This window comes from Tepidisphaeraceae bacterium, from assembly GCA_035998445.1.
In the GTDB taxonomy this organism is placed as follows: Bacteria; Planctomycetota; Phycisphaerae; order Tepidisphaerales; family Tepidisphaeraceae; genus DASYHQ01.
In genome coordinates, this window is record DASYHQ010000017.1 from 1 (window position 1) to 57,149 (window position 57,149).

53 protein-coding genes (1 of these 53 running past the window's edge) are annotated in these 57,149 nt (G+C 64.3%); 25 read left to right on the plus strand and 28 right to left on the minus strand.

The annotated features are described in order from the left end of the window. Positions 1–674: 674 nt before the first annotated feature. A complete protein-coding gene (locus VGN72_05455; GenBank protein HEV7298792.1) occupies positions 675–1,085 on the minus strand; it encodes a hypothetical protein in 411 nt (136 codons plus the stop codon). Between the two features lie 76 nt (positions 1,086–1,161). On the opposite strand from VGN72_05455, the gene VGN72_05460 reads away from it, so the two are divergent. Further along, positions 1,162–1,782 (plus strand): hypothetical protein, encoded by a 621-nt coding sequence (locus tag VGN72_05460; GenBank protein HEV7298793.1) that lies wholly within the window; start codon positions 1,162–1,164, stop codon positions 1,780–1,782. A 258-nt stretch (positions 1,783–2,040) separates the two neighbouring features. On the opposite strand, the gene VGN72_05465 is transcribed toward VGN72_05460, so the two are convergent. Together VGN72_05465 and VGN72_05470 are read right to left on the minus strand one after the other, a co-directional pair. Then, a complete protein-coding gene (locus VGN72_05465) occupies positions 2,041–2,961 on the minus strand; it encodes a metallophosphoesterase (protein ID HEV7298794.1) in 921 nt (306 codons plus the stop codon). Between the two features lie 211 nt (positions 2,962–3,172). Continuing rightward, positions 3,173–4,120 carry a diacylglycerol kinase family protein gene (locus VGN72_05470; GenBank protein HEV7298795.1) on the minus strand — a complete coding sequence of 316 codons (948 nt, stop codon included), beginning with the start codon at positions 4,118–4,120 and terminating at the stop codon, positions 3,173–3,175. A 224-nt stretch (positions 4,121–4,344) separates the two neighbouring features. Between VGN72_05470 and VGN72_05475 the strand changes: the two genes are divergently transcribed. The 3 genes from VGN72_05475 (at position 4,345) to VGN72_05485 (ending at position 6,707) form a co-directional block, all read left to right on the plus strand. Further along, positions 4,345–4,887: a fasciclin domain-containing protein gene (locus tag VGN72_05475; protein HEV7298796.1), complete on the plus strand. Its 543-nt coding sequence runs from the start codon at positions 4,345–4,347 to the stop codon at positions 4,885–4,887. A gap of 334 nt (positions 4,888–5,221) precedes the next feature. After that, positions 5,222–5,791 (plus strand): sigma-70 family RNA polymerase sigma factor, encoded by a 570-nt coding sequence (locus VGN72_05480; GenBank protein ID HEV7298797.1) that lies wholly within the window; start codon positions 5,222–5,224, stop codon positions 5,789–5,791. A gap of 25 nt (positions 5,792–5,816) precedes the next feature. After that, on the plus strand, positions 5,817–6,707 hold the full coding sequence (locus VGN72_05485; GenBank protein ID HEV7298798.1) for an anti-sigma factor: 891 nt from the start codon (positions 5,817–5,819) through the stop codon (positions 6,705–6,707). Positions 6,708–6,854: 147 nt separating this feature from the next. Here the strand turns inward: VGN72_05485 and VGN72_05490 are convergent, their stop codons facing one another. The 6 genes from VGN72_05490 to VGN72_05515 form a co-directional block, all read right to left on the minus strand. After that, on the minus strand, positions 6,855–7,118 hold the full coding sequence (locus VGN72_05490) for a heavy metal-associated domain-containing protein (GenBank protein HEV7298799.1): 264 nt from the start codon (positions 7,116–7,118) through the stop codon (positions 6,855–6,857). Positions 7,119–7,349: 231 nt separating this feature from the next. Beyond that, a complete protein-coding gene (locus tag VGN72_05495) occupies positions 7,350–8,081 on the minus strand; it encodes a hypothetical protein (GenBank protein HEV7298800.1) in 732 nt (243 codons plus the stop codon). Continuing rightward, positions 8,078–8,566: a 6,7-dimethyl-8-ribityllumazine synthase gene (gene ribH, locus VGN72_05500; GenBank protein ID HEV7298801.1), complete on the minus strand. Its 489-nt coding sequence runs from the start codon at positions 8,564–8,566 to the stop codon at positions 8,078–8,080. The genes VGN72_05495 and ribH overlap by 4 nt, the downstream gene beginning before the upstream one ends. Before the next feature lie 183 nt (positions 8,567–8,749). Continuing rightward, positions 8,750–9,808, minus strand: coding sequence for an acyl-CoA desaturase (locus VGN72_05505; GenBank protein HEV7298802.1), 1,059 nt, complete (start codon positions 9,806–9,808; stop codon positions 8,750–8,752). Positions 9,809–10,057: 249 nt separating this feature from the next. Then, positions 10,058–10,636: a hypothetical protein gene (locus VGN72_05510; protein ID HEV7298803.1), complete on the minus strand. Its 579-nt coding sequence runs from the start codon at positions 10,634–10,636 to the stop codon at positions 10,058–10,060. Between the two features lie 142 nt (positions 10,637–10,778). Beyond that, positions 10,779–11,183, minus strand: coding sequence for an RNA-binding protein (locus VGN72_05515; protein ID HEV7298804.1), 405 nt, complete (start codon positions 11,181–11,183; stop codon positions 10,779–10,781). Between the two features lie 734 nt (positions 11,184–11,917). Here VGN72_05515 and dnaX point away from each other — a divergent pair. From dnaX to ruvA, 3 genes are all read left to right on the plus strand, one after another. Continuing rightward, the gene (dnaX, locus tag VGN72_05520; protein ID HEV7298805.1) at positions 11,918–14,008 is read left to right on the plus strand and encodes a DNA polymerase III subunit gamma/tau; all 2,091 of its coding nucleotides are present in this window, start codon (positions 11,918–11,920) and stop codon (positions 14,006–14,008) included. Positions 14,009–14,108: 100 nt separating this feature from the next. After that, positions 14,109–14,426 carry a YbaB/EbfC family nucleoid-associated protein gene (locus VGN72_05525; GenBank protein ID HEV7298806.1) on the plus strand — a complete coding sequence of 106 codons (318 nt, stop codon included), beginning with the start codon at positions 14,109–14,111 and terminating at the stop codon, positions 14,424–14,426. 175 nt (positions 14,427–14,601) lie between these two features. Further along, the gene (gene ruvA / locus VGN72_05530; protein HEV7298807.1) at positions 14,602–15,246 is read left to right on the plus strand and encodes a Holliday junction branch migration protein RuvA; all 645 of its coding nucleotides are present in this window, start codon (positions 14,602–14,604) and stop codon (positions 15,244–15,246) included. Between the two features lie 350 nt (positions 15,247–15,596). On the opposite strand, the gene VGN72_05535 is transcribed toward ruvA, so the two are convergent. Beyond that, positions 15,597–17,882 (minus strand): hypothetical protein, encoded by a 2,286-nt coding sequence (locus VGN72_05535; GenBank protein HEV7298808.1) that lies wholly within the window; start codon positions 17,880–17,882, stop codon positions 15,597–15,599. Between the two features lie 193 nt (positions 17,883–18,075). Between VGN72_05535 and VGN72_05540 the strand changes: the two genes are divergently transcribed. Beyond that, the gene (locus tag VGN72_05540; protein ID HEV7298809.1) at positions 18,076–18,405 is read left to right on the plus strand and encodes a CrcB family protein; all 330 of its coding nucleotides are present in this window, start codon (positions 18,076–18,078) and stop codon (positions 18,403–18,405) included. Between the two features lie 172 nt (positions 18,406–18,577). On the opposite strand, the gene VGN72_05545 is transcribed toward VGN72_05540, so the two are convergent. The 9 genes from VGN72_05545 to VGN72_05585 all read right to left on the minus strand — a co-directional run bounded on the left by VGN72_05545 (position 18,578) and on the right by VGN72_05585 (position 27,013). Further along, positions 18,578–18,955 carry an FmdB family zinc ribbon protein gene (locus tag VGN72_05545; GenBank protein HEV7298810.1) on the minus strand — a complete coding sequence of 126 codons (378 nt, stop codon included), beginning with the start codon at positions 18,953–18,955 and terminating at the stop codon, positions 18,578–18,580. Between the two features lie 93 nt (positions 18,956–19,048). Then, on the minus strand, positions 19,049–19,576 hold the full coding sequence (grpE, locus tag VGN72_05550) for a nucleotide exchange factor GrpE (GenBank protein HEV7298811.1): 528 nt from the start codon (positions 19,574–19,576) through the stop codon (positions 19,049–19,051). A 220-nt stretch (positions 19,577–19,796) separates the two neighbouring features. Next, a complete protein-coding gene (gene dnaJ, locus VGN72_05555) occupies positions 19,797–20,939 on the minus strand; it encodes a molecular chaperone DnaJ (GenBank protein ID HEV7298812.1) in 1,143 nt (380 codons plus the stop codon). 265 nt (positions 20,940–21,204) lie between these two features. Then, positions 21,205–22,836 (minus strand): chaperonin GroEL, encoded by a 1,632-nt coding sequence (gene groL, locus VGN72_05560; protein HEV7298813.1) that lies wholly within the window; start codon positions 22,834–22,836, stop codon positions 21,205–21,207. Positions 22,837–23,006: 170 nt separating this feature from the next. Beyond that, positions 23,007–23,300: a co-chaperone GroES gene (gene groES / locus VGN72_05565; protein HEV7298814.1), complete on the minus strand. Its 294-nt coding sequence runs from the start codon at positions 23,298–23,300 to the stop codon at positions 23,007–23,009. A gap of 73 nt (positions 23,301–23,373) precedes the next feature. Next, entirely contained in the window at positions 23,374–23,703 is a 330-nt protein-coding gene (locus VGN72_05570; GenBank protein ID HEV7298815.1) for a type II toxin-antitoxin system PemK/MazF family toxin, read from the minus strand. Next, a complete protein-coding gene (locus VGN72_05575) occupies positions 23,676–23,888 on the minus strand; it encodes a hypothetical protein (protein HEV7298816.1) in 213 nt (70 codons plus the stop codon). Before VGN72_05575 ends, VGN72_05570 begins: the two co-directional genes overlap by 28 nt. 26 nt (positions 23,889–23,914) lie before the next feature. Next, positions 23,915–25,579, minus strand: coding sequence for a chaperonin GroEL (gene groL / locus VGN72_05580; GenBank protein ID HEV7298817.1), 1,665 nt, complete (start codon positions 25,577–25,579; stop codon positions 23,915–23,917). 147 nt (positions 25,580–25,726) lie between these two features. Continuing rightward, positions 25,727–27,013, minus strand: a complete 1,287-nt coding sequence (locus VGN72_05585) for a DUF4105 domain-containing protein (protein HEV7298818.1) — start codon at positions 27,011–27,013, stop codon at positions 25,727–25,729. A 232-nt stretch (positions 27,014–27,245) separates the two neighbouring features. On the opposite strand from VGN72_05585, the gene VGN72_05590 reads away from it, so the two are divergent. The 4 genes from VGN72_05590 (at position 27,246) to VGN72_05605 (ending at position 31,463) form a co-directional block, all read left to right on the plus strand. Next, complete coding sequence (locus tag VGN72_05590; GenBank protein HEV7298819.1) at positions 27,246–28,625, plus strand: glycosyltransferase family 87 protein; 1,380 nt, start codon at positions 27,246–27,248, stop codon at positions 28,623–28,625. A 270-nt stretch (positions 28,626–28,895) separates the two neighbouring features. Beyond that, positions 28,896–29,024: a hypothetical protein gene (locus VGN72_05595; protein HEV7298820.1), complete on the plus strand. Its 129-nt coding sequence runs from the start codon at positions 28,896–28,898 to the stop codon at positions 29,022–29,024. A 42-nt stretch (positions 29,025–29,066) separates the two neighbouring features. Next, positions 29,067–30,596, plus strand: coding sequence for an MATE family efflux transporter (locus tag VGN72_05600; protein ID HEV7298821.1), 1,530 nt, complete (start codon positions 29,067–29,069; stop codon positions 30,594–30,596). Positions 30,597–30,608: 12 nt separating this feature from the next. Continuing rightward, on the plus strand, positions 30,609–31,463 hold the full coding sequence (locus VGN72_05605) for a hypothetical protein (protein HEV7298822.1): 855 nt from the start codon (positions 30,609–30,611) through the stop codon (positions 31,461–31,463). 187 nt (positions 31,464–31,650) lie between these two features. Here the strand turns inward: VGN72_05605 and VGN72_05610 are convergent, their stop codons facing one another. Next, the gene (locus VGN72_05610; protein ID HEV7298823.1) at positions 31,651–33,249 is read right to left on the minus strand and encodes a hypothetical protein; all 1,599 of its coding nucleotides are present in this window, start codon (positions 33,247–33,249) and stop codon (positions 31,651–31,653) included. Positions 33,250–33,304: 55 nt separating this feature from the next. Here VGN72_05610 and VGN72_05615 point away from each other — a divergent pair, with 55 nt between their 5' ends. Then, positions 33,305–33,682, plus strand: a complete 378-nt coding sequence (locus VGN72_05615; protein HEV7298824.1) for a hypothetical protein — start codon at positions 33,305–33,307, stop codon at positions 33,680–33,682. A 69-nt stretch (positions 33,683–33,751) separates the two neighbouring features. Continuing rightward, positions 33,752–34,186, plus strand: coding sequence for an SRPBCC domain-containing protein (locus VGN72_05620; protein HEV7298825.1), 435 nt, complete (start codon positions 33,752–33,754; stop codon positions 34,184–34,186). Between the two features lie 311 nt (positions 34,187–34,497). Here the strand turns inward: VGN72_05620 and VGN72_05625 are convergent, their stop codons facing one another. After that, positions 34,498–35,202, minus strand: coding sequence for a hypothetical protein (locus VGN72_05625; protein HEV7298826.1), 705 nt, complete (start codon positions 35,200–35,202; stop codon positions 34,498–34,500). 1,514 nt (positions 35,203–36,716) lie between these two features. On the opposite strand from VGN72_05625, the gene VGN72_05630 reads away from it, so the two are divergent. The 5 genes from VGN72_05630 to VGN72_05650 all read left to right on the plus strand — a co-directional run bounded on the left by VGN72_05630 (position 36,717) and on the right by VGN72_05650 (position 42,096). After that, complete coding sequence (locus VGN72_05630) at positions 36,717–36,983, plus strand: hypothetical protein (GenBank protein HEV7298827.1); 267 nt, start codon at positions 36,717–36,719, stop codon at positions 36,981–36,983. 379 nt (positions 36,984–37,362) lie between these two features. Further along, positions 37,363–37,962, plus strand: coding sequence for a hypothetical protein (locus tag VGN72_05635; protein ID HEV7298828.1), 600 nt, complete (start codon positions 37,363–37,365; stop codon positions 37,960–37,962). A gap of 127 nt (positions 37,963–38,089) precedes the next feature. Beyond that, complete coding sequence (locus VGN72_05640) at positions 38,090–38,323, plus strand: hypothetical protein (GenBank protein ID HEV7298829.1); 234 nt, start codon at positions 38,090–38,092, stop codon at positions 38,321–38,323. A 353-nt stretch (positions 38,324–38,676) separates the two neighbouring features. Further along, positions 38,677–41,403: a pyruvate, phosphate dikinase gene (gene ppdK, locus VGN72_05645; GenBank protein ID HEV7298830.1), complete on the plus strand. Its 2,727-nt coding sequence runs from the start codon at positions 38,677–38,679 to the stop codon at positions 41,401–41,403. Between the two features lie 339 nt (positions 41,404–41,742). Next, on the plus strand, positions 41,743–42,096 hold the full coding sequence (locus tag VGN72_05650) for a hypothetical protein (protein ID HEV7298831.1): 354 nt from the start codon (positions 41,743–41,745) through the stop codon (positions 42,094–42,096). Positions 42,097–42,321: 225 nt separating this feature from the next. On the opposite strand, the gene VGN72_05655 is transcribed toward VGN72_05650, so the two are convergent. The 4 genes from VGN72_05655 to VGN72_05670 form a co-directional block, all read right to left on the minus strand. Next, on the minus strand, positions 42,322–43,590 hold the full coding sequence (locus VGN72_05655; GenBank protein ID HEV7298832.1) for an RNA polymerase sigma factor: 1,269 nt from the start codon (positions 43,588–43,590) through the stop codon (positions 42,322–42,324). A gap of 67 nt (positions 43,591–43,657) precedes the next feature. Beyond that, positions 43,658–44,017: a YciI family protein gene (locus tag VGN72_05660; GenBank protein HEV7298833.1), complete on the minus strand. Its 360-nt coding sequence runs from the start codon at positions 44,015–44,017 to the stop codon at positions 43,658–43,660. A gap of 16 nt (positions 44,018–44,033) precedes the next feature. After that, positions 44,034–44,600 (minus strand): SRPBCC family protein, encoded by a 567-nt coding sequence (locus VGN72_05665; protein ID HEV7298834.1) that lies wholly within the window; start codon positions 44,598–44,600, stop codon positions 44,034–44,036. Between the two features lie 54 nt (positions 44,601–44,654). Beyond that, entirely contained in the window at positions 44,655–45,077 is a 423-nt protein-coding gene (locus tag VGN72_05670; protein HEV7298835.1) for a YciI family protein, read from the minus strand. A gap of 244 nt (positions 45,078–45,321) precedes the next feature. Here VGN72_05670 and VGN72_05675 point away from each other — a divergent pair, with 244 nt between their 5' ends. Continuing rightward, positions 45,322–46,302, plus strand: coding sequence for a mechanosensitive ion channel domain-containing protein (locus tag VGN72_05675; protein ID HEV7298836.1), 981 nt, complete (start codon positions 45,322–45,324; stop codon positions 46,300–46,302). A gap of 36 nt (positions 46,303–46,338) precedes the next feature. Here the strand turns inward: VGN72_05675 and VGN72_05680 are convergent, their stop codons facing one another. Together VGN72_05680 and VGN72_05685 are read right to left on the minus strand one after the other, a co-directional pair. Further along, positions 46,339–47,685, minus strand: a complete 1,347-nt coding sequence (locus VGN72_05680; protein HEV7298837.1) for a DUF2254 domain-containing protein — start codon at positions 47,683–47,685, stop codon at positions 46,339–46,341. A gap of 223 nt (positions 47,686–47,908) precedes the next feature. Beyond that, positions 47,909–48,460: a YetF domain-containing protein gene (locus VGN72_05685; protein ID HEV7298838.1), complete on the minus strand. Its 552-nt coding sequence runs from the start codon at positions 48,458–48,460 to the stop codon at positions 47,909–47,911. Positions 48,461–48,584: 124 nt separating this feature from the next. Between VGN72_05685 and VGN72_05690 the strand changes: the two genes are divergently transcribed. The 4 genes from VGN72_05690 to VGN72_05705 all read left to right on the plus strand — a co-directional run bounded on the left by VGN72_05690 (position 48,585) and on the right by VGN72_05705 (position 54,581). Further along, positions 48,585–49,553 carry an ABC transporter ATP-binding protein gene (locus VGN72_05690; protein HEV7298839.1) on the plus strand — a complete coding sequence of 323 codons (969 nt, stop codon included), beginning with the start codon at positions 48,585–48,587 and terminating at the stop codon, positions 49,551–49,553. A 151-nt stretch (positions 49,554–49,704) separates the two neighbouring features. After that, on the plus strand, positions 49,705–51,210 hold the full coding sequence (locus VGN72_05695; GenBank protein HEV7298840.1) for a hypothetical protein: 1,506 nt from the start codon (positions 49,705–49,707) through the stop codon (positions 51,208–51,210). Between the two features lie 184 nt (positions 51,211–51,394). Continuing rightward, a complete protein-coding gene (locus tag VGN72_05700; GenBank protein ID HEV7298841.1) occupies positions 51,395–52,882 on the plus strand; it encodes a hypothetical protein in 1,488 nt (495 codons plus the stop codon). A gap of 322 nt (positions 52,883–53,204) precedes the next feature. Then, the gene (locus tag VGN72_05705) at positions 53,205–54,581 is read left to right on the plus strand and encodes a sulfatase-like hydrolase/transferase (GenBank protein HEV7298842.1); all 1,377 of its coding nucleotides are present in this window, start codon (positions 53,205–53,207) and stop codon (positions 54,579–54,581) included. Positions 54,582–54,734: 153 nt separating this feature from the next. Here the strand turns inward: VGN72_05705 and VGN72_05710 are convergent, their stop codons facing one another. Next, on the minus strand, positions 54,735–56,354 hold the full coding sequence (locus VGN72_05710) for a hypothetical protein (GenBank protein HEV7298843.1): 1,620 nt from the start codon (positions 56,352–56,354) through the stop codon (positions 54,735–54,737). A gap of 328 nt (positions 56,355–56,682) precedes the next feature. Here VGN72_05710 and VGN72_05715 point away from each other — a divergent pair, with 328 nt between their 5' ends. Then, positions 56,683–57,149, plus strand: partial view of a PEP-CTERM sorting domain-containing protein gene (locus VGN72_05715; protein ID HEV7298844.1) — the 5' portion only. It continues 154 nt past the right edge of the window; the window shows 467 of its 621 coding nt (coding positions 1–467); its start codon is at positions 56,683–56,685; its stop codon lies beyond the right edge, outside the window.

Below are 57,149 nucleotides of genomic sequence, written 5' to 3' on the forward strand. Positions count from 1 at the left end.
CTCCCGCGTACTCGCCCCTGAGGGCTAGGGAGGGGGCCTTCTTGGCGACTCCGAACGGGTAGACCCCCACCCTAGCCCTCCCCCGGCGCAGGCGGGAGAGGGGACCAGACCGCAGGCGTGCGTCAAGTATGTGAATGCCCATTCCTGCCTGTCTCTCCCCCCGTATTTCGTCCTGCTGATCAGAAAGACGTTGACGCGAAGGTCGCGAAGGTGAGGACGCGAAGAATCGCGAAGGGCGTTGCGCCATATCCACATCAAACGCGCAGCGCGAGCGTAGAAATGGATAGCGTGCTCTTTGACAATTGAATGATCACATGCGGGACCGGGCCAAGCGCTTCCCCATTCACCCGATGGTGCAAAATGGTGCACAATGGTGCATGTTTTCGGATCTTGACTTGCCCAGACCGCCGCGGTCGACCAGTTTGCCCTTCGCGTCCGCCTTCACGACCTTCGCGCCTTCGCGTCTCTGCTCCGCTCCGTTGCGCAAGGCAGACGGGATGCAGTTCGAAGGTAGGGGCAGGCCTCCGTGCCTGCCCGCTTTAGCCACATGACGAAGAGGGCAGGCACGGAGGCCTGCCCCTACGAAGCAATGGCAAACTACACCAGTTCCCAGGAGACGGGGGGAGAGACAGGCAGGAAAGCCCGTACTACACAAGAGGATCACGACTGACGGTTTACGCCGCCTTTGGAACGAACTCGCGCAGCGGTGTCGGCACCCGGCGTAACCCGCGCCGCACGGCCTTGTCGACGGCGTACTGCATGCTGGCGTTGAAGCGCTTCATCACCTTTTCGTCCGGCTCGACGCCCAGCTTGCGCATCGTGTGGATCGCCCACAGCCAGACGTGGTACTCCTCTTCGCACTGCTGCTTGTACTTGTCGAAGCCGATCGCGTGATGGCCGACCTCGTGCAGGAAGATGCTCAGGCTGATCGGGGTCTTGGGCACCGGCGACTCGATCCAGTTGATCACCCGACCGTCGTGGTAGTACACCCGCCAGGCGCAGCCGCTCATGCTGCTGCGCCAGCGGCGGACGCGCAGGTCGTACCTGGTCTTCATCTGCTCCACGATCAAGTCGAACTTCGCCATGGGTTTACCTTCTATCGGCCAACCTGCATGCAAATTTGTAGCCAACGATAAACCACCCGTACAATCGGCCCTGCCAATGCTGCCAGAAGGGTCTCAGTTCTCGATTGTAGTCCTGCTCACGCTCGTCGTGATCGCGCTGACGTCGCTGGGCGTGTTCTTCGTGCTCGTTCACCGGTGGACGCACGGCAAGCGCCGCTACGCGTTGCGTGAGTGGGCCAGGCGGCACGATTTCCACGCCGTCGAAGGCACGTTTCCCGCCATTGTGAACCCGGTGATCGCGACGGCGCCGCAGGGCAGCGAGCAGTTCTCCAATGGCCGGTCGACCGTTCTGCGCCTCTACACCGACAACGCCGCGTGGCACGTGCTGGTGCGACGGATGGAAACCCCTTGGCCCACCACCGGTGTGCGGCCGGTCGCCAATACGACCAGCGTGCTCGACCTGTACTCGCTCGCCAGTTTCCCCTCGCTGACGACCGGCGAGCGTTTCATCGTCTACGGCACCGACTCCGCCGCGGCGCGATCGCTGGCATCGTCGTCGCTGCGTGCCCTGTTGCCCCCCGACATCGGCGTGCTGCTGGCCGGCCAGGACATGATGGTCGACTTCACCGCCCGCCCGTTCGACGAGATCGAGTTCGACCGCATGATCGCGCTCGCCGACCAACTGGTCGCCCACCTGCCGGCGGTGGTGAAGAAATAGAGTCGGACCGGAAGAAGAGGTTGAACCACAGAGGACACCAGAGAGCACAGAGGCAGGCACGGAGTGGAAACGGCCAAGCGCTTTTGAATCGCCTTGATCGTCATCCTGGGGTACTCCGAAGGATCTCTCAGCACCCGCGGAATCGAAGAGATCCTTCGGGGTACCTCAGGATGACGAGCCAGGTAGACTTAGAATCTCCGATTGGGATTTTGGGGTTTGGTCATTTGTTTGGCATTGGGGCTTGGGATTTTGCTTTCCCTACTGCGCCTCGGTCACCACCGCGTCTTTCGGTTGGCTGCCCGTATCGCCGTCCTTGTTCGCGGGCACGGGGGGCACGGCGACCTCGGCGGCGTCCTGCAGGGTCCAGGCGCCGGCGAGCTTGCGAAACTCGCGGACGGCGCTGGTGATGAACGCGCTGCCGTTCCAGGCGCGAACGTCGATCGACAGGTAATCCTTGTCGACCTTAATACGGTTGTACGCGTTGGGCTCGTCGCGGCGGCGCGTGCTGGTGGCGGTGCCGGCTTGTACCGAGATGATCGCGCGCTTCACCGCCTCGTGATGGCCGCGCACGTCGGCGCTGTAGCCGCGATGCAGGTGCCCGGCCAGCAGCAAATCGACGCCGGCCCGCTCCATCGTCGCCAGCGCTTGCCGCGAGCGATGGACGATGCCCTTGCGCTCGTCGCCCGGCGGTGGGATGAACGGGTGGTGCGTGACCACGATCTTGAACTGATCGTCCGGCGCATCCTTGGCGGCCACGCGTACGTCGACCAGCTGTTCCTCGGAAATGCCGCCGTCCTTCCAGAAGCCCTTCCACGACCACGTGAACTGCCGCGCGGTGTTGATGCCGATGACGAGCAGTTCGTCGTCGCGATAGACGGGCCGCACGTCCTTGGCGATGTATCGCCGATACCGGCCCAGCGGTGAGACTATACGCCGCAGGAACAGCAGGTCCCACAGTGGGATATCGTGGTTCCCCGGCACCACCAGCTGCGGACGCGGCAGCCGTTTCATGTACTCCGCGGCCGCTTCAAATTGGCCGACCCGGGCGCGCTGCGTGAAGTCGCCGGAGCAGATCACCAGCGACGGGTTGGCCGCGTGCAGTTCATCGACGAGCGCCTCGGCGACCGGTTCATCCAGCCGGCCGAAGTGGAGATCGGAAATGTGGGCTATCGTTCGCATGGAATTCGTCGTCGGGTCGCCCTCTCCAGTGGGAAAGGATCCAACCGCTCAACATGTCATCCCGAGGGGAGCGGTAGCGACCCGAGGGATCCCGGCATTCGGGCGGTTCTCGTTACTTCGAGATCCCTCAGGTCGCTACCGCTCCCATTCGGGATGACAATCCGGCTTTTCCCATCCCTATACGTACGGGAGAGACACAACTGCCGCCACCTCACGTCGTCGTCGTCGTCGCGACCACGTTCATCTCAAACCGAGCCGCCTGCTCGCGCGGTACGAGGACCTTCAATGCCCCCTGCCGTACTCTGTACATCAACGGCGACGTGCAGTCGATGACCTCGCCGTCGATCGACACGCGCACGGTCCGGCCGCGCGTGGCGACCTGCAACTCGGGCGAGACGATCACCTCGAAGTTGGCGGTCGGTTCGAGTTTGCCGACGCTGGCCTTGGCCATCAGCCAGAGCATGCCCGTCCGCCCGCGCGGTTTGGCGACGTACGTGTTCAGCACCCGACGGTCGGGGTACGACGCGGCCTGCACGCCGAAGACTTCCATCTGATGCGCGTTATTGCAGACGATCACGCTCGGCGTTGCCCGCCGCAGGCGAACGCCTTTGACGGTCAGCGTGACGCGGATGATCGGGAACCGCATCATCGCGCGCGTGAACGCCACGCCCATGGCCGTCCACTTGCCGCGGTCGAGCGCGCTGCGTTGGGCGTCGCGATGGCGGACGACGCGCGGGTGCAGACCGACGCCCGAGAAATTCAGGAACAGGTTGTCGTTCACCAGCCCGATCGGCAGGTCGATCGTGACACCGTCGGCCAGCAGCGCGATTGCCTCGGCCAGATCGAGCGGGATGCCCATGTCCTTGGCGAAGTGATTGTGCGTGCCCAGCGGCAGCGGCGCGAACGTAGCACCGGTGTCCAGCAATCCACTGGCGACGGCGTTCAGCGTGCCATCACCGCCCGCGGCGGCGATGACGTCGTACCGCTTCCGCCGGGCGGCGTCGCGCGCGGTGGCGGCCAGTTGGTCGCCCTCGACGCTCTTCAGTTCCGCATCGATGCCGTGCTGCGACAGCGCGGCCTGCAGCTGGTCGTTCACGGTCGTACCACCCGATCGCAGGATCGTGCCGGCGGCGCCGTTTAACAGGATCATCCATTTCATCGCGAACATCCCGTCGTTACGCGGCGCGTCGGCATCAGGGGCGGCGTCGCTGCGACCGAGAACATACCCGCCCCGCACAGAATCGCCTGCGCCCCGAATGTTTCGCTCATCCGCCCGGCGAGTTCGTCCGTATCCCACCGCACTCTTGGGCCAGCAGGATCGGCCTGCCGGCCACCCCGGATAAACCCTCGCCAGCTCTACTGGCGAACAGTGAAGGAGCCCCCATGAAGATCACCCGTTTTGCCATTGTGTCGGCCTGTGCCCTGAGCCTCGGCGCCGCTGCGCTCACCGTGTCGCTGGCCCCGTCGAACGTGTTCGCGCAGGACATGATGCAGCCGACCGAGACGAAGAAGGACATCATCGAGACCGCGACCGGTCCCGGCATGCAGGAGGTGACGACGGTCGTCGCCGCCATCAAGGCCGCCGACCTCGTCGAGACGCTAAAGGGCAAGGGCCCGTTCACCGTCTTCGCCCCCACGAACGCCGCCTTCGAGAAGCTGCCTGCGGGCACGGTCGAGAGCCTGCTGAAGCCCGAGAACAAGGAAAAGCTCAAGAGCATCCTGCTGTACCACGTGCATGCCGGCGCGGGCGTTATGGCCAAGGACGTGAAGACCATGAGCCTCTCCACCGCCCAGGGCGGCACGCTGGACGTGAAGGCCGAGGACGGCAACGTCATGATCAACGACGCGAAGGTCATCAAGACCGACGTGGTCGCCAGCAACGGCGTCATCCACTGGATCGACACCGTGCTGATGCCGAAGGAATAGCGGTTTCGGACGCCTCTCCCGCAGCTGCGGGAGAGGCTGGGCGAGGGTGAGTAGCAACTACCCGCGCGCGGCGGCAGAAAATCTGCCCACGAATTGGCACGAAGATACACGAATAAAACGAGCGTTCGCATTCGTGTTTCTTCGGGCCAATTCGTGGGCGATCCGCCGGTTCGAAATCACCTTCAAGAAGGCCTCTCCCGGAGGACCGGTAGAGGGACCGGAACTCATCCCGCCTTTGCTCCTTCAAATTCCCGGTCGCCCCGCCTATGATGCCAAGCCCGACCGTTCGGCCGGGACGGTGTGAACACGTGACCTCGCGGCGGAGAGCGGCGCATTGGCCGAGACCTTAGGCAATCAAGACGACCTCGCCTTGATGAACGGCATCGCCAACGGTGACCGTGAAGCCCTGTCGCGCCTGTACGATCGGTACAACCGGCTGGTCTTCACGCTCTGCCTGCGCGTCGTAAAGGATCGAGGCGAGGCCGAGGATCTGCTGATCGAGGTGTTTCAGGAAGTCTGGGAGCGGTCGGGCCGCTACGACGCGTCGCGCGGGAGCCCGCTGACCTACCTGTCGACCTTGACGCGCAGCCGGGCGATCGACCGGTTGCGCTCGCGTGGCCGGGCCGTCCGGCAGACGTCGACGCTGGCCAACGTCAGCGACCCACCGGCCAACAGCAATGACGCCAACCCGGGCAACGTCGCCGTGCTGACCGAACAGCGGTCGCGGGTAAGCGCTGCGCTGGCCAAGCTGGAACCGCCGTACCGCGAGATGGTCGAGCTTTCGTTTTACGATGGGCTGTCGCACAGTGAAATAGCGTCGAAGATGAACCGACCATTGGGGACGGTGAAGACGTACATCCGGCAGGGCCTCATCCGTTTGCGTGACGCGTTACGTACTGAATAAATAGTGAACCGACGATAGTGATCCAGTGACGACCGAAGACCGTGACAACCTCCTGCTGTACGCCGCCGGTGCCTTAGAGGCCGACGAGGCAGAGCAGCTGCGCCAGCGCCTGGCCGCGGGATCGCCGCAGGACCTTGGCGCGCTCGCCGAGGCCGAGGCGGTGCTGGCGATGTTGCCGTTGGCGCTCGACGAGCAAACACCGTCGACCGGCGCGAAGGATCGGTTGATGAGCAACCTGCCCGCGCAGGCGATGTCGATCCGCCCGGACACGGCCAATGCAGCTACGGCGGTATCACCGATGGCGGCAGCGTCGCAACCGGCATCGTGGGAAGGGCGCCAGCGCGGTTGGATGGCGCTGGCGGCATCGCTGTTGATCTTCGCCGTCTCGCTGGCCCTCATGTTCGCCGCCCGGCGGGAGTCGGCCCAGAAGGACCAACTGGTGCAGACGTGGTCGGACGAGCTGGCCCAGGCCCGTTCGGAGCTGGCCGCCCAGACACTTCAGTCGCAGGTCGCCCAAGCCGAGCTTACCAAGGCCCGCGAGCTGCTTGCGGTCGCGCAGTCCGCCAACCTGCAGCTGGTTGGCCTGGCTGCTCCCAACGGCGGTCAGCCCGCCTCGCCCGCCCGCGGGCGCATCTGGTGGGACAAGGAACAGAACCAGTGGCTGATCACGGTGTCGAACCTGATGCCGCCCGCCGGTGGCCGCGAGTACGAGCTGTGGTTCATCACTGCGGATGAACGGAAGATCCCGTCGAAGGTGTTCAACACCGACGCGTCGGGCAACGCGGTGGTCGTGGTTGATCTGCCGGCCGATCTGAACCTGCCGGAACTGGCCTTGGCCGCCATCACCGACGAGCCCGCAGGCGGGTCGCCGGTGCCGACGGGGTCGATTCATCTGGTGGGTAAGATCGAGCAGTGAGCCTTCTTCTCCACCGTGGCATAAGCGTCTCGCGAATGCCACGGTTCAAGACCAACGCTCTACAGGAAATCAAACGGCCCGGTTGCTTGAAGCAACCGGGCCGTGTTCTGTTGTGGGATGAATCGCGGGAGCGTTCGCGGAAAGACACTACGTCTGAGCCGTATCCGCGCTACGTTGCGAGACGCCGGTGGCGCTGTAGCCGGCGTCGTCGACGCCTTGCATGAGCTGCTTCACCGACACAGAGCCGCGGTCGTAGAGCACCGAGGCTTGTCCGCTGGCGAAGTCGACTTCGACCTCGTGCACGCCGGGGTATTCGCCCAGCGCGCGGACGATGGCCTGCTCGCACTTACGGCAGTGCATGCCTTCGATCCGAATGATCGCCAATTGATCACGGCCTACATCGCTGGACATACGACCTCCACGCCAATCATAGGGTAGACGGTTGTCGGAAATCCTGCAATGCATTGATTGAAATTGACGCGAGCGGCACAGGGGGCGCCGCGGTAGATCCCCGAAACACGCCACCTAGGGTGTCGTTTACCCCCGTTTAGCCGCGAGCTTGCTCGCGAGGATTTTCACGTCGATCACGGGCAAGCCCGCGGCTAAACGGGGATTACGAAGCTGCGCGCTGTACGATTGTCGTTAGACCGCGGTGGTGTTCGTTAATAGCAGTGCCTGCAACGGGTCAGCACCGCGCAGCAGGTCGGGCAAGCCGGATCGCCAAGGCACCATCTGCCCGGTTTCCGGACAGAACAGTGCCAGCACTTTCACGTCGGTCATCAACTCGACCAGCACCGGGCCGAGGGTGGCGTAAACCTGCTCGCGCGATAGTTCGGCGGGTGATTCGACCCAGTCGACCGCCCGCCATGCCTGGTGATTCAGGATCGCGATGGCCAATTCCTTTACCGGGGCAGCGGCGGCCTCGTTCTCGCGATCCTTTACGTACGGCGTGGGCAGGTTCACGATCGCCATGCGATGGTCGCCATGCTGCAACTCGTACGTCTGGTCGGGTGCCAACACGAGGTGATTCGGATTCTTCGGAGACGAATCAAGCGTCTGGCCTAAGGCGCGCGATAGCCGTTTACGCAGGTCTTCCGCGTCCAACGGTGTCGGTCGCTCCAGCAGCGCTACGAGCGACAACAACGGCTTGGCCGCCGGCGCTGGCAATTGCGGCTTAACGGGCTCGCCGTAGATCGGCACCGCGCTGTGCCGGCCGTGCAGTTCCCAGACGAGGGCGATCGTGATGCCGATCAGGTAGACGTGAACCCAGATCACGCTGGACCACTTGAATCCGTGGACGACCAGGTCCGCGACCCGCAGCACGAGGTACATCGCCATCACGGCCATCACGACGAAGTTCAGCGTCCGCTTCACGCCTGTCCTCGCGCGATGTCCGCCGCCAGCGCCACCATCTCGGCGGCGGCCTCGGCGGCGCGTTCACCGGCGTGGCCGTGGCTGCCACCGATTCGGTCCAGCGCCTGTTGTTCCGTGTTCGTCGTCAGCACGCCGAAGATGACCGGCAGCCCCTGCTCGACCGCGACCTTTTGAATGCCGCTCGCCGCCTCACCAGCGACGTAGTCGAAGTGCGGCGTGTCGCCGCGTACCACCGCACCCAAACAGACGATGGCGGCGTAACGGTTCGTCTTCGCCAGCAGCTTCGCCGCCACGGGCAGTTCGAACGCGCCCGGCACGCGATGCAGGGATAACCGGTCCTCGTCCACCCCCATCTGCCCAAACCGCCGCACGCAACCGGCCACCAGTTCGTCGACGATGTACGCGTTGAACCGCGCCGCCACAATGGCGAACTTCGCCCCAGGGGGCAGGGCGGCGGGAGTAAACTCAGGAACGTGGGTACTCATGCGGGCCAATGGTAGTGAGGGAGCGGGAAAAAGCCCAAACACGCAAGGTCAAAATCCCCAAGTCCCAATGCCACACAAATGACCAGGCACCAATGACCAACAAAAGAAAAAGGGCTGACCATTTTGCTGGTCAGCCCTTCTGTATCACTAAGAATTCGGAAGAACGCGCGTCTCGTTACAACGTTAGTTCGTCGTCGTCGTCGCGCTCGACTGCCCGGCATTGGCGAGCTTGCTCTGCAGGCGGGCTTGCGTCGGGATCTTGATGTCCCAAGCCAGGCCGACCATCGACATCGCGCGGATGATGATGTAGCTGATGTCGAACTCCCACCAACGCAGCCCATGGCGGGCGCTGGTCGGGAAGGCGTGGTGGTTGTTGTGCCAGCCTTCGCCCATCGCCAGCAGGCCGAACAGGAAGTTGTTGCGGCTATGGTCGGCGCTGCGGAACGGGCGCGTGCCCCAGATGTGGCAAACGCTGTTCACGCTCCAGGTGACGTGGTGGACGAGGAAGATGCGGGCCAGGCCGCCCCAGATGAAGCCGAGCAACGCGCCCTTCCACGACATCGTCAACAATCCACCGATGACGGCGGGGATGATCAGGCCAAGCACGACCCAGAGAATCCACAGCTTGCTGAGCACCTGCAGCATGCGGTCGCCGGAGAGGTCAGGCACGTAGCGGTAGAGGTTCTTCGGGTCGCCGCTGAACACCCAACCGACGTGGGCATGCCAGAAGCCCTGCAGCACGCCCTTCACGCCCTCACCATGCTCGTGCGGCGAGTGCGGGTCGCCGGGCTTGTCGCTGTGCTGATGGTGACAGCGGTGCATCGCGACCCACTTGAGCACGGGGCCTTCCAGCGCCATCGCGCCGGCGATCGCGAAGAAGGCCTGTACGAAGCGGGGCGTCTGGAACGAGCGGTGCGTGAAGTAGCGGTGATAGCCGACCGTGATACCGATGGCCGTGATGATGTACATGCCCATCAGCAGCCCGCCGTGCAGCAGGTCGAACCCGCGGCCCCAGAGGAAGACGATGGCGGCGACGAACCCGGCGAACGGCACGATGACCGCCGACAGCGCCGCGATACGCGTGCCGAGCGAGACGGGCAGGTGCGCGTGTTCGTCCTCATCGTGGTGATCGTGATCGTCCACGTGATCGGGCTGGGTGCTGGCGGCAACGACGGCGGCGACCTCGGGATCGACCGGGGCGCCATTGCTCATGAAATCGGTTGGAATGGATTGACTCGACATACGTCCTTCCTATCGGAACAACACCGGTTCCATCTTCGAACCGGTCTCGTACACACGGCCCTCGCGCAGGTGCCGCCATCCTTGGCTGGTAAACGCGGCCCGATCGTTCGCGAACGTCGCACGTGGCGACACGCCGGGCGTTTCGACGTAGTACCGGCATCGATAGCCGGCGCAGACGTCAATTTATAGATCGCACGCAAGGTGCGTTCCAGTTCAATTTAATTGAACGGATAAGTTGGGTTCGGTCGCCTAGCCGGCCGCGGGCGTGGCCCATTGGCTGGCAGCGAGCGAGCAGAGTTCCTCGGCGGTATCCACCCGAGGGCCGGTGGCTTCCGATCCATCCAACGCGATGCGGATGGCCTTGCGGTTCCAACCGATCATGTGCTTGATGTACGCCGGAGGGTCGGGCGTGTTCTGCGTATCGATGGCATGCACCGGTAAATTTCCACCCGGCGACCGAACGATCGTGTACCGATCTTCATCGGGCTTCAGGATCTTGGCTTTTACCGCGTCTTGAAGCACGTCGGTCAGGTAGAGGTAGACTAAGCCGTTGCCGGCGTCTTCCAAGGCAAAGACCTGCATGCGGTACTTGCCATCGGGCCGGTAGAACAGCACCACGTTCGGACCGGCCGACTGGAACGGCAGCGGCACGAGCAGGCTGAGCTTCGTCAGCAGGCGACGCCACAGCTCGGCGCGGCCCTTGGCGGCGTCGGCGTCGCAGACGGCCAAGTGCTTTTCGATGTTATAGCGATCACGGGCTGCGGCGCGGGCCACGAACTGTTCGAGTTCGGTCGCGTCGTCGGAAAGGGGAGTCGATTTCGTTCGCATCAAGCTAATCCGCCAGTTGGCCCCATCCCACCCTCGGCGACCCGCGGTGGGTCGCTCGCATCATCCCTCGTTCACACGGTAGCGAAGCGGGAAAGACGAAGGGGCCGCTGTTCGCAGCCCCTTCGTCGGTTGCAATTCAATCTTAGTACCGGCTGCGGCCCCCACCGCCACCGCCACCACCACCCTTGCCACCACGGTCACCGAAGCTGCCACGGCGCGGCCCACCGCCACCGCCACCACCCCCGTAACCGCCACCACCACCACCGCCGTATCCACCGCCACCACCACGGGGGCGCTCTTCACGGGGCTTGGCTTCGTTGACGGTTAAGGCGCGACCGTCGACCTCCTGGCCGTTGAACGCTGCGATCGCGGCTTGCGCCTCTTCGTCGCTGCCCATCTGCACGAACCCGAATCCCTTGCTGCGGCCGGTCTCGCGGTCCGAGATGATCTCGGCCGACTGCACCGTGCCGTGCGGGCTGAACATCTGTTCGAGATCCGAACCGGTCGTCGTGTACGGCAGGTTGCCGACGTATAACTTGCTGCCCATGCTTGCTCCTGTTGGGCGTGATGCGCCCCCAATCCTCTTTCGGGACGCCGGTGAAAGGGGTCGTGACTGACCCTTGGTAGGCAAAGCGACTGAGCCGCGACGGACACCGGCAACACTGCCCGGGATCCATTGAGAAATGACTCGTTCGTTCAAACTTACCGCTTACTATCGTAGTCTCCCAGCCACCATAAAGCCATCCGGAAATGCGCCGTTCGGGGCGGTATAGGTTTTCGCATCGCAACATTACACCAGACGCGCAGCGTCAACACTGGGGCTATGGGCATGCGTGACGCGTGGCACGGCACGCATGACGGAGCGTGCGGCATGCATGACGGAAGGCTCGGCATGCATGACGGAGGCGCCGTCACGCATGACGGAAGCGCCGTCATGCATGACGGAAGCGCCGTCATGCATGACGGGAGCGCCGTCATCTCGGTTATCCGGACGCGCCGTAGTGCCCAACTGCGTTGGCGAGCGAATAACGCGGTTCGGACGTTGCGGACGACCACAGCTACCAAATTACCGTGGCATGGGCGTCTCGCCCATGCATGCCGTAGGGCCGGAAAACCGGATTCCGTTCAGCGGCTGGATCGGCGCAACAGCCAACCAACTGGATTCTCCGTTCCAATCGACACGCATGGGCGAGACGCCCATGCCACGGTCGGAAACGCGCTTCCTGACCCGCCTACTTTCCGATCGATCGCGCGGTTGCTACCATCCGGCGGGCTACCGCTATGTCGTACACCGTTCTCGCCAGACGCTATCGCTCGAGCACGTTCGATGACCTGATCGGACAGGAGCACGTCGCGCGCACGCTGAAGCGGGCCATCGAGAGCGGCCGGATCGCCCACGCGTTCCTGTTCTGCGGCACGCGCGGCACTGGCAAGACGTCCACCGCCCGCATCTTAGCCAAGTGCCTCAACTGCGAGTCGAGCGACAAGCCGACCGTCAAACCGTGCGGCCAATGCGAATCGTGCAAGGGCATCGCGCGCGGCGACGACATCGACGTGATCGAGATCGACGCCGCCAGCAACCGCGGCATCGACGAGGTGCGCAAGATCATCGAGAACGCGCGCTTTAGCCCCGCCCGGGCGCGGTTTAAGGTCTACATCATCGACGAAGTCCACGCGATGACGAAGGACGCCTTCAACGCCCTGCTGAAGGTGCTGGAGGAACCGCCCGCCCACGTGAAGTTCATCCTGGCCACCACTGAGCCCGAAAAGGTGCTGGCGACGATCCTCAGCCGCTGCCAACGGTACGATTTTCGCAACATTCCGACGCGAGAGATTGCCGGCCATCTGAAGGCCATCTGCACGACCGAAAAGGTGGAGGCCGACGACGACGCGATCCTGCTCGTCGCCAAGGCCGGCGCCGGCAGCATGCGCGATGCGCTGTCGCTCATGGACCGCCTGCTGAGCCTCGGCGAGACGCGCATCACCGTCGAGATGATCGAAAATCTCCTCGGCCTGCCCAAGACGCAGTTGCTGTTCAACCTTGCCGACGCCATCGGCCGTGGCGATACGAAAGCGACCCTGCAACAGGCCAACGCGATCATCCGGGGTGGCCTGTCGCCCGACGCGTTGATCGCGGCGCTGATCGACCACCTGCGTAACCTGCTGATCCTGAGCACGTGCGGCCCTGAATCCGACCTGGTCGACGTGCCCGGCCTGCCACTGGCGGATCTGGTGAATCAAGCCAACCAATTCGACGCCATCGCGCTGTCGCAGGACATCGCGATCCTCGAAGAACTTCGCCGAACGCTGCGTACCAGCCAGGCTGGGGCGGCGCTGTTGGATGCGACGCTCGTTCGCCTGGCGCTGGCCGAGCAGTTCGCCAGCATTGACGCCCTCATCACCGGCAACGGGGCGGCTTCACCCGGTCAAAAAAAAAAGTCTGAGCCGGTAGGGGCTGCCGCGCCACCTGCGCAAGCCCGCGCGGAGGTGGTCCGATCGTTGGGGATGCCTCCCGCGCCCGTTGCGACCATAGCGCCCGTTGCGCCACCCATCGCACGGACACCCGGGGAACCTGCCGCTAAAGCGGCAAGTCCGGTGGATCCGTCGTTGGACGCCCCCGCATCGCACTCCCAAGGGCTCGCCACTTCAGTGGCACGCTCCCCCGCCCCCAATCCAGCGCCCGTCGCACCCACACCCGCGCCGGTTGCCGACGAACCCCCCGTCGACCTGAACAATATCGACCTCGGCGACGACGACAGCCTCCCCTCCGTTGGTCGCGTGTGGGAAGGCCCCGCGCCGTCGCTGTCGACGATCATGTCACAGAACCGCTCGATGTCAGCGGTGGCATCGAAGCCCGTCAGTGACATGGCCAACGTCGAGCCCGTCGTCAACAACCTGCTGAGCGACAAGTGGAACGCCCTCCTGGCGATGCTGGACCAGCACAGTCAGGGCCTCTACGGCATCCTGTCGCAAGGCGGCCTCGACCGCATCGAGAACGGCCAGGCGGTCGTGAAGTTCCCCAGCGGCAAGGACTTCCTGCTGAAGCTGCTCGACCGCAATGGCAAGCGCGAATCGGTCGCCCAAGCCTTCACGCAACTGCTCGGCACCGAGACGGGCGTGCGGTTCATCATCGACGACACCGCTGCCGCCGCCCCACCGCCCGGTGCGGCACGCAGCGTGCCGGCACCGGTTGTCCCGGCCAACCCCCGGCACGCGGTGAAGCCCCAGCCCGCCGCCCCACCCCCGATGCCCGAGACGCCGACCATCCGCCTGACGCAGGAGATCAAGGACGCGATCTACGCGGAGGACCCGCTCGTGAAGACCATCGTCGACCAGCTGGGCGGCGAAATCGTGAAGGTAGAAGAGAATTGATCTCGTCCGTTGTCAGTCGTCCGTTGCCCGTTGTGGACGGAATGGGGACGATGGACGGCCAACCACAACGGACCCCAAACCCCTGACCACGGACACAATCATGTTCAACATTGCCGAGATGATGCAGAAGGCCCAGGAGATGAAGGTGAAGATGGAGCAGGTGCAGGCCGAGCTCGAGCGCAAGCAGATCACCGCCGACGCCGCCGGCATTGCGCGGGCGACGGTGAACGGGAAGCTGGAGTTGATCAGCATCAAGATCGACAAGACGAAGTTCGACGTGAACGACACCGATCTGCTCGAGGACGCGATCGTCGCCGCCGTCACCGCCGCCCAGAAGCGCGCCCAGCAGTTCATGAAGGACCAGATGCAAACCGTCGCCAGCGACATGGGCCTGCCACCGGGGATGTTGCCGGGGTAGTGCACGGCTGCGGCAGAAGAGAACGCGAAGACGCGACAGCGCGAAGGAAGCCGCAAAGGTTCCTATTGGGACTTGGTGATTGGAATTTTGTTTGGCATTGGGGCTTGGGATTTTCCCCTCCACCTCGTCCCGAACACAGGAAATCCACCCCCACCTCCCCTAAAATCACCCAACCATGATCTCCGCCATCACCGGCACCCTCAAACGTGTGGACGACGATCGCATTCAACTCGAATGCGGGCCAATGTTGTACGAGTTGCTCATTCCCGCGTCTGACCTCACCGAACTGCAAGCCAGCCTCGGCGAGACGCTGACGCTGCAGACCATCTTCTACCTATCCGGCGACCCCTCGCGCGGCGGGCTGGAACCGACGCTGATCGCCTTCGTTCGACCGGCTGACAAGCAGTTCTTCGAACTGTTCACAACCGTAAAAGGCATCGGTCCGCGAAAGGCGCTGAAGGCCCTGACAGCCCCCACCGGTGAGATCGCAGCTGCGATTGAATCGAAGGACACGCGCTTCCTCAGCGGCCTCGGTGGAATCGGCAAGCGCACGGCCGAGACGATCGTCGCGGAACTGTCCGGCAAGGCCGCCAAGTTCGCCTTCGCCATTCCCGCCAAGGCCGGTGGCAAGGGAGCCACCCAGTCCTTCGCCCGCCGCCCCGATGCCGAGGAAGACGCCATCAGCGCCCTGATGGCCCTCGGCGAACGCCGCGGCGACGCCGAGCATTTCCTCGAACGCGCCAAGGCCAACAACCCGGATCTCAAATCGACCGACGTGCTCCTCCGCGAGATGCTTCGCCTGCGCACCGTACGCGGTTAGCGCGAAAAACATCGCGGGTGGTGCTAACGAAAGCCTGATCGCCATAACCTCCGCGTTATGCCAAACGTGTCATCCCGATGGGAACATTGGCGACCTGAGGGATCTTCCACGGCCCGCACTGTCAGCCAGTCGAGATCCCTCAGGTCGCCTTAAGGCCAGCGGACAAATCCCCATGTCATCCCGAAGGGAGCGGTAGCGACCTGAGGGATCTCAAATGTCGAATGACGCTGGCAGTGGCAGATCCCTCGCGTCGCTCCGCTCCCATCGGGATGACACCGGCGCATGGTCGCGCAACGGGGTTTTGTCCGCGAACCTTTAGGCCCACCGGTCTGTATCGCGCGCCCGACAGTTTAATCCTCCAGCGGATTGTTCTCGTCGCGCAGCGGAATCTGCCGATACCGCCCGGGGTCCGATTCGTTCAAGCGCTCGACTGTATTGTCCACATGGCCGAGGTCGGTTTGGGCGCGGTCGCCGGTGCGGGTGTCTTCGATCGTGCGCTCACCGCGGATGGTTTCGATGACGTCGTCGTGCCGGCGGGCCTGACCGACCTGGCCGGCGCGCCAGGCGTCGTTCTGGCGGTCGAAGGTGTCCTGCATGCTCTTGTGGGCGGCTTGGCCGGCTTCGAAGCGGGCCTTCTGGTCGGCCATGCGCTGGGCGTGGGCGGCGCTGCCGTCGTTCAACCGCTGTTGGCTCTTGCGCGCCATCACCTCCTGGTTCACCTTCAGCGAGTTGGACATCGCCAGCATCATCGGCAGGTCGTGGTCGAACGTGTCGACGGGCGCGACGAGTTCGGTCAGGAAGACCGTCCACATGTCCTGCGACAGGCGCGACGTCGTCACGTGTGCCGTCCCACGGAACGGCCGCATGGGCGCGTCTGGCGACTTGGCCATCATGAAGTCGTACGTCACCACCGCCGACTTCGAATCGGGGATGGGCGAGGGCTTTTCCTCCAGCACCTTCAGCGATCGCAGTTCGCTGACCGGTCCGCCGCGCTGCGCGCTGAGGCGGGACAGTTGCGGGATGAGCATGCGGATCGCGTCGCCCGGTTCGCTGTAGCGACCGATGATGACCTGGGGTGGCGGTGGTGGCTGCACGCCCATCTGCCGCGATTGCTCGGCGATCTGGGCGTGACTGCGCATCAGCTGGCCATCGGGCTCGCTGATGCCAAACGACAGGCCGAACGAAATGCGCTGGTCGGCCGGGCCGGTGACGGAGAACGAGTCGAGGCAACCGGTGGCGTTCGTGGTCCAACCTGGCGCGATGCCGACCGTACCGGTGCCATCGGGAAACCGATACGTCTGCAACGCCACCGCGGGAGCCACGGCAGGCTTCTCTTGGGCGGTGGGCTGAGCATCGCCCGCGCCGGTGTCGCTGCGCGGTTCATCGCCACCACCCAGCGGGTTGTTGGGCTTGGGGGCCAGCGGGTTGGCGCCACCATCGCCACCCCCCAGCGGGTTCTTCGCGGGCCGTTTCAGTTTGTAGGTGGCGCCACCGGTCTGCAGCGTCATGTTGCTGCCGTCGATAATCGCATTGAAGTCGAACGTGTCGCCGTTGGCGTCAAACGAGCCGTTCAACCGCTTTCCGTCTGCGGTCGCGATCATCGGGAACTTCTGCTGGCCCATGGTGATCGTGCCCTTGTAGCCGGCATCGGCGTCGGTGAGTTCGACCGTGAGCTTCTCACCAACGTACCGCCCCGCCAGCGACGCGCCGGCGTTGCCCGGGGGCGCTGCATCGCGTTCCTTCGCAGCGGCCACCGGGGCGCCGCCATCGTTGCCCTCGGAATTGATGAATGGCGCGCTGTTGCGGATGACGAGCGTGCCGTCGCCCTGGATGTCGTACACGACCATGTTTCCGTTGGGCCCGGGGCCCTGCTGTTGGCCGCGCGTGTCGGTGCCGCCCTTCAGTTCGACGTTCATCACGTGACCGGTCGGCACGTCGACCTGCGCGATGCCCGACGACGTCAGCTTCACGTTCAGGTCCTGCTGACGCGTGGCGACGCTGATGTTCATCTGCACGTCGGCAGTCGGGCGACCGGCGACGTCCTGAACGCGCAGCAGCTTCATCCGCATGCTGGCGGTGTCGTCGGGGTTCTTCAACCGAAACATGCGCGCCAGGGCCCGCGCGTCGGCCGACCATTCCTGGCCGACGGCGACCGGCCCCTCGGGAAACATCGCGCGCGACTGCTCGATCGCGCCGGCCAACTCGTCGGTGACGGCCGGGTCGACGAACTCCTTCAAATCGTTTGTGACCGACCCGTCGGCGTTGCGCGTCACGACGACCGTCTTGCCCGCCAGCGCGAACGGCATCGACTGCGCCGGCTGCCCCGCCATGCCCTGCTGTGTGACGCAGTCGGCGCCGAACGTGATGCGCACCTTCGTCGGTTCACCTTCGGTGACGGCCAGCACCTCCAGCTTGCCGTTGAGCTTCGACGACATCGTCGTCGTGAACGGCTGGGTCATGCCCTGAAAGCTCGCCTTGACGTTCGTGTCGGCCTGCTGCGATTGGTCGAACGACCACGACATGCTTGGCTCCAGCGCCAGCCGCAACGACACCTGGTCCTGCGCCGCCAGTGGCGCTGGAAGCACCGCCAACAGCGTGGCACAAATCATCGCAGCGTAAGTTGGCACGTTTTTCATCGCCCACCTTTGGAGTGAAGTTTCTACCACTTCGCAACGTCGCGCACTCGAACAGTTCAAAGCAGCGGGCGTTAGCCGTCAAGCAAAATTACGAGATAAAGTATCGCATGCCTGAGAACGCGGAGTAGTCGCGTTGTGGAGAAGCAGATGCACGGCTCACGCGGTCGGATGCGCCGCGATAAGCTCGCGGGCCATGGCACTTTCGCAAGCAATGCTCGTCGGCGCCGCGGGCTTCGCCTTCAGCGTTGCATCGCTCGCCGCGCGGTTCGGTTGGACGTTCCCGTTGGGCACGCTGTTGGTCAACGTCGTCGGCAGCTTCGCACTGGGCGCGCTGGACGGCAAACGTCGATCTGCCGGCGAGAGGCCGGTGCTGCGGCTAAAGCAGTCGCCGTGCGAGCGCTACCGGTCGTCCTCGTCGTCTTCGGTGATCTGCACGGGAATCTGGTACTTCTCGTCCAGCCAGCGGCCGAGGTCGACCATCTTGCAGCGGTCGGAACAGAACGGGAACGGCCCCATCGGCTGATCGTCCGCCGGCACTTCGACAGGCTTTTTACAGGTGGGACACTGCATACTGAAGTTTAGGCGCCACGATTGGATTAGAGGAGCGATCGCGAGATAGCGCGTTCTGAAGAGACTACTTGGAAGTAGTCACGCATGGGCGAGACGCCCCTGCCACGGCAGAAGAATCCGCCCGGCTACTTCTTGTCTTTCTTCGCCGGCTTTGATTCGGCGGCGGGTTTGGCGACGGACTCCGTCTTGGCAGGCGCCGCGGGCTTCGACTCCGCCGCGGGCTTGGCGGCGTCACCGCCACCACCACTGCTACCGTCGCCGCTTGGCTTCGTCTCACCGCCACCGCCAGACTCGGCCTTGGCCTTGTCGGCGTAGCCCTTGTCGCGGTAGTCAGTGATGTAGAACCCGCTGCCCTTGAAGATCAGCCCCGCCCCCGTGCCGATCAGCCGGCGGACCTTCTTCTTCCCACAGCTCGGGCAAACCTTGATTGGGTCTGACGACATCGACTGAAACTTCTCGAAGTCGTGGCCGCAGGCGTCGCAATGGTATTCGTAGGTTGGCATTCCGTAGGGGCAGACCTCTGCGTCTGCCCTCCTTCGTTGGCTGTTGTCATGCTTGCAAACGGAACCAAGACGGGCGGGCACGGAGGCCCGCCCCTACGACAGCTTGCTCACCGCCACCTGCGCCGGACGCAGCGTGCGGCCGTGGAGGGCGTAGCCCTTTTGCAGCAGTTGGGTAACGGTCGGTTCGGTGTAGGTATCGCTGGGTTGTTGGATGAGGGCCTCGTGCCGGGTCGGGTCGAAGGCCTCGCCTTCCTTCGGCGCGATCTCCTCGACGTTCTGGGCCTTCAGCACGGCCAGCCATTGGTCATGCACGATCTGCATGCCCTGCAGCAGCGACGCCGAGTCGACCTTGGTGGGGTCTTGGGCGATCGCGCGCTCGAAATTATCGATGACGGGGATCAGGCTCTTGATCAGCGAGCTGTTGGCGTACTGCAGCCGTTGGTCGAACTCGCCCTGCATGCGCCGCTGGGCGTTCTTGAAGTCGGCCGTGGCCAACGCGAGGCGCTGGAACAGGTCATCGCGCTCGGCCTGCAGCTTCTGCACGTCCATCGTCCCCTCACTGCTGCCGTTGTCGTTGTCGTCCTGCATGTCGTTGTTATCGGTGGTGGTTGTCTCAGCCATGATGAAGCCTCAAAAGCAAATGCCGTTCGCGAGCCTGCAAGATGTTGTCATCCCGAGCGAGCGACAGCGAGGGAGGGATCTCAAAAATCACGAGAATCGCTTGGACGATCGAGATCCCTCAGGTCGGCAAGCCTCCCATCGGGATGACAACTTGCGCCAGACCATGCATTCTTCCGTTTCGCGTTTCAGCACGCTCAACTCCGCGGCAGTCTCGTCTGGCTCACTCACCGCTGAACACGTCCTTCAGCTTATCTAGAAATCCCTTGCGCTGCGGACCCACCTCGGCGCCGTCTTCGGTGGCGGCGAAGTCGCGGAGCAATTGCTTTTGCTTCTCGGTCAGCTTGCGCGGGATCTCGATCAGCACTTGTACCAGTTCGTCCCCGGCGCGCCCGCTGCGCAAATCGGGCAGGCCACGGCCCTTCAGCTTGTATACCTCGCCATGCTGCGCGCCGGCGGGCACGTCCAGCAGTTCGCGGCCCTTCAGCGTCGGCACCTCGATCTCGCCACCGAGCGCGGCCTGCGTGAAGCTGATGGGCACTTGGCAGACGAGGTCGTTGTTGTGCCGCGTGAACATCGGGTGCGGCTTGATCGCGATGTAGCAGTGCAGATCGCCGGCTGGGGCGCCGTTCTCACCGGCCTCACCTTCGCCGGCGATGCGGACGGCCTGCCCTTCGTGCACGCCGGCGGGAATCTTCACCGTTACGACGCGCTTCTTCTGCTGGCGCCCGGTGCCGGCGCAACCGCTGCACTTGTCTTTCACGATGCTGCCGCGTCCACGGCACGTCGGGCAGGCGGTAACCATGCGGAACATGCCGCCAAAGCCCTGTTGCGCGACGCGCCCCTGCCCGCCGCACGTGCTGCAGGCGACCGGCGACGTGCCCGGCTTGGCGCCGCTGCCCTTGCAGGTGTCGCAGGTATCCTGCTTTTCGAATTCTATCGTCTTTTCGACGCCGCTGGCGACTTCGGCCAGCGTGAGCTCGACCTGCGTTTCCAGGTCAAAGCCGCGGCCGTTGCCGGTGCGTCCGCCACCGCCACCCCGGCCACCCCCGCGCCCGCCGAACGCGCCACCAAAGATGTCGTCGAACATCGAGAAGATGTCGCCGGCGTCCATGTGCGAGAAGTCGTGCTGCCCACCGACGCCCTGGTGCCCGAACTGGTCGTACCGCTGGCGCTTGGCCGGGTCGCTCAGCACCTCGTACGCCTCGGCGCACTCCTTGAACTTCAACTCGGCCTCGGCGTCGCCCTGGTTGCGGTCGGGGTGATACTTCATCGCTAGCCGGCGATAGGCGCGCTTGATCTCCTCGCCGTCAACGGTGCGCTCGACGGAGAGGACCTCGTAGTAATCGCGTTTCGTTACAGCCATTCAGTTACTCTCAGAGAGTTCGTCCGTTTTCTCTTCCGGCTTACCGAGAAAGAGACCGAAGCACGCGCCGTTGTCCACTCATTCACCAAACACTGCGGAGACACGCGGACTATACAAATATCCTCGTGCCTCCGCAGTGGCGGTGATTGGATTTTCCGGGCCCGTTTAGCCGCGAGCTTGCTCGCGATTATTCCTCGTGCCGTGTCGAACCGCGAGCAAGCTCGCGGCTAAACAAGTTACACCGAGTACTGGCCCTGCAGCGCCCCTACGACACCGCGCCGGCGACGAGGTTGCTGGTCTCGTCCTTCTTCTCCTTCACTTCCGTGATCAGCACGTCCGTCGTCAGCGCCAAGGCGGCGATGCTAGCGGCGTTCTGGAGGGCGGTCTTGCTGACCTTGGCCGGGTCGATGATGCCGAACTTGAACATGTCGCCGTACTCGTCCGTCGCGGCGTTGTAGCCGTAGGCGGCGTTCTTGTTCTCCAGCACCTGGGCGACCACCACTTCACCGTCTTCACCGGCGTTGTCGGCGATCTGGCGGGCAGGGGCACGCAAAGCCTCGGCGAGGATGTCGAAGCCGATGCGCTCGTCACCCTTGGCGCGGCTGCGGCCGCCTTCGATGGCTTCGATCGCACGCAGGTAGGCCACGCCACCGCCGGGCACGATGCCATCGACGGCCGACGCCTTCACGGCGTGCAGCGCGTCGTCGATGAGGTCCTTGCGTTCCTTCATCTCGGTCTCGGTCGCGGCGCCGGCCTTGATGACCGCCACGCCACCGGTCAGCTTCGCCAGGCGCTCCTGAAGCTTTTCCTTGTCGTAGTCGCTGGTGGTCTTCTCGATCTGCAAGCGGATCTGTTCCGAGCGGGCGTTGATCTCCTTCCTGGAACCGCCGCCCTCGACGACCAGGGTGTTCTCTTTGTCGACGACGATGCGCTTGGCGGTGCCCAGATCGTCCAGCTCGACGTTCTCGAGCTTCAGCCCGAGGTCTTCGCTGATGAACTTGCCACCGGTGACGACCGCCAGGTCGCCCATGATGGCCTTGCGGCGATCACCGAAACCGGGGGCCTTCACGGCGCACACGTTCAGGATGCCGCGCAGCTTGTTGACGACCAAAGCCGCCAGCGCCTCGGCGTCCACGTCTTCGGCGATGATCAGCAGCGGCTTGCCGCCGGTCGCGATCTTGTTCAGCAGCGGCAGCAGTTCCTGCAGGTTGCTGATCTTCTTCTCGTGCAGCAGCACGTAAGCGTTCTCCAGCACGGCCTGCAGCGTCGTGGGGTTCGTGAGGAAGTACGGGCTGAGGTAGCCCTTGTCGAACTGCATGCCCTCGGTGTACTCGAGCACGCTCTCGGTGCCCTTGCCCTCGTCGACCGTGATCACGCCTTCCTTGCCGACCTTCTCCATCGCCTCGGCCAGCAGCTCACCGATGTGCTCGTCGCCATTGGCGCTGACGGTGGCGACGCGCTTGTAATCGTCGCGACCCTTGACCTTCTTAGCCATCGCCTGAATCGCCTCGACGGCGACCTCGGTGGCCTTCAGGATGCCGCGCTGCACGACGACGGGGTTCACCGCGCCGGCCGTCACGTACTTCAGGCCTTCCTTCATGATCGCCTCGGCCAGCACCGTGGCGGTGGTGGTGCCGTCACCGGCGACGTCACCGGTCTTGCTGGCGACGGAGCCGACTAGCTTGGCGCCCATGTTCTCAAACGGTTGCGGCAGCTCGATCTCCTTGGCGACGCTGACGCCGTCCTTGGTGATGCGCGGCGAGCCGAACGACTTCTGCAACACGACGTTCTTCCCACGCGGCCCGAGCGTCGCCTTGACCGCCCGTGCCAGCTGCGACATGCCCGCGAACAGTTCCGCGCGGGCGTCCGTTTCAAATTTCAGTTGCTTCGATGCCATGGAAATCTCCGGAAGGGTTCACCGCAGAGGCGCAGAGGGTGGAACCCGGAGGACGCGGAGAGAAACAAACCGATGCTTCTCGCCGATCAACCGGGCCGTTGCTCTACATCCGACTGGGGTTCATTTTTCTTTTTCTCTGCGTTCCGTCCTCTGCGCCTCTGCGTTGAGTCTTACTCAAGCACGCCGAGGATGTCGCTCTCGCGCAGGATGACGTACTTCTGGCCGTCGACCTCGACGTCGGTGCCGCTGTACTTGCCGTAGTAGATGGTCTCGCCTTCCTTCACGCCCACCTCATGCAGCTTGCCGTTGTCGTCACGCTTGCCGGGGCCCTTTGCGATCACCTTGCCCTGCGTGGGCTTTTCCTTGGCACTGTCGGGCAGCAGGATGCCGCTCTTGGTCTTCGTCTCCGCTTCCGACTGCTTCACGATCACGCGATCCCCAAGGGGCTTCAATTTCGTTGCCATAATTCAGTTCCTCTTCTTTTGTCTGTAGGGCGGGACTCGTCCCGCCGGTCTGCTGTCAATCACTCGAATGAAATTACGGACGGATCACGCGGACCACCGCGTCTCGCACTTCATTTAATTTCGGTTCCGTCAGTCGCCCGACGTCGTTCAAAAGCGACTCGTGTGCCGTGAACAATCGTGACGGTCTCGCATAACTGACCCGGCTCAGCGAGCCCGTGGCCAAATCACCTGATGCCAACGTGATGGCCGTGGGATCGGCGTACGCGTTGCTGGTGACCATGCAACAGATCCAGTCACCATTCTGCGCCGAAGCCAGCACGACTGCCGGCCGCCGCTTCGACGCCGACAGATCGCTGAACGGGAACGGCAGCACGACTACCGCGCCGGTTGCAAGTGCGCCCATGCCTCGTCCTCTTCCGGCCGCAGCCAATCCCGCAGCCCGCTCTCGCTCATCCGCGTCACGTCGTCGACCGCTGCCGACTCGTCGAGGATGGTCAACAGCGCCCGCGACCTTCGCGTCAGCTCGATCGGCTCGGCCAACGTGACGTTGCCGTGTTCATCGATGATGGCCTCAACGGTTTTCAGCATCGAATCCTCCACCGGAAAACGTCACCTTACATCATCCCGTCCATGCCACCCATGCCGCCCATACCACCCATGCCGCCGCCCATGCCACCACCGTGGTCATGATCACCGCCGCCACCCTTTTTGGGTTGCTCGACGATGATGCAGTCGGTGGTCAGCAGCAGGATCGCCACCTCGGCGGCGTTCTGCAGGGCGGTGCGTTCGACCTTGGTGGGGGTCAGGATGCCGGCCTTGATCATGTCGACGTACTCGCCGGTCAGGGCGTTGTAGCCTTCGTTGTCCTTGCCTTCCATCACCCGGCGAACGACGACCGCGCCGCTCTCACCGGCGTTCTCGGCGATCTGACGCAGGGGGGCGGTGATGGCCTGGCGCACGATCTTCACGCCGGTGGCCTCGTCACCTTCCAGTTGCAGGTTGAGGGCCTTCAGGCTGCGGATGAGGGCCACGCCACCACCCGGCAGCACGCCCTCTTCGACGGCGGCGCGGGTCGCGTGCAGCGCGTCTTCGATGCGGGCCTTCTTCTCCTTCAGCTCCGCTTCCGTCGCAGCGCCCACATTCACCTGGGCCACGCCACCGGCCAGCTTCGCCAGGCGCTCCTGCAGCTTCTCGCGGTCGTAGTCGCTGGTGGTGATATTGATCTCGTTGCGGATCTGGGCGATGCGGCCCTGGATGGCATCGCTCTCGCCGGCGCCTTCGATGATCGTGGTGTTGTCGTTGTCGACCGTCAGCTTCTTGGCCTGGCCGAGGTCGGTGATCTCGACCTTGTCCAGTTCGACGCCGAGGTCCTTCATGATCGCCCGGCCACCGGTCAGCACGGCGATGTCTTCCAACATCGCCTTGCGGCGGTCGCCGTAGCCCGGGGCCTTCACGGCGGCGATGTTCAGGATGCCGCGCAGCTTGTTCACCACGAGGGTCGCAAGGGCTTCCCCTTCGATGTCCTCAGCGATGATCAGCAGCGGGCGCTTGGTCTTCTGAATCTTTTCCAGCAGCGGCAGCAGCTTGTTGACGCTGCTGATCTTGTCCTCGTAGACGAGGATGAACGCCTTGTCGAACTCGACGATCATCTCGTCGGGGTTCGTGACGAAGTTGGGCGACAGGAACCCGCGGTCGAACTGCATGCCTTCGACGACGTCGATCTCGGTCTTGAGGCTCTTGCCCTCTTCGACGGTGATGACGCCGTCCTTGCCCACGCGCTCCATGGCGTCGGCCATGATGGCGCCGATCTCGCGGTCGTTGTTGGCACTGATGGCGGCGACGTTGGCGATGTCTTCCTTGCCGCTGATCTTCTTGCTGCGCTTCTTCAGGTCGGCCGACACGACGTCGACGGCCTTGCGGATGCCGCGGGCGAGCGCGTTGGCGTCGGCGCCGCTGGTCAGGTGGCGGTAGCCTTCCTTGAAGATGGCCTCGGCGAGCACGGTCGCGGTCGTGGTGCCGTCACCGGCGACGTCGCTGGTCTTGCTGGCGGCCTCCTTCACGAGCTTGGCGCCGATGTTCTCGTACTTGTCCTTCAGTTCCACTTCCTCGGCGACGGTCACGCCGTCCTTGGTGATCGTCGGGCTACCCCAGCCCTTGTCGATCACGGCATTGCGGCCACGCGGCCCAAGGGTGACCTTCACCGCGCGGGCGAGCTTTTCCACACCGGCGAGCAACGACTTACGGGCTTCCACATCAAACTGAAGCATCTTGGCGGCCATCGGTTCAATTCCTTCTTAAAGCGTTTCCATCTGAGACGTCGAACGGGCCCCGGCAAGGTTAAGACCTTCCACCCGGCCGGGTAGACTCGCCATAACAAACGCAATGCCGAAGCATAGATGCGGCACATCTAGCGTTTAGATAAGCACTTACACGCGTGCGGCAGCGGGTGCCGCAACTGTCAGGCTGGCAGGATCATTCTTCTGCACTGCGTTCGGTTGCCATTGTGGCAGTAGCCGATAGAGCGCCACCGCGAGCCCGAGGTTGATCGGCAACGCCAGCGCGATGACGTCGGCGTTCACCTGATCGAAGACCGGCAGCACCTGCATCACCAGCCCGATCACGCCCAACGCAGCGATGAAGACCGCTAATCTGGAAGCGGCCTTGCGGAAGCGCCCGAAGAGCACGAACAGCGTGAGAGGGATGAGCGCCAGGAGCAGTGGATTCGTCTGCAGCAAGTTCTCGTTGCCGTACGAAGCGATGTGGTCGGTGAACGCCCACGCGTACGCCATGATGAACCCGGCCATGCCCCCGATGCCGCACCACAGCAGCACCAGCAGGAACAACATCGCACCGGCGGTGCGATACCGACGGGCGGGCTTGGAAAGCAGCGCCATCAGCGTTCCTACCACCACGCCCACGATCAGGTAACCGGGCCAGTACGTCGGCACCGTCGCCGCGGGCATTGGGCGGCTGCCGGTGGCGATCTGCACCTCGCTGCGCACCAGCGGCACGCGGTTGCCGGCGGCGTCGGTCACCATCACGCTGCGTACGTGCCGTTGTAGTTCGAACGGCAGGAAAGTCTCTTCCCACGCGTCCAAGGGCTTATCGATCCAGTCCGACAGCACGGTTTGCAGCGCGGTGTAAAGGGGTATATCACGGGCAGTGATCCGCCGGGTGTGGGAGCGGTAGGTGCTGTCGGTCGGCACGCCCTTCAACTGGGCCGCCATTTGGTCGCCCAAGGCGTTGTCGATCGCGTCGCGCACGCGGGTGGTGCAGTTGTCGCGATAATAGTCGTACCGGTAGACTCGGTTCTCGGGCCGTTCGTTCCACATCAGGAACCGCATCAACTCCAACGTCTGCGCCGGCGTGAGGTTCAATTCCTGCTCCCAGACCGTCCGGTCGCCAGCGGCGTAGGCGTTGACCGTCCCCCGGCCATCGAAACCCTCCATCCAATACTCCAGCCGGCCGTTGACGAAGCGGGTGAGCAGTTCCAGTTCGTTCTCGTAATCGAACAACCCCCAGTTGTACGCGATGTCGAGCCCGGTCGAGTCGTCGCGGATGCGCAACGCCGTGTGCCCGAATTTCTCGAACGTCAACCCCCCCGGCCCAAAGGTGATCAGCGAGACCACCGGCTCGGCCCGCGCCGGACTGGCAAACACCACGATCGGTAGAAAGAACACCGCAAGGCAGCGGGCAACGAGGGTAAGGCGCATCAGCATTCGATTCCTATCGTCGGGCAAAGGGCTTTGGCAGGCAAGGTGATGCCCTTCCAATGCCTGCCAGCGTCCCCTTTCGCTTGCGACTTCGCAGTCCCAGAGCGCGTACGTCCGCGAAACCGCAAGCGGATGTGGGTGATCGTGCGGGTCCTCCATCACGTTCAGGTCCGAGAATCAAACGAACGGAATCGAATCAGTTGATCTGTTCAAAACGCCCGATCTGGTTTGCATGATGTTATCCCCGCTGTGGCCCGCCCGGCCAGTCCGTCCGATGGTGCCGTTGCTCTGGAAGATCGCCGGCGGCGTATTGCTGTTCGTCGTGACGGCGTTCGTCACGTTGCAGTTCATGCCAAGCCAGGAACGCGTCGGGCCACGCACGATCGGGAACGATTTCCTACCGTCGTTCGCCGCCGGGTTGATGGTGCGCGAGGGGCAGGGCGACCAGATTTACAACCCCTACGCGGTCACACGGGTGGTGCGGGCGATCTGGGAAATCCACTTCCCCGGCGCGGAGGCCAGCAGTGGCCTGGCGGCCTGGCTGAACCCGCCGTTCTTCGCGTTCCTGTTCGCCCCGTTGACCGGGCTGCCCTATCCGCAAGCGCTGGGCGTCTGGATCGCGATCAACTTCTGTTTAACGATCGCCGGCTGCGCGCTGTTGATCCGCCTGCTGCCGGCCAACAGCCCACTGGCGGTGAAGGCGCTGGTGCCGGTGCTGGTGGTGTCGTCGTTCCCGTTCGTGCGGACGATGACGCACCAGCAGAACACGATGTTGTCGCTGGCGATTCTTGCTGGCGCGCTCGTGCTGACGATGCGCGCACTCGCCCGCGAAGCTTCAGAATCACCGGGCCGGGCACGGTTGGCCTACGCCACGGGCACCGTCGCGGGGCTGCTGCTGTTTAAGCCGCAGCTGGCGGCCGTCACCATCTTAGCGCTGGCGGTCGTGGTGGGGTTCCGGGTGCTGCTGGGCGCGATCTACACCGGCGCCCTGCTGCTGGCGGTGCAGGAATGGGTGATTCCCGGGGCGGCGTGGCAGTTTCTGCTGGAGATGCCACCAATCCTCGACCGTTTGCACGAACGCCAGAACTACCACTGGGACCGCCACGTCACGTTGCACAGCTTCTGGCGGATGCTGATTCAAGGCACAGAGACCGGCCCGACGGGGCTGGCCGTCAAAGTATTATGGATGGCGTCACTGGCGGCCGTCGGCCTCTGGCTGGCGCGAGCCGCATGGACAGCGAACCGCGCCAGCAACCCCATCACTGCCCGCCGTTGGCTGGCGGCGGCCATCTGTGCGATGCCGCTGGTCATGCCCTACTTCATGGATTACGACCTGCTCCTGCTGGCGACCGCCGCCGCCCTGCTGGCTGGCGATTTGAACGCGAAGGCGACCACGTCGATCAGCGACCGCCGGCTATCCTGGGCCTGGGTGGCGCTGGCGGCCTGGCAGGCGATGCCGATGTCGACGGCGTCCTGGCGCGTCAACATCACCGCCGTCCTGCTGACGCTCGTCACCGCGATGATGATCCGCCGCGTGAAGCCCGACGCGGCGGTCGAGGAAACGGCGACGATGAAGATCGAGCCACCACGCGACGTGCGTATGGCGGCGTAGGAGCGACGGACGTATCACCGAGCCCGCTCGGACCTCCGTCCGTTGCATGGGCGTCTCGCCCATGCATCTCAATTCATCCCGAGATTTCATTTGTGGCTGGCTGCTTCGATCGCGCAGCTGCCAAAAATCGTACTTCGAGACCTCATCACGTGCATGGGCGAGACGCCCATGCCACGGCCGGAGCCCCTGGGGGAGAGAGCGGACTTGCTTTCACTGGTCATGGCATGCCCCGCGGACTTCGCGTACGCTGCCGGTTACTGAGGAGGCCGCATGAAACTGAACTTCTGGCAGTGGTTGGGCGTGGCGATGCTGGTGATCGGCGTGCTGCTGTACCTCTTCGAGAACACCACCCCCACCGCCAACCCGCCCGGCGCGACGACCGTCCCCGTGACGCAATAGGCTCGCCGGGTGCCACGGGTGGCTTGTCCACCCGTGCTTCAGATGGCACGGAACGCACGGCCGGGCAAGCCACCCGTGGCACCCATGCCGGGCGGTCAACCGGCCAGCCCAACGGTCGTCACGCACCACGCCATGACCCCACGCCGCTCCACGTTCACGCTCGACCTGTTGACCGCCTACGGCGCCTCGATCGCCCGCCTCGGCAGTTGGGCGGCCATCACGGCGATGCTCTACCGCTACTGGGGCGACGAGCTCGTCGCGATCTTCGCCTTCATCCGCGCCACCATCGGCCTGCTGGCCTACGTCACCCTCGGCATCGGCCCGGCGATGATCCACCACCTGGCGCACGCGGTCGTGCGGTCGACCGGCAGCCTTCGTGATAAGCCCGCTACTGATGACCCGCAGCCTGCGGCGCCGTGGGTCGATCCGGCGCCGGCGAGTCGGCCCACGCTCGACTACTACGCACCACCGAAGCGCGAGTGGACGTGGATTCGCCCCGCGGACCCCATCTCCACAATTTACGCCAACGGCCTGCTGATCGCGATGATCGCCGCCATCGTGGGGTCATTCGCAGTATTTCTGTACGCCGACGGTTTCCAAGCCGCCTACCAGCAAATCGACCCCTTCTGGCTGCCCGTCGCCACCGCGTGGGTGTTTGGCATCGGCATTGGCACGGTCGCCCGACTTGCCAGCGACGTGCCGGGGGCGCTGTTGCAGGCGAAGGGGTGGATGGCGTTCGACAACCTGCTGTTGATCGCCGCCGAGGTGACTTGGGTGACGATCGCCTGGAACGACGCGTCGCACACGCGCGCAAGCCTGCGCAACGGCGTCTTCGCGGTCGGTTCCGGCTATGCGATCAGTGGCATCCTGCTGTTCCTCTCGCGATACGCCGCCGCAGCCATCGCCAACGGCCTGTGGCCCCGCCGCGCCCCCGTCTCGCTGGCGACGATGAAGCCACTGCTCCTCTTCGGCGGCGCCGTCACGCTGGCCCAACTGGCGGACTTCCTCTACGCCCCGATCGACTTCATCCTGATCAACCGCCTGCTCGACCCCACCGCCGCCGCCGCTTACTTGCCGGCCATTCAGATCGACGCCGGCCTGCTCCTGCTGGTGACCGGCATGGCCGCCGTGCTGTTGCCGCGGGCGGCACTGGCGCATGCCGGCAACGATGCGACGCTGCTGCGCACCTACTACATCCGCGGCACACTGGCGAGCACGCTTGTGCTGATCGTCGCCGCCGCGCTCGTCTGGGCCTTATCACCGACGATCTTCCGCCTCTGGCTTGGCGACGACGCGCCCGCCACCCGCGCCATCCTCCCCCTGCTGCTCATCCACACCGTCGCCGGCGGCAGCAGTGCCGTCGGCCGGGCGATCCTGCTCGGTATGGGCCGCGTCAAAGCCTTCACGATCGCCGCCCTGCTCGCGGGCGTTGTGAACGTGGTCCTGAGCTACTGCTTCGTGCGTTACCTGAACCTGGGTTTGCACGGCATCGTCCTGGGCACGATCATTGCCGTCGTCGGCCGTTGTCTGATCTGGCAGCCGTGGTACGTGATGCGCTGCCTGCGCCGCTAACGAGGGGAACCCATGATAACCGAGCCGATCGACCTCCCCCTGCTCTGCGGCCGCTGCCGCTACGACCTGCGCGCCACCCCCGGCAGCCGCTGCCCCGAATGCGGGCAGATATTCGATCCGAACATCCTGATCGACCGCCTGATCCCTTGGGAAGCCCCCGCCCTCTCCAGCCCGGTGCGGGCCTACTGGCGGACCGTCTGGATCGTGTCGTTCCAACCGAACCAACTGACGACCTACCTCGATCTGCCCGTCTCCATGTCCCGCGCCCGATCGTTCGCGATCATCACTTGGCTGCTGGGCGGCAGCCTGCTGGCGCTGGTGGCGCTGGCGTGGGCGGAGAACGCGGGGGATCTCGATCGCTTTCTGCGTAATTCGGATCTGCGCGACGATTTGGAAGTTCTCTTACTGAACCGCTGGTCGTTCTGGCTTGCCACCGGTGGCGCGATGCTGGGATTGCTCCTAGGCATCCTCGCCACGCGCTCGTTCTACTTCGATCTGCGCGACCCCGTCCGCCATGCCCGCGCGACCGCGTTGTCGCTCTACACCTGCGCCCCGCTCGCGTGGCTGCCGGTGATTGCCGCCGTTAGTTTCGTGGTCGCATTGGGCATCTCGGGCTGGACGAACTCGCGCTTCGATACGTGGGAGATCGTCCTCCTCTCCATCAGCCTGTCCTTGGCCGGCGGCACCGTTCTGCTGTGGTGGTCGCGCGCGGCGACGTGCGCCGGCCTCCTGCTCAACGCCGGCCCCGGCCGCCTGTTGCTGACGACGATCCTCCTGCCCACCATGTGGATCGGCTGCACGCTCATCGGCGCCTTCACGCTCTGGGCCGGCGTGCAACTCGCGTGGCTGATGTGGGCGGCAAGCTAAAGCACGGCCGCGTTTCCCGTGGCATGGGCGTCTTGCCCATGCCTGTGGACTGGAACGAGAAATCCGATTGATTGCCTGCCGCGCTGACCAAGCCGTTGATCTTAATTTCACCTTCCGGCCTCACCACGAGCATGGGCGAGACGCCCATGCCACGGCCGGACCGGACCCTGTTTGCGCGACCTTACCGCTACCGCCCCGGCAACGCGGGCTGGGTCGTCGCTGGTGGCACATCGATCATGTAGACGAAGTCCGGTGCATCCAGCCGCGCGTGATACGACGCATCCGGCTTCAGCAGGCCCAACGCCGTCTCATCCGCCCCATTCGGGCCCACCGAATAAACGAACGGCTGCGTGGTCGGCCCGGAATACCGGATCGCCCCGCCCGCCGGGTCCAGGGCATCGATCGGCACGGCCGGCAGGTAGTCGGGTATCAACGCTTCCAACGATTCTGGCAACGCGCCGGCGTGATCGTATCGGTAAAGCCGGAGCGCCAGCTGCGCGCTCAACAGGCCGCGAGAGCTATCACCCATCACCGCGGCGTGGCGCACGAACTGAAGCCAATTGTTGAGAGTCGACGTGGGGAAATTTTCGATCTGCGCGATCGGTGGCCACCACACTCGCGACGGTGCTCCCGCCAGCCCCGCCGGCTTGATGACGACCGGCACCGGCAATGGCCCGGGGCGGTCGAGCATCTCAAAGATGATCTGCGTCATCTCGATCCCGCGGACTTTCCGCCCCTGCCACACCGGCCGCGTCAGGAAGGTTGACGCCGGCCCCATGGGGTCGGGCCCCGGCCACCCCGCGTTCGGTTCCTTCTCCTTCAACGAGTCCATGTGACGGATCAAGCTCTTTCGGTATTGAGTGCGATCACTTTCAACCGTCAGTAGCGAGCGCTGGATCGTCCGCAGCACGTCGGCGAGCGCATCCCCCTCCGCCGTTCGCTTCGCCGGCAATTGGAAGGACGGAACAGACGCGATGAAACGCTCGGCGATCTGCATCGAGTACTGCGCCGCATACCCACTCCGGTCCGAGGTATCGGAACGGAACGCGCGGGCCAAGAACAACAGGTTCAACGCGTCTTGCCGGGCTCTCGCATCATCCCCCTTCGCCACGGCGTCTGCGGCGGCATAGCGGAGCAGGTACGCCAAGTTGTATACGTCAACGAACGCCTGCCCCGGCTCTGGTTGATACACGCTCTCCACCGGCCATTGCAGTGCCGGGCGCGTGGTCGCTTGTCGAAGTAAGCGCAACGGGGCCTCGTTCGCGTTGAGGTGCCGGCGGATATGATCCAGCTGATCCGCTGACAATGTGGGGTTCCCACTATTGTAGAAGTCGGGAGAATTCGCGAAGACGCCGCTGAACGCCTTCAAATCCAGGACCTTCCCCGCCTCGATCAGCAGCGTGGCCGCGTTGTCCTCAGGGGGAACTGGTTCGGCAACTTCCACCGCCACCGCGCCGCGCGGCGGCAGCGCCGCCCTTGCCTGCTGCAACCGATGCTCCGCCCGCGCGTCCCACGCCATCCACGCCGCAACGATGCCCAGCGGCACCAGCAGCGCGATCGGCGCGACCCACCGGGCCGCGCGGAACGGCCGCAGCACCGGATCCCCATTCAACCGCGCCGCCACGCGCGGCGGCGTCGCCTTCTTGAACAGTTCCATACGCTCGCTCCCGTCCCACGCCGCGCCACCACCCCTGCCCGCCTTCGCCTTAGCATACCGCGAGGCGCCCGCCGCCGTGAGCAACGAATGCCCGGTAATCGCCGCCGCCCGCACGGGCTGGTGCCCCAACCTGTGCCGAGTACAATCGCACGCGGTACGTCTCGAGAACCGAAGCAGGACCGACATGCCGGACATGGGCAACGCCATTCCGCTGCAGTACGAGGCCGCTCGTCGCAGGCGGGTTCGTCTGACGCCGGTGCTGGTTGGCGCGGCGCACTTTGCCGTTGCGTTTCCGCTGTGGGTGTGGTGCATCAACCGGTCGATGGATCGCATCGCCGATGCCGTCGCGGCACAATTTTCGCGCTCGCCTTATACCCCGCCCGCCACGCCTTTTCTGGAGCAGGCGGGCCAGTGGATGATCGATCTGCTGATGTTGCCCGTCAGCGAACTCTGGTGGCCGGACGGCACCCCACCGTTCGCCTTCGTGCTCGCCAACAGCCTCGCGTGGGGCCTGACCTGCTGGTTGATCCTCACCCTACGGACCCGCGGGCGTCCGGCGTAGCTCCCGGCGCAGGGTCGAACCGCGCGGATGTCGAGAACAAGTCCTAAACCGTCAAATGGTCCATGCCCCATGCACACCTTCACCACCGCCCGCCACATCCCCGCCACCGTCGACCGGGTCTTCGCGGCCATCGCCGATCCCGCACGGCTGGCACGCTGGTGGGGCCCTGCCGGGTTTACCAACACGTTCGAGGTCTGCGAGTTCCGCGCCGGCGGGCGGTGGGCGTTCGTCATGCATGGGCCGGACGGGCGCAGCTATCCGAACGAGAACCGCTTTGCCGACGTCGAACCGCCAAGCCGGGTCGTCATCGAGCACGTCTTGCAGCCGCGGTTTCGGTTGACGATCGGGTTGACCGCCGACGCGGGCGGCACCGCCGTCGCGTGGGCCCAGACGCTGGAGGACGCCGACCTCGCCCGCAAGCTCGAACCCATCATCGTCCCCGCCAACGAGCAGAACCTCGACCGCCTCTCCGCCGAGGTGCTGCGAGATGCGAGTGGCACCTGAATCGTGCGGCACCGCCCGCTCGCGGCACTTCATCCCGCCCTACGGACGGCTTGCAAGACCGTAGAAGACATAGCCCACGAACGAGCACGAAGGAACACGAAGGAACACGAATGGGAGACAAGCGCATCGCGTTCAACTCGCGTTCTTCGTGCTGATTCGTGCCAATTCGTGGGCAGGCCCCGTGCTTGATGCGCAACGTTCACCAGCGGGCCCGCACGACTCCAAACGAAACCGCGGCGCGCCACACAGGCCGCGCCGCGTCTCTTCTATTCACTTCAGCCTTCACCCTTCACCCTTCACCCTTCCCGGCCTCACGCCGCCATCTTCGGCGTCGGGCCGCTCTGGCCGTCGCGGATGGAATCGGCCGCTGCCGTCGTCGCCGCCGGGTGGCTACCGGTCATGCCGAAGTTCACGTTGAACTGCGCCGACGCCCCCACCGCCGTCGACCGCACGCCCTGCACCCGGTACGTCAACTGCGACGTCCCCGCCGGCACGGTCGGGTCGACGAACCGCTTGCCCCCCACCCCGCCGATGTACTCGAACTCGCCCGACGAGCCGATCTTGCGATCGACCCGGTACATCGTCCCGCTCGCCCCCGGGTTGCGGCACTTCCAGCTCAACTCCAGCGACCCGTCCGCCCCCAGCGACACCTTGAAGTTCGACGGCGTCCCCGGCGTCGCCCCGGGCCGCGCCACGCGCCGCACCGTCAACCCCAGCTGCGCCCGCTGGGCATCCGTCGTCGCCGGGTGCTTTTGGATGATGCCCGCGAGCTGACGGATCATCGCGATCATCTGACCCTTGGTCGTCCGTTTGAGTTCGACGCTCGGCCGCGTGCGCGTCGCCGGGTCGTTCGCCAGCCCGTACGCGCTCACAAATGCATCCACCGCCACCTGCAGCGCCGCCTGCTGCGCGCTGACGAGGCCGACGTGATCAACGCCGATCACGCCGACGTTGGCCAGGAAGTCGGTCGACCAGGTGACGAGCATCGGCTCGCGGATCGGGAGGAAATCGGACATCGGCTTGTTCCGTGCGTTGATGAAATCCGTTCGCGACGGCCACCGGCCGCGCCCGTCGCGCGACCACCGCCATCCCCCTTCCCATCGGCCCGGCCCCGCCCCGACCTTGCAAGATCGCCACAAAATCCCGCCCCCCGCCCCACATCCCATAATACCCCTCCCCCGCCCCTGCCACGGCAGGAATCGATCCACCCTTCCCCGCCCCGCCTCAACCCTGCCCAGCAATGCGCCGCCCATTCCCCGGCATGCGCCACACATTCCTCGGCATGCGCCACACATTCCTCGGCATGCGCCGCACATTCCCCGGCATGCGCCGCACATTCCTCGGCATGCGCGGCAACGGCGGGGAAAAGCCGGGTGCCACGGGTCGTACTCGCCCCGTGCCTCGGATAACATGACCCGCACGGTTGGCTTACCGCCCGTGGCACCCGGCTCCTAGCGGCCCAGCAAAACTGGTTTTTGGCGCGAGGTAATACCGGTTATGCGGCACGCTGTTTTTCTTCCATGCCTGATCGCAGTGTTGCTCGGCGTTGGAAGCGCGTGTACCACCGGACGCGGCGGGGCTGCTTCTCAGAAAACACCGGTCCTAGGTGACATTGTCGGATCCGTGAGATTGCACGAGGACGCCGGGCCCGCGACAACGACGACGGTGCAGATCGTCGTGATGCTATACAACCACAACGAGCGGTCCGCCCGCCGCATGTTGGAGAACGTCGGCACCTTGTCCAAACCCTTCTCTCTCTCGGTCCGGTGGCCGGACTCAAAGGGGAGCCCCCGCAATTCCGTGGAAGTTCAGGCGTTTGGGTACGAGGCGGGCCAGCTGTCGTACATCTCCGATTCCCAACGGTACACGACGCGCGATTCGCTGAGGCATCGACCGCTGGAGTTCGTGTTGGCGCCTGTCCGAGAGTAGCTCGGCCGGGTGAGGAAAAGGGGACATCCAGGGTGAGGAAAAGGGGACATCCAGAATATCCACGCCCGACCGTTGACGGCCCAACACCGCCGGGTGCCACGGGTCGTACTCGCCCCGTGCCGTCGGATAGGATGACCCGCACGGGCGGCGTACCGCCCGTGGCACCCGACACGGAGAAGCATGAACCGAAGATTGATTTTGACTCTCTCTGCGCTCGTGTTCGGCTACATCGCCCTCTACTACTTCGGGATGTGCTTTCAGAGTGTCGATTACCACGACGGCCGATACCACGATATCCCGCGAGGACGTTATGCTTTGTCAGCGGCCATCGCCTCGGTGCTCACCGCCGTCTGCTGGCGCGCTCGTGGTGGGCCCCGGCCAACCGGGGGCGAGGAAAAGGGGGCATCCGGAACATCCGCGCCCGACCGTTGACGGCCCAACACCGCCCGCGGATATTTTGGATGTCCCTTTTCTTTTCGAAGGCGAGAGCCGAAAGGGTGCTGAAGCTATGTAGGGTCCGCCGGTACTCCTGCGGACCGTTTCGGTTTACGATGAGCGGCGATGGTCCGCAGGAGTACCAGCGGACCCTACGAAACTGACAATGATGGATGAAAAGCCAGTACAGCCGCTTGATTACCGTGCGCCAGAAGCGCACGCGGGGGCGAGTGGTGCTGGGTGCATGTCGGTCATCGTTGGGCTATTTGGTCTGCCCTTTCTGATACATGGCATCGTCGCGCTCGCCGAGGTCCGGAAAGGGATCGGGCGGTTTTTCAGGTCGGACGAATCGGGCATCGCGTTGTTTGGCTTGCCGATCGGGCTGATCTGTTCATACGCCGCGATCCGCTGGTGGCGCAGACGGGCGAGATAGGCCGGGTTACCTGCCATCGGTTATGCTCAACCCGTGTCCGCCGGGGGTGCCACGATCCGGTACACCGGGTCGTGCTATCGAACGGCACGCCCCTGGCAACGCGACCTGGCGAGGAAAAGCTATGTAGGATCCGCCGGTACTCCTGCGGACCGATTCGGTTTACGATGAGCGGCGATGGTCCGCAGGAGTACCAGCGGACCCTACGAAACTGAGGCATCGATCGCCCCAACCCCAGCCCGCCCAAGCCGTTGCCGCCCCGCGGCGCATTCGCCCCCGCCCCAGCCGACGGCCCCGCCGCGCCGATCATCATGCCGCAACCGCGCCGCCCGCACGATAGCATCCCGCCCACCGCAGCCTGCCACCGCCCGTAACCTCCCGCTTGACCACCAATTACCGCGTGCGCCTAATAGGCGACAGCAGCACGATGATCGGCGCGCGCCGGTCAGGTCAATCACTAGTTATCCATCGGGGGAAGACGATGCGAGCAGATCAGATCAGCTGGGTAAACGATGGATTTCTTGGATATCTTCAGGCGAGCGAGCCTGTACACGTTCCGCTCTTCTCAGCCTCTCTGGAGGTTCGGGTGAATGCTGAACAGGGAGCAACATCACCCACCGCCAGCCAGCTAGGAGCGCTACAACAGTTTTTGGAGTTACCGTCATCGCAACGTGATGCGTTGACGCATGAACTAGTGTTGGTCTGTCACGAAGTGTGCGCGCAGCGGCGAATTGATGGACAAGATCTACCGATTCGTTTGGCACGCAGAGCGGATGTATGGTCGTACGTAGGTTTTTCAACGATCACGTTGCCAGCACACGGTGCGACGCGGGATCGTTATGTGTTTGTCGCCGGTGGCTGCGACTGGGATGAAGAACACGGCATCGAGTTGCTATTCAAGAACGGGCGACTGTTCAAACTGAGTGCACAAGATGGGCTCGCGACAAACGAAGCTTGGTACGCACGTTACATCGAGGAATGACGGCGGACGGCCGATGGATAACCCGCCGATGCAGTGGACCGAGCCGGCGGGTAAGCTTCTTGTGGTTCGAGAGTCGGCACTGTGCCGGCTCGGCCGCTGATCGGCATTACGTTATACGACGGAGAGAATGCCCGAGCCGATCTACATCATTCGCGAGAGGAACGTCCATGAGGACTCTGACCTGATCGCACCGACGACGATCTGGGCGTGCGTCGGGAACAGCGACACCTACGAGGAGACCGGCTCCAAGATCGCAGGTCCGATTCCCGTTCTCTTTGCCAACCGAATGATCGAGGGCCTACGGACGTTCTTGGAGCAACTCGGCCACACGGTGGTCGTCGAAAATGCGATCGACGACTGACGGGGGCGCGGCCGTCGTATAACCTGCCAATGCACCGGACCGGCCGGGAAGGTACACTTTAGTTCGCGAGCCGGTCGTAGGCCGGCCGCTGATCGGCACTACGTTATGTCAGCCGATCAGGTAGCAGCCACGCGACCCGCCCGCCGCCCCATCCCGCAAAATTGACACGATTTTCCCGCATTTCTATACTGCCCCGCTCATTCGCGGCCAGTGCCGGGCTATTTGGTCCGGAAAACACACGGTTTTACTGGATCAGGCGTGGACGGTGACCCGTTCCGCGCCGGTCCGCCGGCTGGTGAGCAGCGAAGCACACAACCCCACCCGATTCAAACGGGATCTCAGGAGACAGTCGTATGTTCAAGCAGGTGAAAAAGGTTTCGAAGGGCGCGGCCAAGGGCGGCGCAGGCAAGGCGGCCAAGGGCGTCAAGCGCGTTTACTTCTTCGGCAACGGCAAGGCCGAGGGCAACGCGAACATGAAGGACCTGCTGGGCGGCAAGGGCGCCAACCTGGCCGACATGACCCTGGTGCCGCTGCCCGTGCCCCCGGGCTTCACGATCACCACCGATTCCTGCGGCGACTACAACGACGGCGGGGGCAAGATGCCCGCCGGGCTCATGGAAGAGGTTCGGGCCAACATCAGCAAGGTCGAAAAGGCCGTCGGCAAGCGCTTCGGTGACGCGCGCAACCCGCTGCTGGTGGCGGCCCGCTCGGGCGCCAAGATGAGCATGCCGGGCATGATGGACACCGTGCTGAACATCGGCCTGAACGACGCCGCCGTCGAAGGCCTGGCCGCGTTGTCCAACAACCCCCGCTTCGCCTACGACAGCTATCGCCGGTTGATCAACATGTTCGGCGACACCGTGATGGGCGTCGACCACCACCACTTCGAGCACGAGCTGACCGAAGTGAAGAAGGCCAAGGGCGTCGAGCTCGACACCGACCTGGACGCCGCCGGCCTGAAGGAAGTCGTCGCGCGTTATAAGGCCGTTTATAAGCAGCACGTCGGCAGCGACTTCCCGAGCGACCCCTACGAGCAGCTGGAAGCGGCCATCGAGGCCGTGTTCAAGAGCTGGATGGGCGACCGGGCGATCAAGTATCGCCAGATCAACGACATCCGCGGCCTGCGTGGCACGGCGGTGAACGTGCAGGCGATGGTCTTCGGCAACATGGGCGACGACTGCGCCACCGGCGTGGCCTTCACCCGCGACCCCGCGACCGGTGAGAACATCTTCTACGGCGAGTTCCTGGTGAACGCGCAGGGCGAAGACGTGGTCGCCGGCATCCGCACGCCGCTGGAATGCAACAGCGAGATGGGCAAGTGGAGCACCAAGAGCTGGAAGGAACTGCTGGCGGTCAAGAAGACGCTGGAGGCCCGCTATAAGGACGTGCAGGACTTCGAGTTCACGATTGAAAAGGGCAAGCTGTACATGCTGCAGACCCGCAACGGCAAGCGCACCGCGCAGGCCGCTGTGAAGATCGCCGCCGACATGGTGCGCGAGCGCCTGATCGACGAGAAGACCGCCATCCTGCGCGTCGAGCCAGCATCGCTCGACCAGCTGCTGCACCCCGGCTTCGATCCTAAGGCCAAGCGCGAGGTGATCGCCAAGGGCCTGCCCGCCGGCCCCGGCGCGGCGGTCGGCAAGATCGCGTTCACGGCTGAGGAAGCTGAAGAGCGCGTTCATAACGGTGAGAAGATCATCCTGGTCCGCCGCGAGACCGAGCCGGCGGACATCGGTGGCATGCACGTCTCCGAAGGCATCCTGACGAGCACGGGCGGCATGACGTCGCACGCCGCCGTCGTCGCCCGCGGCATGGGCACGCCCTGCGTCGCCGGCGCCGGCGCGCTCGAGATCGACGCGAAGAAGCGGACGATGACCGTGGGCGGCAAGAGCTACGGGCCGAACGACTACATCAGCCTGGACGGCAGCACCGGCGAGGTGATGGCCGGCCAGATGCCGACCGTGAAGGCCGAGCTGGCCGGGCCGTTCCTGCAGATCATGAAGTGGGCGGACAAGTACCGCACGCTGAAGGTCCGCACGAACGCCGACACCCCCGAAGACGCCGCCGTCGCCCGCAACTTCGGCGCCGAAGGCATCGGCCTGTGCCGTACCGAGCACATGTTCTTCGATCCCGAGCGCATCCAGAGCATGCGCGAGATGATCCTGGCGCAGAAGGAAGACGTGAACGCCCGCAAGAAGGCGCTCGCCAAGCTGCTGCCCCACCAGCGCGCCGACTTCATCGGCATCTTCAAGGCCATGAACGGCCTGCCGGTGACCGTGCGTCTGCTGGACCCGCCGCTGCACGAGTTCCTGCCCCACAACGAGAAGGACCAGCAGGCGCTGGCCCAGTCGCTGGGCCTGTCGTTCGAGCAGGTGAAGAACCGCGTCGGCCAGCTGCACGAGAGCAACCCGATGCTGGGTCACCGCGGCGACCGCCTGGCGATCACGTACCCGGAAATCCTGGAGATGCAGGTGCGGGCGATCATCGAGGCGGCCATCGAGGTGAAGAAGGCCGGCGTGAAGGTGCTGCCGGAGATCATGATCCCGCTGGCCGGCACCAAGGCCGAGCTGGACTACCTGAAGAAGATCACGGTCGCCACGGCCGACGCGGTCTTCAAGGAGAAGAAGACGAAGGTCGCCTACCTGTACGGCACGATGATCGAGGTGCCCCGCGCCGCGATCACCGCCGACGAGCTGGCCGAGCCGGCCGAGTTCTTCAGCTTCGGCACCAACGACCTGACGCAGATGACGTTCGGCTACAGCCGCGACGACGCCGGCGTCTTCCTGCCCGACTACATCGAGAAGGAAATCCTGGAGCGCGACCCGTTCCAGAGCCTGGACATCGGTGGCGTCGGCAAGCTGGTCTCCATGGCCGTGAAGCTCGGCCGCCAGACCAAGCCCGACCTCAAGTGCGGCATCTGCGGTGAGCACGGGGGTGACCCGAAGAGCGTCGAGTTCTGCCACACGGTTGGTTTGAACTACGTCAGCTGCAGCCCCTTCCGCGTGCCGATCGCACGCCTGGCAGCGGCCCACGCGGCGCTGAAGGAAGCGCCGGTGAAGGGCGCGAAAAAGAAGAAGTAAGCAGAACGCTTCTTCAACGTTGTCTAACAACAAACGGGCCTGGTCGCTTTGGCGACCGGGCCCGTTCCTTTTTGCGCTTCTTGGGTCGATCATTCGTCAAATTGCGCTGCGAAGTTCAGACCCTCAGTAGTGATAAGAAGACGAACGCGACTGCCTGGTCGTGGCATGGGCGTCCCGCCCATGCGTGTGGACTGGAACGACTGATTTGATTGGCTGGCTACCGCGCCGACCAAGCCGTTGAAACAAATTTTGTGCTACGGCCTCTCGACATGCATGGGCGAGACGCCCATGCCACGATTGAAGCGGACGCTGTGCCGTTCTTGAACACCCTCAGGTAGAATGTCGTCCACCATGCTGTCGCGCATCATGTACATCGAACGCAAGGCCGGGGAGATCAGTGGCGACGCGCGCATCGGTCGCGTCTCGTATTCCAAGTCGCGCAAGAGGCTCTACTACAACGGGCAGACCTTCCAAACGTTGCGCGGATCCGGATTCAAGGCGAACTACTTCGATGTGGACACCGGCGACGAATACTGGATCTCCGGCTGCAAGAAGCGCGGGGGCGACCGGCTCTATCCCGGGCTGATCACGATCGACGACGACGTGCGCGATGCGTACTGGCTGACGATTCGTGAACAACCCGAAAGAGTGGGGAAGTCGGTCATCCGGTGCGCAGGCAAGTATGCCGTTTAGCAGATGGAACGGCGCAACTCCGGAGTGTATCTACTCCCCCGCGTGTTGCTCCAACTGTCATCCCGAGCGGAGCGGTAGCGACTCGAGGGATCTCCCACGGGCATGAATCGCTCGTCGTACGAGATCCCTCAGGTCGCTACCGCTCCCTTCGGGATGACATGGGGTGGAAGAGGTGCCGAAGAACCGTAGACGGCCGTAGGCCTGTACGCTGGCTTCAGGGCATGCTCAGACGTGCTTCCCACAGCCCTCAGCCCTCTCAAGCAACAGCGTTCGCTCGCGGGAATTCCGTGTGAGCCCAGCCGCACGTTCGAACTCGGCACGCGCCTCGGCCCAACGGCCCAACTTCGTCAGCAGATCCCCCCGAACGCTTGGCAGCAGGTGATACCCCTTCAGCGATGGCTCGTTCATCAGCGCATCGACGATCGTCAAGCCCGCTTCCGGGCCGAAGGCCATCGACATCGCGACGGCGCGGTTCAGTTCCACCACGGGCGATGGCGCAACCTGCGCCAGTTCCGCGTACAGCTGCGCAATCTGCCGCCAGTCAGTGTTGGCCGCGACGCGGGCGCGGGCATGGCAGGCGGCGATGGCGGCCTGCAGGGTGTAGGGGCCGCGCGAGGCGTTCAGTCGCTCGGCCCGGGATAGCGCCGTCAGGCCGCGGCGGATGAGCAGCTGGTCCCATTGGGCGCGGTCCTGGTTGAGCAGCAGCACCGGCTCGCCCGTTGCGCTCACGCGCGTCTTGGCGCGCGACGCTTGGATCTCCATCAGGGCCGCCAGGCCGTGTACGTCCGGTTCATCGGGCATCAGGCCCTGCAGGATGCGCCCCAGCCGCAAGGCCTCGTCGCACAACGCAGGACGCAGCCAATCATCGCCGGCGGTGGCGGTGTAGCCTTCGTTGAAGATCAGGTAGATGACCTCCAGCACCGACGCCAGCCGCGCCGCCAGTTGGTCGCCGCGTGGGACCTCGAAGGGGACTTGTTTGTCGGTCAGCGTGCGTTTGGCGCGAACGATGCGCTGGGCGATCGTGGGCTCGGGCACGAGAAATGCTCGGGCGATCTCGTCGGTCGTCAGCCCGCCGAGCAATCGGAGCGACAGTGCGACGCGGGCTTCAGTTGATAGAACGGGATGGCACGCGGTGAAGACGAGCCGCAGCAGATCGTCGCCGACGGGATCGTCCAGTTTTGCATCCAGGTCGGGAGCGGCCGACGCGCCTCGTTCGTTCTCGATCGTGCGGGCGATCTCGTCCTGCTTGCGGTCGAAGCGTTTATCGCGGCGCACGCGGTCGATCGCGCGATGCTTGGCGGTGGCCATCAGCCACGCCCCGGGGTTCTGCGGCAGGCCCGCGGCCGGCCATTGTTCCAAAGCGGCCACAAACGCATCCTGCGCCAGTTCCTCGGCCACGCCCACGTCGCGCACGAGGCGTGCCAGGCCCGCGATGAGCTTGGCCGACTCGATGCGCCAGATCGCGTTGATCGTACGATGGGTGTCGGAAGGCATGGCCGCCGGCCATCACACCATCGGCCGATCGGCGATGCAAGCGATTAAGGCGCGCTTCACCGTCCCATCAATGCCCGGCCGTTGGAGCATCGAACACTTCCGTGATGTCGCACTCGCCGCTGCCGGCGATCTCCAGGAAACGGCCCGCGATCGCGACCGCCTCGGCCTTGGAACCGACGTTCACGATCGCGAAGCCGGCCACCATCTCCTTGGCCTCGGCGAACGGACCATCGGTGATGTTGACCTTGCCGCCCGTCAGGCGCAACCGCGCCCCCGTGTCGGGCGGCAGCAGCGCTTCGCTGGCGACCACGGTGCCCTTGGCTTTCAGTTCACCCATCAGCTTCGCCATCTCCGGCAGGTTTTCCTTGCACGCGGAAGTGCCGGGTTGGACGGGTTCGTCCGACTTAAACATCAACATGAACTTCATCGCTTGCGTTCCTTCGTTAGTTCAGGGCGGCCGTCTCCAGTGTCGCGGTGGAACGCGTTTCCGCCAGCGTCTTCATCGTCTCCAGGCCGCGCTGGAAGTCGTCGCCGACGCACTTGTCCATGTTCATGAACAGGCCGATGATGCTGCAGACGAAGTTGTTTCGCCCCTCCATTGCCCACGTCACGCGCGTGCCGTCGGCGAGCGGCTCGAACGTGAAGGTGGCGAGGTTGACCGCTTTGAACGGCTTGAAGAACTCCAGCCGAATCTCGATTTGCAGTGGCCAACGGGCCTTCTCGATCGTCATCTGCCCCTGTCCCACCTGTCCCTTGCCGGTCCACGCGTAGGTCGCGCCGACGCCATCGGCGGGCCCGCCATACGTGCGTTGCATGTTCGGGTCCAACTTTTCGAATGGCGACCACTGCCGCCAAGCCCGAAAGTCGTTCACAAGCGCGAACGCGTTCTCCGCCGGCGCGTCGATCTTCACCGATCGCGAAATGCGAAATTCCTTCGGCTTGCGGGCGACCACAATCGCCAGCACCGCCACCACCACCGCAACCCCAATTCCAATGTAGATCAGCAGCATAGTACCCATCCCTTTCCCAATCGATTTCCACCCATCGCAGTCGGCAGGTGTCCGCTACTTGTTGGCGATCTGCGCCCGCAGCCGGTCCTCCTGCTCGCGCAGTTCGGGCGTAAACTCGGCACCGAAATCTTCCGCCTCGAACACCTGGCGGATCTCAATTTCCGACTCCCCCGGCATCGGATTGGGGCAGCGCTTTACCCACTCGATCGCCTCCTCCTTCGACTTCACCTGCCACAGCCAGAAGCCTGCGATCAGTTCCTTCGTTTCGGTGAACGGGCCGTCGATGACGGATCGTTGCTCGCCCTTGAACCGCACGCGGGCGCCCTTGGAACTGGGGTGAAGCCCCTCGCCGGCCAGCATGATGCCGGCCTTCACCAGTTCCTCGTTGAACTTGCCCATTTCGGTCATCAGCTTTTCGTCGGGCATCACGCCGGCCTCGGAATTTGCATCAGCCTTGATCAGGATCATGAATCGCATGGTCTATCTCCAGTTTTGGGGAACTCGGGGGCTGGCCGTCCGACCACTTGGTCCGATGCGGCTGGCCCTTCTACTTACACGTCGAACGATGAATCGGAAAATCGACACGCTACGAGAAATTTTCCTGCCATGCCGTAACCAGAGGATCGAAAGCCACTTAACGCTCCACAATCAGCGTTCCGCGGAATCCGGCGATGCGTTAACAATGAAAACGTCGTCTCGTAACGGGAAAGCAGGTGTCTGCATGGAAAGCATCATCCGGTTCGTCGGACCGAACCGCGCGTTGGAACTGTTCGGCGTCAAGCTGGTCGGTATCAACGCCGACAACGGGAAGAAGTTCCTGTTCACGCTCGTGCTGGTCGTCCTGCTGCTGCTCATCAGTAGGCTGCTGCGCAACTTTGCCCGCGGCGTGACGCAGGCCGGTGAACGGACCGCGTTCTGGGTTCGCCAGGGCATCCACATCTGCACGGCGATCGTGATGATCGTCGGCGTGGCGTCGATCTGGTTCGACGAGCCCACCCGCCTTACGACCGCCATGGGTCTGGTCACTGCCGGCTTGGCCTTTGCCTTGCAGCGAGTGGTGACGGCACTGGCGGGTTACGTCCTGATCATGCGCGGCAGCGTGTTCAACGTCGGGGATCGCATCGTGATGGGCGGCGTGCGCGGCGACGTGATCGCGCTGGGCTTCATGCAGACCACCATCATGGAGATGGGCCAGCCCCCGCCGGTGCAGAGCGCGCCGCCGGCGATGTGGGTGAAGGCCCGGCAGTACACCGGGCGCATCGTCACGGTTTCGAACGCCAAGGTCTTCGACGAGCCGATCTACAACTTCACGCGCGAGTTTCCGTACGTCTGGGAAGAGATGAGCTTCCCGATCGCCTACAAGGACGACCGCGCCACCGTCGAGCGCATCCTGCTTGATGTCGCCGCAAAACACACCGTGAAGGTCGCCGACCTCGGCGAGCCGGAACTGCAGGAACTGGAACGGCGGTACGCGGTGAAGCGTTCGTCGATGGCGCCGCGCGTCTACATGCGCATGACCGACAACTGGGTCGACCTGACGCTGCGCTTCATCGCCAACGACCATGGCGTGCGCGACCTGAAGGACGCCATGACGCGCGACATCCTACAAGCGCTGGATGCCGCCAACATCGGCATCGCCTCGGCAACGTTCGAGATCGTGGGCCTGCCGCGGCTGCAAATGGAACGGGCGCGGTCGCAATAGCAGGCCGGGCTCCGGGTGCCTCCGTGCGACCCCCCGCTACGCCTGCCCCTCTTCCCCCGGCCGCCCCAGCGCCGCGGTGGCGGCGGCCCAACGGCGGTTCAGGTCGGTGAGGTCGGACGGTTCGGTGAACTTCGTTTCTCCCTCGCGGTGGATCATCTCGGCGTGGCGCAACAGCACGGCACGCTCCTCGAGCCCCGTCAGTTGCTCGGCGGCCTCGGTGATCACCTCCAGCAGCCGCAGTGTCACCGGCACGCTCGTTCGACCGTACTGGCGGATCTGGTTGAACGCCATGTCGACCAGGCCGTCGAACGTCGTCACCGGCGCCACGATACGCAGGATGCCCTTGGCATCGTAACGCAGCGGCCCCGGCAAGCCGTGCTGCCCGACGCGGCAGATGGCCGACCCCAGCGCATCAATGCAGTTGATGGCCGTGAACGGGTCGTTGATGCCCGGCGAGAGCGCCCGCACGGCGATCTCCACGATCTGCCGCACGCCGTACTCGATGTCCTGTTCGGGCGTGCTGTGGCGACCACAGATGAACGCGTTGCGCAGGCGATCCTGCACCGCCTCGGTGCACCGCTCGGCGGGCCAGACGATCAGCATCGCGTTGCACTCGATAACGTAGTTGCCCGGGCGGCACTTCAGCTCCAGCGTGAGGCCCAGTTCGGTCGCCGCGTGTAGCAGTCCGTCGTAATCGACCGCCTGCACGTACCCGCTGACGTGCGAGACGATGGGTTTAGCGGTCGCATGAAAGTCACTGGGGCGCGTGTCGTGACCGGGCGCCATCGCGACGGCCCCAGCGACGCCCATCTCGTCACCCAGCCGTGCGACGACCGCCTCCAGTTCAGCGCGGGTCTGCGCGACGACCATCGGCGCCTGCAGCGACACCGAGACGTGGTGGATGAAGTAGACCAGCACGCCGATGCTCAGCACCGCCAGCAGCACCGCCACGGTGATCGCCGCGTGCGGGATGAACGCCGAGCCATCCTCGGTATCCCGGCGAACCGTTCGCAGGATGAGCAGGCAATAGACGAACGTGGCGACGAACGTGCCCAGCACGACCTGGTTGCCCCGGTCGCGCATGAAGTTGCGCAGCAGGCGCGGCCCGAACTGGCTGGACGCCTGCGACAGCGCCGCGATGGTGATCGAAAAGACCACGCCCGCGACGGTGACGATCGACCCCGCCACCGTCGACAGGAGCGTGTTGGCCCCTTCGGCCCCCCCGCCGTACAGCCAGCCCTGCGGCTCGCGCGAGTTCAACATCGAGCGATCGACGTACAACATCGCGATCGCCCCGCCCGCCCCGGCCACGACCATCAGGGTGGGCACGAACCAGTAACTGCTCGATAAGGTCTCAATGACATGGCGGACGCGAGTGTGCATCAGTTCAGCGTCGCGAAAAGCGTCATACGTGGGAACGGAGGATTCAGCCGATAGATCGCAATAGCAGGAACAGTAAATAACGCCGCTAAGATAGGGCATTTGGGCGATCGTTTTCGCCTCGGGCCCAAAGGTCGCACGCCGTCGTGCGCGATCTGCCGCCGATCTAACGCGGTGAATACCCTTCTTTGCTCGTGCAACGAAGACGGGGGAACAACGCGGGCCTTCAGCCACTTTCGATCGTGCCCAGGTGAACGGAATCTGGCGATTGCACGCCGACAAGGCTCGAACCGCCCGAGCTGTCCGTCTGCTTCACGATGCTGAACGTGCCGTCCGTCTCCAGCACCACCGCCAGCACCTGATCCATCACGGCCACGCCCTGTGATCGCACCGCGGCGCGGATCTCGTCCTCGGTCACGCGCGTTCGCTTCATGGCGGCGTCCAGAAACTGACCCTTGTGAACGAGCAGCGTCGGTTCACCCTTCACCGCCTGCCTCACCCACTTCACGCGCACGCTGAGCCAGGTGACGGCGTACTGCATGAAGATCAGCAGCGAGAACGCCAACACGCCCTGCGCCAGCGACACGTCCTTGCTGATCAACACGCTGGCCAGCGTAGAGCCAAGCGCGATGGTGACGATGAAGTCGAACGCGTTCATCTTCGACAGCGTTCGCTTGCCCGACACGCGCAGCAGGATCACCAGGCAGATGTACGCCAGCACGCCGATCAGGCCCGTACGCAGCAAGGCCTGCCAGTTGTCGAAAAATATCCTGCTCAACGGAATCTCTCGCTTCCAGAAAAGGGCCCATTCGGCGACGCGGCGACGACGTAAGCGCGTCGCTATCCGTGCTTGACGGTTCCGCGTTTTGCTACGGCGCCGCCGCTGGATTACGGTATGCCACATGGGGATCGAAAACGGAACGGGCAAAGACGCGCCGGTGCTGGCGGTGGACCGAGCGCGAGTGCGGTTCGGCAAGCTCATGGCCGTGCGCGACGTGTCGATGTCGCTGCGCGGCGGTGACCTGCTGGGGCTGATCGGGCCCAACGGCGCGGGCAAGACCACGCTGCTGCGCGTGCTGGCGGGGCTTCAACCGCTGTCGCGCGGCATCGTGCAGGTGCTGGGCGAGCCGCTGGTCCCCGAAAATCCGAGCATCAAGCGCCACATCGGCTTCACGCCCGACACGCCGGCCGTCTACGAAGAGCTGACGGTCCGCATGTACCTGACCTTCATCGCCAAGGCCTACGACCTCACCGCCAGCGAGACGGCCGAGCGGATCGACTTCTGGCTGGAAAAGGTCTGGCTAACCGAAAAGGCGGACGCCAAGATCAAAGGCCTGTCGCGCGGCATGCGGCAGCGCATCGGCCTGGCGCGCACGCTGCTGCCCAACCCGGCGCTGGTATTGCTGGACGAACCCGCCGCCGGGCTCGACCCCGCGGGACGGGTGCAGTTTCGGCAGTTGCTGTGCGATTTGCGCGATCAGGGGAAGGCGCTGATCGTCTCCAGCCACATCTTGTCGGACATGAGCGAGTACTGCACGCACATCGGCATCATGACCGGCGGCGCGATGGTGCAGTACGGCACCGTCGCCGAGATCGCCAGCCATAGCGGCGCCGACGGCCGTTGTCGGTACACGATCGGCCTGGCCGACCCCATCGCCGGTCTGGCGGCACGATTGGCCGCGATCGAAGGTGTGGCCGACATTGAGGTCGACCGCGAGCGCGTCTCGCTTACCTACGGTAGTGACAAGCACCAAGCCGCCGCTTTGCTGGCGCAACTGATCGCCACCGGCGCGCCGGTTGCCTCGTTTACAGCCGTGGCGCCGGGGCTCGAAGAGGCGTATCTGCGGGCAGGCATTCGACAGGTGGATTGAGTCCTTCCTGCCCCTCTCCCGGTATGCCGGGAGGGGCTGGGTGAGGGTGATTCGTTCTGGCAAGAGCCATCAGCAGTTCGAAATCACCCTCACCTAACCTCTCCCGGAGTACCGGGAGAGGGACCAGACAGCAAAACGCGAGACATGACCCATGGCATCAACATTGCTCGATAACCCGATCGCCTACGCCCAGTTCAAGCTGCGCGGCGGATGGAAGAACACGTTGAGCGTGACGGCGGTGTACGCCGTGCTTCTGGTGGCGGTCGTCATCCTCACGGTTCGGTTGAACGAGCCGCGCGATACGACCTCGGTCCTCAACGGGTGGGTGACCGGCCTGCTCGTCATCGAGGCCGGCCTGCTGTTGCTGTACGGCGCGTCGCGCGTCAGCGCCGCCATCCGGCGCGACGTGACCCAGCAGATGCTCGAGTCGCACCAGCTCATGCCCGTCGGTGGCTTCACGGCCGTGGTCGGATACCTCATCGGCGCCGGAAGCCAGTCGCTGGTGATGATGCTGGCGACGATGGTCGTCGGCCTCTTCGTGGCGCGCGGCGCGGGCATCGATCCGCTTCACTTCGCGGGCGCCAACGTCGCGCTGCTGCTGTTCGCCGCCTTCGTCTGGATCGTGTCGGCCTTCTCGGCGTTTTTGATGAAGGGTGGGCTGGGGCTGTTCGTCAGCCTGATCGTGGGCGCGATGATGTTCGGCGAGAACCTGATCTCGCTGCTGCCCGGCGTGCGCGTGCTGATGTCGCCGCTGTTCATCGGCACGCTCTTCACGCCGCGCACGTCGATGGAGTTCATCCCGTGGGCGTACGGCGTGTCGGTGGTGGCGCAGGCGTTCGTCGGGTTCGTCTGCTTCATCGGCGCCGCCCGCAAGTACCGCCGGGGTGAAGACTCAGCCTTGGGCCCGATGCTCGGCCTGGCACTGGTGGCGGGCTGGGTGGCCATCTCGTCGGTCGGCATCGTCTACAACGGCGAGTTCGGCACGCCCGGCTTTCACCGCGGCACCGACATCCACGTGCAGGTGGTGGCGGCGATCGTGAGCGCGATGCTGCTGTCGGTGGTGCCGCTGGGCAGCAGCGCCTGGGCGGCGGCCGAGTATCGCCGGCACCAGTTGGAGGACGATCCGCAACCGCGTCGCCGCCCCATGCCGTTGGTGCTCGTGGCGCTGCTCGCGACGCTCTTGCTGTTACCGCTGGCTTGGGCGCGGCCCGACCTGTCAGAGGAGTCGTCGCAACGATTGTCGTCCTGGTACCAAAACACGTTCCCGCTCGATGCGACGCTGCAACCGGTGCTGGCGACGGCGCTCGTGGTCGGCGCGTTCATGATCGGCATGGCCTACCTGCTGCGCTGGAACTACCTCGCGGGCCCGCGTGCGATGGCGGTCGGCATCGTCTGGATCGCGCTGACGTGGCTGGGCCCGCTGATGGCCGACTTCATGATTCTGGAGGCCATCCAAGGCGACAACGGCGTGCGCAAGCACCCGATCGCCGCCATCAGCCCGATCGGCGCGCTGGCCCAGATCTGGGACGCCGAAACCATTCACGATTACCGGCTCGGCCTGGTTGTCCAGGTGGTGTTGAACGCGCTGCCCGTGCTGGCGTACCGATGGGCAACCCGCCGGGGCGCTGAGGGCCTACCCCCAACAGTTGCGGCTTAGTCTTCCCGTCATCCAACCCCGTTCAAAACGATCTACAGTTCACTTACGCAACAGTACACAACATTGCGAAATAGTTTTGCAGCGGCGATGAATTGGGTGTAAGTTGTAGCGTACCATCCAACCGTCGTGGCGATTTCGTTTTTCGCTGTGGCCGCGGCGGTTCCCACCTTTGGACGGAGCACCGATGACGTGTTGGCCATCTCGTTCGCGGATTCTGCGCCATTACCGCCTCGCGCGGTCGGTGGCGGTAGCCCTGCCCGCCGCCGCATTGCTGCTGAGCCCGCATGCCGCCGGTGCCGCCGAGCCGCGGTTCAAGGACCTGATGGGCCTGAACGTGATGGCCGGCGCCAACGCGTGGAGCCAAGCCTACGACCCCAACCTCTACGCGCCGGTGACGAACTGGATCCGCGATTATCACCCACTAAGCTGGGACCTTGGCAATAACAGCGCCAACGCCGCCACCGTCAACTTCCGCCGGTCGGCCAACAATGCCGATTGGGACAAGGTCTACACGCAGTGGAAGGACGGCGCGTTCAAGATCAACCTCTGCGTGCAGTTCGACAACTTCGCGCCCTCCAGCTGGTCGAACATGTCCGGCGATGCCTACACCTACGGCTACCGGCTCGCGACCTTCGCGAAGACGGCCTACGACGGTGGGCAGCTCGTCGATTCGATCCAGATCGGCAACGAGCCGGGCAACGAACACCACTACACCGATGCGCAGTACACAACCATCTTCCGCAATATGGCCGCCGGCATTCGCGCCGCCGACCCGACGATCAAGATCGCCACGGCCGCGCTGACCACGGGCACGAACAACAACTACCTGCGCAACGTGGCCGTGCTGAACGGGGTCGACCAATCGCTGTACGACATCATCGATACCCACAGCTACGCCCATAAGACCGGCTACCCCACGTGGGAGCCCAGCCACCCGGAAGACGCATCGCTGAACTACCTCAAGAGCGTCCAGAACCTCATCAATTGGCGCAACCAGAACGCGCCCGGCAAGCAGCTGACGGTCTCGGAATTCGGGTACGACTCCAGCACGAAGCCGAACAACACGACCGGCACCTTTAAGGATTTCATCGACGTTACCGACCGCCAGCAGGCCCAGTACATCACGCGCTCGTATTTGGAGTTCGCGCGGATGGACGTCGATCAGGCGCACGTCTTCTATTACAACGACAGCGACGAGCCCACGCTCTTCGCCGGCTCGGGACTCACGCGCAACTACGTGCCCAAGCCGTCGTACCACGCCGTCAGCCACCTGATGGAGACGCTCGGCGACTACAAGTTCGATGAGGTGAAGAAGTCCGTCGCTAACGATGTCTACGTCTACGAGTTCATGCACAGCGACGACCCGAACCAACTGATCTGGGCCGTCTGGTCCCCCACCGGCACCGATCGCAACGTACTGATGACGCTCGGCGACCTCCCCGGCACCCCGGATTGGGCCGAGCTGATGCCCGAGACGGCCGGCGGCGCGACGCAGGTGAGCTACACGATGCTGGGCAGCAACCAGATGCAGATGATGGTCGGCGAATCGCCGACGTACGTGTACTTCGACATCACGCCCACCGCGGTGCCCGAACCGACGTTCGCCGGCCTGCTGGGCATCGCGTCGCTGGCGATGCTGCGGCGCCGCGCGGGTAGGACGCGGCACGAATAGTCCGACGGCCAAACCACCCGGCCGACCGGCGCCATCCTCAGAGGGTGTTTAAGAACGCGGTCGCGGCTGCCTTTCGGTGGCATGGGCGCCAGAGCCCATGCGTGTGGACTGGAACAGAGAGTTCAATTTGTTGGCCGCCGCGCCGACCAAGCCGCCGAAGCAAAATATGCTTCCCGGCCTCATTGCACGCATGGGCGTGACGCCCCTGCCACGGCCCGAGCGAACGCCGCGGTGTTCTTTGCTACCGTCACTAGAGGGAATGTATCCCAATCACGATCCCGCTCCCGTTGTACCTCACCCCCACTCCCGCTAGATTCCAACCATGACCCCGCGACCCAACGTCCTGTTCTTGATGTCGGATGAGCATCGCCCTGACGTCGCCGGTTTCGCGGGCGACGAGGTCGTGCGGACGCCCGTGATGGACGAACTGGCGCGCACCGGCGTGGTCTTCAACAACTGTTACACGCCCAGCCCCATCTGCATTCCCGCGCGCCAATGCCTGATGGCCGGCGAGCTGCCCAAGACCTGCGGCGTCCGCCGGTACGGCGATGACCTGCCCTCGGGGTACCTCACTTGGGCGCGCAGTTTCTCGCAGCACGCCTACACGACCGTTTGCTGCGGCAAGCTGCATCACATGGGCACCGACCAGATGCAGGGATGGCGGCGGCGCATCTCGTTCGACGACATTCACGTCGACTCGCGCTACATGACCGGCATGCTCAAGCACGAGGCCGAGCGTTACCGCAGCGGCAACAAGAAGTGGTCGGACACGCAGGAGGCGCTTCGCGCCGGCGTCGGCAAGAGCCCGCACGCGATCTCAGACGACTTCTCAGTCGACGCAGCGACGCGCTACGCGAAGGAATTCTTCACCAGCCCGTATTACGACAAGGAGAGCCCCCACGCCCCGCTGCTGCTGAAGGTCAGTTTGCTGCTGCCGCACTACCCATACTTCTGCGACGAGGAGAAGTTCACGTACTACATGAACCGCGTGACGCCGTTCGTGAACGAGACGGTCGCCGATCACCCGTTCCTAAGCCAGAAGCAGGTGCGCATCGGCCAGGACGCCAGCGAGCGCGACATCCGCCGAACCACCGCGGCATACTACGGCATGGTTGAGACGATCGACGCGCAGTATGGCCAGGTGATGAACACCCTGACCCACCTCGGCCAGAACCTGGACGACTGGATCATCATCTACACCAGCGACCACGGTGAAATGCTCGGTCAGCACGGCATCTGGGAGAAGCAGAAGTTCTACGAGGCCTCGGCCCGCGTGCCGCTCATCATCCGCTGGCCCAAGCGCTTCAAGCCGGCCGTCGTAGACGAGAACGTGAACCTGTGCGACCTGTTCGCCACACTGTGCGAATTGGCCGACCTGCCCATCACCGGCGGCACCGACAGCCGCAGCCTGGTGCCCTTAATGAACGGCGACGCGAGCGCGTGGAACAACGAGACGATCAGCCAGTTCGGCCACGACAACCTGATGATCAAGCGCGACCACCTGAAGTACCAATCCTACGGCCCGGACATGCCCGAGGTGCTGTTCAACTTGAAGGCCGACCCCGGCGAGCTGCGCAACGCGATCGACGACGCCGCCCATGCCGCCGCTGTGAAATCCTTCCGCGCCCGCGCCGCGGAACTAGGCTATGGCCCCGGCGCCGATCCGGCGCGGCACGAGGTGGGGTACCGCACCAAGTAAGGACCCGCGCTCCGGTCCCTCTCCCGGTACTCCGGGAGAGGCTAGGTGAGGGTGATTTCGTTCTACCGAGAGTCGTCAGCAGTTCGAAATCACCCTCACCTAGCCTCTCCCATGCGTACATGGGAGAGGGACTGGAAGTCCGCACCAAACTTTCTACAGCCCCGTATTCAGCGCCAGCCCCGTATCGCTCCAGTCGTACGTGACGACTTGCCCATCAATCCGCCATTGCCGTGGCGTGGCAGTGTCCATCCAATCCAGCGGTTCCGCCACCGGTCGGCGCTCGCTGGCGACGCGCAGCGCAGCGACCAGTGCCGCCCGCTGTTCGGCGCCAATCGCCTCCGGCGCCGCCGACACGAACAGCGGTGTGCCGCTGCGGGCCAGCACATCCAGCCACTGGCGGTTCAGGTGCCACGGCACGTTCACCGTCAGCCCGACGCAGTCGGCGTCCACCGCGAAGAACGTGTCGTGCTGCGGCATGCGGAACGCCAGCGTGTTGGGGCCCATCCGCCGCGTGCGCTCCCACTGCCGACCGGAGGTGTCGTCGCCCGTGCGTTGCAGTTCAAACAGGCCCGCGGCCAGGTGGCCGATCGTATTGCACCCGATGACGATCGCGGCGTCGCCGAGTGCGTCGCGGATCGTCTGGTAAAACGCGCGGATGATCTCGGCGGTCGTCCGCGAACGGTCGGCGAAGTGCCAGCCAACGTTCGTCACCTCTGGCAGCATGTCGAAACCCCAGCGGCCGAGGATATCGAACGTCGAAAAGTCGTGCTTCACCAGCGTGTAGCCCCACTCGCGCAGCTGCGTCATATCGCGCGAGACGATCGCGAGCGCTTCCGGCAAACTCGGATCGAGCGCCGGCACCATGCCCTTTGGATCCTTCGCCCGCGCGTCGGGCAACAACAGTGATGCCGGTGCGTCCGGCGCCGCGGCCAGCGGGCGGATCCAGATGCCCGGGCGGGCGCCGCGTTGCGACATTTGCTGCGCTAGGCCCCCCATGTCCGGGAAGCGCTCGTTGCCGATCCACGGCCCGCCACAGCAGGACGTGCGGTCGGTCCGGCGAAGCTGCCAGCCATCGTCGATCGTCATGTACGGTCGGTTGTCACCGGTGGGCGAGAGGTCGACGAGCAGCTGCGTATCCTTCAGGATCTGCTCGTGCGAGCTGTTGCCGTACGCGTAGTACCAGTTGTTGCCGCCGTACACCGGGTGCGATGGCAACCGTGGGTTGGGGCAGAGCGCCCGGCAAAGTTCCGTCGCCGCGATGAACGGCGACTCGCCCGCGGCGCCCTGTCGGCAAACCACATCCGCGGCGTGCAGCGTGCGATCGCCCAGCAGCACGCCGGCGCCACCGTTGCGCACGTCGAGCCAGAGCGTGACGCCGGTCTCATCCACCCGCCACGCCGCCAGCGATGCGCCCCCGGTGCGCACGCCAAAGCCGGCCGTCACGTCGCGTTTGGAATCGTGCACGAGCGCGTACCACGGCATGTGCCGATCCGGCACGATCCCCGCCCACTGCAGGTCTCCGTACCCGCGCTCCAACGCGTCCCCCAGCACACGGATGCCCGCCGACCCCAGGTCTGCCCGCCATCGCAACCGCAACCGCTGGAGTGCCACACCGGGGGCCGTGACACCGACACACAAGGCGCCTGCTTCAACTCGCGTGCGCACCTCCACACCATCTGTCGCGTGATCACCGGTTACACCACGGTCCAGCACCGCCTGAGGATCATCGGTGAACGCCACGACATGATCAGGATGGCGAAGGAGGTCGAACATCAAGGTCGAAAGCTAATACTGAAATGAGAATTCGGCAATAGGTCACATTAACGGAACTGTTGCGGTCGACTATTTCCCTCTATTGCACTTTACGGACAGCATCCCCATTTTTGGCATTCTCCGCGTTTTTGTGCGTGTCCGGGGTCATAAGCTGAACGCTACCCTTGCCTCTACAGGGAACCCCCGAGATAGGAATTTCTTTGCAATTTGAAATCAACGTTGTATAATCGCAACTGTTGCGTTGCACTGGCGTGCGACGTTCCGAGACTGGTTAGTCCCGTCGTTGTCGATTTTTTGGCGACGAGTTCTAGGAGGAGTTCGCTTGCAGATGTCACTTTTCACCGCGGTGTTCGGCGTCGCTGGCGCCCTTTTGGTCAGCAACGCCTCGGCGGCCGTCATTACGCCCATTGGTGCCGCCGCAACCAACGACGGGGGGTTCCAGAGCCCTGCAGGCTCGTTCGACGCTCAACCTGCCACCGAGCCCACGGCCGGCACCACGACCGCCAGTTTCGGTAACTCTCCTAGCTATTTCCCCGATGCGGGCCGTGCAGTATATTTTGATTTCGGCCCCAGCTATGCGGACGTCACGATCGAACGGGTCTACTTGGGCCTTAAACAGGACGGTACCAACAGCAGTGCCAACGTTAGCTATTTCTTCAGCAACGACATTGATAAGGCCTTTGAGCCTATCGAGGGTGATGTGGTGGCACCCAACTTTGGCATTTTCAACTTCACGTCGAGCAATGCCGCCAAGTCTTGGCTACAGGTCTACAGCGGTCCAAACCAAGCGGTTCA

Bases quoted from the DNA above. Each gene is read 5' to 3' on its own strand.
- VGN72_05665 (HEV7298834.1), bottom strand. From the start codon at position 44,600: ATGCTGCTGATCTACATTGGAATTGGGGTTGCGGTGGTGGTGGCGGTG.
- VGN72_05575 (HEV7298816.1), bottom strand. From the start codon at position 23,888: ATGCTGAAAACCGTTGAGGCCATCATCGATGAACACGGCAACGTCACG.
- VGN72_05640 (HEV7298829.1), top strand. From the start codon at position 38,090: ATGCCCGAGCCGATCTACATCATTCGCGAGAGGAACGTCCATGAGGAC.
- VGN72_05540 (HEV7298809.1), top strand. From the start codon at position 18,076: ATGGCACTTTCGCAAGCAATGCTCGTCGGCGCCGCGGGCTTCGCCTTC.
- VGN72_05670 (HEV7298835.1), bottom strand. From the start codon at position 45,077: ATGCGATTCATGATCCTGATCAAGGCTGATGCAAATTCCGAGGCCGGC.
- ribH (HEV7298801.1), bottom strand. From the start codon at position 8,566: ATGAGTACCCACGTTCCTGAGTTTACTCCCGCCGCCCTGCCCCCTGGG.
- dnaJ (HEV7298812.1), bottom strand. From the start codon at position 20,939: ATGGCTGTAACGAAACGCGATTACTACGAGGTCCTCTCCGTCGAGCGC.
- VGN72_05590 (HEV7298819.1), top strand. From the start codon at position 27,246: ATGATGTTATCCCCGCTGTGGCCCGCCCGGCCAGTCCGTCCGATGGTG.
- VGN72_05595 (HEV7298820.1), top strand. From the start codon at position 28,896: ATGAAACTGAACTTCTGGCAGTGGTTGGGCGTGGCGATGCTGGTGATC.
- VGN72_05695 (HEV7298840.1), top strand. From the start codon at position 49,705: ATGGCATCAACATTGCTCGATAACCCGATCGCCTACGCCCAGTTCAAG.
- groL (HEV7298817.1), bottom strand. From the start codon at position 25,579: ATGGCCGCCAAGATGCTTCAGTTTGATGTGGAAGCCCGTAAGTCGTTG.
- VGN72_05535 (HEV7298808.1), bottom strand. From the start codon at position 17,882: ATGAAAAACGTGCCAACTTACGCTGCGATGATTTGTGCCACGCTGTTG.
- VGN72_05455 (HEV7298792.1), bottom strand. From the start codon at position 1,085: ATGGCGAAGTTCGACTTGATCGTGGAGCAGATGAAGACCAGGTACGAC.
- VGN72_05620 (HEV7298825.1), top strand. From the start codon at position 33,752: ATGCACACCTTCACCACCGCCCGCCACATCCCCGCCACCGTCGACCGG.
- VGN72_05705 (HEV7298842.1), top strand. From the start codon at position 53,205: ATGACCCCGCGACCCAACGTCCTGTTCTTGATGTCGGATGAGCATCGC.
- VGN72_05710 (HEV7298843.1), bottom strand. From the start codon at position 56,354: ATGTTCGACCTCCTTCGCCATCCTGATCATGTCGTGGCGTTCACCGAT.
- VGN72_05625 (HEV7298826.1), bottom strand. From the start codon at position 35,202: ATGTCCGATTTCCTCCCGATCCGCGAGCCGATGCTCGTCACCTGGTCG.
- VGN72_05660 (HEV7298833.1), bottom strand. From the start codon at position 44,017: ATGAAGTTCATGTTGATGTTTAAGTCGGACGAACCCGTCCAACCCGGC.
- VGN72_05655 (HEV7298832.1), bottom strand. From the start codon at position 43,590: ATGCCTTCCGACACCCATCGTACGATCAACGCGATCTGGCGCATCGAG.
- VGN72_05475 (HEV7298796.1), top strand. From the start codon at position 4,345: ATGAAGATCACCCGTTTTGCCATTGTGTCGGCCTGTGCCCTGAGCCTC.
- VGN72_05650 (HEV7298831.1), top strand. From the start codon at position 41,743: ATGTCGTCCACCATGCTGTCGCGCATCATGTACATCGAACGCAAGGCC.
- VGN72_05615 (HEV7298824.1), top strand. From the start codon at position 33,305: ATGCCGGACATGGGCAACGCCATTCCGCTGCAGTACGAGGCCGCTCGT.
- VGN72_05470 (HEV7298795.1), bottom strand. From the start codon at position 4,120: ATGAAATGGATGATCCTGTTAAACGGCGCCGCCGGCACGATCCTGCGA.
- grpE (HEV7298811.1), bottom strand. From the start codon at position 19,576: ATGGCTGAGACAACCACCACCGATAACAACGACATGCAGGACGACAAC.
- VGN72_05545 (HEV7298810.1), bottom strand. From the start codon at position 18,955: ATGCCAACCTACGAATACCATTGCGACGCCTGCGGCCACGACTTCGAG.
- VGN72_05515 (HEV7298804.1), bottom strand. From the start codon at position 11,183: ATGGGCAGCAAGTTATACGTCGGCAACCTGCCGTACACGACGACCGGT.
- VGN72_05465 (HEV7298794.1), bottom strand. From the start codon at position 2,961: ATGCGAACGATAGCCCACATTTCCGATCTCCACTTCGGCCGGCTGGAT.
- VGN72_05510 (HEV7298803.1), bottom strand. From the start codon at position 10,636: ATGCGAACGAAATCGACTCCCCTTTCCGACGACGCGACCGAACTCGAA.
- VGN72_05490 (HEV7298799.1), bottom strand. From the start codon at position 7,118: ATGTCCAGCGATGTAGGCCGTGATCAATTGGCGATCATTCGGATCGAA.
- VGN72_05675 (HEV7298836.1), top strand. From the start codon at position 45,322: ATGGAAAGCATCATCCGGTTCGTCGGACCGAACCGCGCGTTGGAACTG.
- VGN72_05605 (HEV7298822.1), top strand. From the start codon at position 30,609: ATGATAACCGAGCCGATCGACCTCCCCCTGCTCTGCGGCCGCTGCCGC.
- groES (HEV7298814.1), bottom strand. From the start codon at position 23,300: ATGGCAACGAAATTGAAGCCCCTTGGGGATCGCGTGATCGTGAAGCAG.
- VGN72_05690 (HEV7298839.1), top strand. From the start codon at position 48,585: ATGGGGATCGAAAACGGAACGGGCAAAGACGCGCCGGTGCTGGCGGTG.
- VGN72_05700 (HEV7298841.1), top strand. From the start codon at position 51,395: ATGACGTGTTGGCCATCTCGTTCGCGGATTCTGCGCCATTACCGCCTC.
- groL (HEV7298813.1), bottom strand. From the start codon at position 22,836: ATGGCATCGAAGCAACTGAAATTTGAAACGGACGCCCGCGCGGAACTG.
- VGN72_05630 (HEV7298827.1), top strand. From the start codon at position 36,717: ATGATGGATGAAAAGCCAGTACAGCCGCTTGATTACCGTGCGCCAGAA.
- VGN72_05525 (HEV7298806.1), top strand. From the start codon at position 14,109: ATGTTCAACATTGCCGAGATGATGCAGAAGGCCCAGGAGATGAAGGTG.
- VGN72_05460 (HEV7298793.1), top strand. From the start codon at position 1,162: ATGCTGCCAGAAGGGTCTCAGTTCTCGATTGTAGTCCTGCTCACGCTC.
- VGN72_05505 (HEV7298802.1), bottom strand. From the start codon at position 9,808: ATGTCGAGTCAATCCATTCCAACCGATTTCATGAGCAATGGCGCCCCG.
- dnaX (HEV7298805.1), top strand. From the start codon at position 11,918: ATGTCGTACACCGTTCTCGCCAGACGCTATCGCTCGAGCACGTTCGAT.
- ppdK (HEV7298830.1), top strand. From the start codon at position 38,677: ATGTTCAAGCAGGTGAAAAAGGTTTCGAAGGGCGCGGCCAAGGGCGGC.
- VGN72_05600 (HEV7298821.1), top strand. From the start codon at position 29,067: ATGGCACGGAACGCACGGCCGGGCAAGCCACCCGTGGCACCCATGCCG.
- VGN72_05585 (HEV7298818.1), bottom strand. From the start codon at position 27,013: ATGCGCCTTACCCTCGTTGCCCGCTGCCTTGCGGTGTTCTTTCTACCG.
- VGN72_05680 (HEV7298837.1), bottom strand. From the start codon at position 47,685: ATGCACACTCGCGTCCGCCATGTCATTGAGACCTTATCGAGCAGTTAC.
- ruvA (HEV7298807.1), top strand. From the start codon at position 14,602: ATGATCTCCGCCATCACCGGCACCCTCAAACGTGTGGACGACGATCGC.
- VGN72_05570 (HEV7298815.1), bottom strand. From the start codon at position 23,703: ATGGGCGCACTTGCAACCGGCGCGGTAGTCGTGCTGCCGTTCCCGTTC.